Annotated in this window: 49 protein-coding genes (2 of these 49 running past the window's edge); 34 read left to right on the top strand and 15 right to left on the bottom strand. The window is 51.0% G+C overall.

Annotation, left to right across the window (positions count from 1 at the left end; all coding sequences use genetic code 11):
• Positions 1–409: the 5' portion of a C40 family peptidase gene (locus JOE45_RS17875; protein WP_210023026.1), read on the bottom strand. Its footprint begins 365 nt before the window's first position; only the first 409 of its 774 coding nucleotides appear in the window; it begins with the start codon at positions 407–409; the stop codon falls past the left edge of the window.
• A gap of 159 nt (positions 410–568) precedes the next feature.
• Here JOE45_RS17875 and JOE45_RS17880 point away from each other — a divergent pair, with 159 nt between their 5' ends.
• The 3 genes from JOE45_RS17880 to JOE45_RS23890 all read left to right on the top strand — a co-directional run bounded on the left by JOE45_RS17880 (position 569) and on the right by JOE45_RS23890 (position 3,329).
• Positions 569–1,618, top strand: coding sequence for a peroxiredoxin family protein (locus JOE45_RS17880; protein ID WP_210023025.1), 1,050 nt, complete (start codon positions 569–571; stop codon positions 1,616–1,618).
• 130 nt (positions 1,619–1,748) lie between these two features.
• Positions 1,749–3,152 (top strand): NAD-dependent malic enzyme, encoded by a 1,404-nt coding sequence (locus JOE45_RS17885; protein ID WP_210023024.1) that lies wholly within the window; start codon positions 1,749–1,751, stop codon positions 3,150–3,152.
• A 48-nt stretch (positions 3,153–3,200) separates the two neighbouring features.
• Positions 3,201–3,329 (top strand): hypothetical protein, encoded by a 129-nt coding sequence (locus JOE45_RS23890; protein ID WP_280874874.1) that lies wholly within the window; start codon positions 3,201–3,203, stop codon positions 3,327–3,329.
• A gap of 213 nt (positions 3,330–3,542) precedes the next feature.
• Here the strand turns inward: JOE45_RS23890 and JOE45_RS17890 are convergent, their stop codons facing one another.
• Positions 3,543–4,505, bottom strand: a complete 963-nt coding sequence (locus tag JOE45_RS17890; RefSeq protein ID WP_210023023.1) for an aldolase catalytic domain-containing protein — start codon at positions 4,503–4,505, stop codon at positions 3,543–3,545.
• A gap of 257 nt (positions 4,506–4,762) precedes the next feature.
• Between JOE45_RS17890 and JOE45_RS17895 the strand changes: the two genes are divergently transcribed.
• The 3 genes from JOE45_RS17895 to JOE45_RS17905 all read left to right on the top strand — a co-directional run bounded on the left by JOE45_RS17895 (position 4,763) and on the right by JOE45_RS17905 (position 6,961).
• Positions 4,763–5,254 (top strand): NUDIX hydrolase, encoded by a 492-nt coding sequence (locus JOE45_RS17895; protein ID WP_210023022.1) that lies wholly within the window; start codon positions 4,763–4,765, stop codon positions 5,252–5,254.
• 125 nt (positions 5,255–5,379) lie between these two features.
• Positions 5,380–5,805 carry a hypothetical protein gene (locus JOE45_RS17900; RefSeq protein WP_210023021.1) on the top strand — a complete coding sequence of 142 codons (426 nt, stop codon included), beginning with the start codon at positions 5,380–5,382 and terminating at the stop codon, positions 5,803–5,805.
• A gap of 277 nt (positions 5,806–6,082) precedes the next feature.
• The gene (locus JOE45_RS17905) at positions 6,083–6,961 is read left to right on the top strand and encodes a cation diffusion facilitator family transporter (protein WP_210023590.1); all 879 of its coding nucleotides are present in this window, start codon (positions 6,083–6,085) and stop codon (positions 6,959–6,961) included.
• Between the two features lie 78 nt (positions 6,962–7,039).
• On the opposite strand, the gene JOE45_RS17910 is transcribed toward JOE45_RS17905, so the two are convergent.
• Positions 7,040–8,014 (bottom strand): glycine-rich domain-containing protein, encoded by a 975-nt coding sequence (locus tag JOE45_RS17910; protein ID WP_210023020.1) that lies wholly within the window; start codon positions 8,012–8,014, stop codon positions 7,040–7,042.
• Between the two features lie 195 nt (positions 8,015–8,209).
• Here JOE45_RS17910 and JOE45_RS17915 point away from each other — a divergent pair, with 195 nt between their 5' ends.
• Positions 8,210–8,566: an aminoacyl-tRNA hydrolase gene (locus JOE45_RS17915; RefSeq protein ID WP_210023019.1), complete on the top strand. Its 357-nt coding sequence runs from the start codon at positions 8,210–8,212 to the stop codon at positions 8,564–8,566.
• Here the strand turns inward: JOE45_RS17915 and JOE45_RS17920 are convergent.
• Positions 8,561–9,832 carry a BaiN/RdsA family NAD(P)/FAD-dependent oxidoreductase gene (locus JOE45_RS17920; RefSeq protein WP_210023018.1) on the bottom strand — a complete coding sequence of 424 codons (1,272 nt, stop codon included), beginning with the start codon at positions 9,830–9,832 and terminating at the stop codon, positions 8,561–8,563. The genes JOE45_RS17915 and JOE45_RS17920 overlap by 6 nt on opposite strands.
• A 120-nt stretch (positions 9,833–9,952) precedes the next feature.
• The gene (locus tag JOE45_RS17925) at positions 9,953–11,278 is read right to left on the bottom strand and encodes a hemolysin family protein (RefSeq protein WP_210023017.1); all 1,326 of its coding nucleotides are present in this window, start codon (positions 11,276–11,278) and stop codon (positions 9,953–9,955) included.
• 790 nt (positions 11,279–12,068) lie between these two features.
• Between JOE45_RS17925 and JOE45_RS17930 the strand changes: the two genes are divergently transcribed.
• From JOE45_RS17930 to nadE, 4 genes are all read left to right on the top strand, one after another.
• Positions 12,069–12,209, top strand: coding sequence for a hypothetical protein (locus JOE45_RS17930; RefSeq protein ID WP_210023016.1), 141 nt, complete (start codon positions 12,069–12,071; stop codon positions 12,207–12,209).
• Positions 12,210–12,235: 26 nt separating this feature from the next.
• On the top strand, positions 12,236–12,658 hold the full coding sequence (locus JOE45_RS17935; RefSeq protein ID WP_210023015.1) for a DUF3905 domain-containing protein: 423 nt from the start codon (positions 12,236–12,238) through the stop codon (positions 12,656–12,658).
• Between the two features lie 117 nt (positions 12,659–12,775).
• Positions 12,776–13,210, top strand: a complete 435-nt coding sequence (locus tag JOE45_RS17940) for a BrxA/BrxB family bacilliredoxin (RefSeq protein WP_210023014.1) — start codon at positions 12,776–12,778, stop codon at positions 13,208–13,210.
• A gap of 115 nt (positions 13,211–13,325) precedes the next feature.
• The gene (nadE, locus tag JOE45_RS17945; protein WP_210023013.1) at positions 13,326–14,135 is read left to right on the top strand and encodes an ammonia-dependent NAD(+) synthetase; all 810 of its coding nucleotides are present in this window, start codon (positions 13,326–13,328) and stop codon (positions 14,133–14,135) included.
• Positions 14,136–14,290: 155 nt separating this feature from the next.
• Here nadE and bioA read toward each other — a convergent pair whose 3' ends face one another.
• Entirely contained in the window at positions 14,291–15,637 is a 1,347-nt protein-coding gene (bioA, locus tag JOE45_RS17950; RefSeq protein ID WP_210023012.1) for an adenosylmethionine--8-amino-7-oxononanoate transaminase, read from the bottom strand.
• Positions 15,638–15,750: 113 nt separating this feature from the next.
• On the opposite strand from bioA, the gene acpS reads away from it, so the two are divergent.
• Complete coding sequence (acpS, locus tag JOE45_RS17955) at positions 15,751–16,176, top strand: holo-ACP synthase (protein ID WP_210023011.1); 426 nt, start codon at positions 15,751–15,753, stop codon at positions 16,174–16,176.
• Positions 16,177–16,250: 74 nt separating this feature from the next.
• Here acpS and JOE45_RS17960 read toward each other — a convergent pair whose 3' ends face one another.
• From JOE45_RS17960 to JOE45_RS17970, 3 genes are all read right to left on the bottom strand, one after another.
• Positions 16,251–16,631, bottom strand: coding sequence for a c-type cytochrome (locus JOE45_RS17960; protein ID WP_210023010.1), 381 nt, complete (start codon positions 16,629–16,631; stop codon positions 16,251–16,253).
• The gene (locus JOE45_RS17965) at positions 16,628–17,182 is read right to left on the bottom strand and encodes a hypothetical protein (protein ID WP_210023009.1); all 555 of its coding nucleotides are present in this window, start codon (positions 17,180–17,182) and stop codon (positions 16,628–16,630) included. The genes JOE45_RS17960 and JOE45_RS17965 overlap by 4 nt, the downstream gene beginning before the upstream one ends.
• A gap of 219 nt (positions 17,183–17,401) precedes the next feature.
• On the bottom strand, positions 17,402–18,256 hold the full coding sequence (locus JOE45_RS17970; protein WP_210023589.1) for an AraC family transcriptional regulator: 855 nt from the start codon (positions 18,254–18,256) through the stop codon (positions 17,402–17,404).
• Positions 18,257–18,326: 70 nt separating this feature from the next.
• On the opposite strand from JOE45_RS17970, the gene mutY reads away from it, so the two are divergent.
• Complete coding sequence (gene mutY, locus JOE45_RS17975) at positions 18,327–19,442, top strand: A/G-specific adenine glycosylase (RefSeq protein WP_210023008.1); 1,116 nt, start codon at positions 18,327–18,329, stop codon at positions 19,440–19,442.
• A gap of 45 nt (positions 19,443–19,487) precedes the next feature.
• Here mutY and JOE45_RS17980 read toward each other — a convergent pair whose 3' ends face one another.
• The gene (locus JOE45_RS17980; protein ID WP_210023007.1) at positions 19,488–20,171 is read right to left on the bottom strand and encodes a Crp/Fnr family transcriptional regulator; all 684 of its coding nucleotides are present in this window, start codon (positions 20,169–20,171) and stop codon (positions 19,488–19,490) included.
• 272 nt (positions 20,172–20,443) lie between these two features.
• On the opposite strand from JOE45_RS17980, the gene JOE45_RS17985 reads away from it, so the two are divergent.
• On the top strand, positions 20,444–20,647 hold the full coding sequence (locus JOE45_RS17985) for a LysE family transporter (protein WP_348632606.1): 204 nt from the start codon (positions 20,444–20,446) through the stop codon (positions 20,645–20,647).
• A 72-nt stretch (positions 20,648–20,719) separates the two neighbouring features.
• Here the strand turns inward: JOE45_RS17985 and JOE45_RS17990 are convergent, their stop codons facing one another.
• Both JOE45_RS17990 and JOE45_RS17995 read right to left on the bottom strand, forming a co-directional pair.
• Positions 20,720–21,334, bottom strand: a complete 615-nt coding sequence (locus tag JOE45_RS17990; RefSeq protein ID WP_210023006.1) for a superoxide dismutase — start codon at positions 21,332–21,334, stop codon at positions 20,720–20,722.
• A gap of 83 nt (positions 21,335–21,417) precedes the next feature.
• Positions 21,418–21,648 carry a hypothetical protein gene (locus tag JOE45_RS17995; protein ID WP_245247061.1) on the bottom strand — a complete coding sequence of 77 codons (231 nt, stop codon included), beginning with the start codon at positions 21,646–21,648 and terminating at the stop codon, positions 21,418–21,420.
• Between the two features lie 220 nt (positions 21,649–21,868).
• On the opposite strand from JOE45_RS17995, the gene JOE45_RS23620 reads away from it, so the two are divergent.
• From JOE45_RS23620 to folE, 12 genes are all read left to right on the top strand, one after another.
• Entirely contained in the window at positions 21,869–22,081 is a 213-nt protein-coding gene (locus JOE45_RS23620) for a hypothetical protein (protein WP_245247062.1), read from the top strand.
• A gap of 32 nt (positions 22,082–22,113) precedes the next feature.
• Complete coding sequence (locus JOE45_RS23895) at positions 22,114–22,470, top strand: TIM barrel protein (protein WP_245247467.1); 357 nt, start codon at positions 22,114–22,116, stop codon at positions 22,468–22,470.
• Positions 22,458–22,784 carry an apurinic/apyrimidinic endonuclease family protein gene (locus JOE45_RS23900; protein ID WP_348632555.1) on the top strand — a complete coding sequence of 109 codons (327 nt, stop codon included), beginning with the start codon at positions 22,458–22,460 and terminating at the stop codon, positions 22,782–22,784. The genes JOE45_RS23895 and JOE45_RS23900 overlap by 13 nt, the downstream gene beginning before the upstream one ends.
• Entirely contained in the window at positions 22,781–23,026 is a 246-nt protein-coding gene (locus JOE45_RS23630; protein ID WP_245247063.1) for a hypothetical protein, read from the top strand. The genes JOE45_RS23900 and JOE45_RS23630 overlap by 4 nt, the downstream gene beginning before the upstream one ends.
• 372 nt (positions 23,027–23,398) lie before the next feature.
• Positions 23,399–23,836 (top strand): GNAT family N-acetyltransferase, encoded by a 438-nt coding sequence (locus JOE45_RS18005; protein WP_210023005.1) that lies wholly within the window; start codon positions 23,399–23,401, stop codon positions 23,834–23,836.
• Positions 23,837–24,041: 205 nt separating this feature from the next.
• Positions 24,042–24,593, top strand: coding sequence for a DUF402 domain-containing protein (locus JOE45_RS18010; RefSeq protein ID WP_210023004.1), 552 nt, complete (start codon positions 24,042–24,044; stop codon positions 24,591–24,593).
• A 1-nt stretch (position 24,594) separates the two neighbouring features.
• Complete coding sequence (lepB, locus tag JOE45_RS18015; RefSeq protein WP_210023003.1) at positions 24,595–25,191, top strand: signal peptidase I; 597 nt, start codon at positions 24,595–24,597, stop codon at positions 25,189–25,191.
• Entirely contained in the window at positions 25,161–26,378 is a 1,218-nt protein-coding gene (gene queG / locus JOE45_RS18020) for a tRNA epoxyqueuosine(34) reductase QueG (protein ID WP_210023002.1), read from the top strand. Before lepB ends, queG begins: the two co-directional genes overlap by 31 nt.
• 10 nt (positions 26,379–26,388) lie before the next feature.
• Positions 26,389–26,892: a methylated-DNA--[protein]-cysteine S-methyltransferase gene (locus JOE45_RS18025; RefSeq protein WP_245247374.1), complete on the top strand. Its 504-nt coding sequence runs from the start codon at positions 26,389–26,391 to the stop codon at positions 26,890–26,892.
• Complete coding sequence (locus JOE45_RS18030; protein ID WP_210023001.1) at positions 26,889–27,917, top strand: HD-GYP domain-containing protein; 1,029 nt, start codon at positions 26,889–26,891, stop codon at positions 27,915–27,917. The genes JOE45_RS18025 and JOE45_RS18030 overlap by 4 nt, the downstream gene beginning before the upstream one ends.
• A gap of 92 nt (positions 27,918–28,009) precedes the next feature.
• Positions 28,010–28,225 (top strand): YneF family protein, encoded by a 216-nt coding sequence (locus JOE45_RS18035; RefSeq protein ID WP_210023000.1) that lies wholly within the window; start codon positions 28,010–28,012, stop codon positions 28,223–28,225.
• 89 nt (positions 28,226–28,314) lie between these two features.
• On the top strand, positions 28,315–28,905 hold the full coding sequence (gene folE / locus JOE45_RS18040; RefSeq protein WP_210022999.1) for a GTP cyclohydrolase I FolE: 591 nt from the start codon (positions 28,315–28,317) through the stop codon (positions 28,903–28,905).
• Between the two features lie 144 nt (positions 28,906–29,049).
• Here folE and JOE45_RS18045 read toward each other — a convergent pair whose 3' ends face one another.
• Complete coding sequence (locus tag JOE45_RS18045) at positions 29,050–30,276, bottom strand: Fe-Mn family superoxide dismutase (protein ID WP_210022998.1); 1,227 nt, start codon at positions 30,274–30,276, stop codon at positions 29,050–29,052.
• Between the two features lie 82 nt (positions 30,277–30,358).
• On the bottom strand, positions 30,359–31,378 hold the full coding sequence (locus tag JOE45_RS18050) for an alpha/beta hydrolase (RefSeq protein WP_210022997.1): 1,020 nt from the start codon (positions 31,376–31,378) through the stop codon (positions 30,359–30,361).
• A gap of 390 nt (positions 31,379–31,768) precedes the next feature.
• Here JOE45_RS18050 and JOE45_RS18055 point away from each other — a divergent pair, with 390 nt between their 5' ends.
• Positions 31,769–32,512 (top strand): IclR family transcriptional regulator, encoded by a 744-nt coding sequence (locus JOE45_RS18055; protein ID WP_210022996.1) that lies wholly within the window; start codon positions 31,769–31,771, stop codon positions 32,510–32,512.
• Positions 32,513–32,581: 69 nt separating this feature from the next.
• Here the strand turns inward: JOE45_RS18055 and acnA are convergent, their stop codons facing one another.
• Entirely contained in the window at positions 32,582–35,290 is a 2,709-nt protein-coding gene (gene acnA, locus JOE45_RS18060; RefSeq protein WP_210022995.1) for an aconitate hydratase AcnA, read from the bottom strand.
• 226 nt (positions 35,291–35,516) lie between these two features.
• Between acnA and JOE45_RS18065 the strand changes: the two genes are divergently transcribed.
• The 7 genes from JOE45_RS18065 to JOE45_RS18095 all read left to right on the top strand — a co-directional run.
• Positions 35,517–36,539 (top strand): amidase domain-containing protein, encoded by a 1,023-nt coding sequence (locus JOE45_RS18065; RefSeq protein ID WP_210022994.1) that lies wholly within the window; start codon positions 35,517–35,519, stop codon positions 36,537–36,539.
• Positions 36,540–36,747: 208 nt separating this feature from the next.
• Positions 36,748–37,065 carry a hypothetical protein gene (locus tag JOE45_RS18070; RefSeq protein ID WP_210022993.1) on the top strand — a complete coding sequence of 106 codons (318 nt, stop codon included), beginning with the start codon at positions 36,748–36,750 and terminating at the stop codon, positions 37,063–37,065.
• A 113-nt stretch (positions 37,066–37,178) separates the two neighbouring features.
• Positions 37,179–38,180, top strand: coding sequence for a UV DNA damage repair endonuclease UvsE (uvsE, locus tag JOE45_RS18075; RefSeq protein WP_210022992.1), 1,002 nt, complete (start codon positions 37,179–37,181; stop codon positions 38,178–38,180).
• A gap of 115 nt (positions 38,181–38,295) precedes the next feature.
• Entirely contained in the window at positions 38,296–39,063 is a 768-nt protein-coding gene (fabI, locus tag JOE45_RS18080; RefSeq protein ID WP_210022991.1) for an enoyl-ACP reductase FabI, read from the top strand.
• A gap of 142 nt (positions 39,064–39,205) precedes the next feature.
• The gene (locus JOE45_RS18085) at positions 39,206–39,373 is read left to right on the top strand and encodes a hypothetical protein (protein WP_210022990.1); all 168 of its coding nucleotides are present in this window, start codon (positions 39,206–39,208) and stop codon (positions 39,371–39,373) included.
• 30 nt (positions 39,374–39,403) lie between these two features.
• Positions 39,404–40,129, top strand: coding sequence for an ABC transporter ATP-binding protein (locus JOE45_RS18090; protein WP_210022989.1), 726 nt, complete (start codon positions 39,404–39,406; stop codon positions 40,127–40,129).
• A protein-coding gene (locus JOE45_RS18095) for a putative ABC transporter permease subunit (protein ID WP_210022988.1) crosses the window boundary here: on the top strand, positions 40,122–41,473 show its 5' portion. Its footprint extends 322 nt past the window's final position; the window shows 1,352 of its 1,674 coding nt (coding positions 1–1,352); its start codon is at positions 40,122–40,124; its stop codon lies off the right edge, out of view. Before JOE45_RS18090 ends, JOE45_RS18095 begins: the two co-directional genes overlap by 8 nt.

Here is a 41,473-nt window from a genome sequence, read left to right on the forward strand (position 1 = left end):
GGCTGGAAGCGAACTCGTAAGGTGTGCCCATATATTTTTTACCGGCTGCAATGACTTTGCTTACGGAAGAACTGGTGCTGCTGGATCCGCTCGGCTTGGAAGAGGTTCCTCCGGAGCCTGACGATGAAGTGCGGATGTACTTGCTGTTGGTCGAAACGTAGCCGACCTTACCGCCGTCATCGCGAACTTTGTACCACCAGTTATTCACTTTACTGACTATGTCGACGTTCTCACCTTTTTTCAAATATCCATAACTTGCAGAGTTCACATTGGGTTGACTGCGGAAATTAACGCTGCTGACAATGACGGCATCGGTTGCGGCATGGGCTTGTTCGGCTGGCAATGCTCCAATACCCAAAGTGATCGTAGTGGCGAGAAGAATGGCTGTATATTGCTTTTTTAAAATCATATTTCCTCCTGCGATTCTGGTTGTATTTATGTCAAGACACACAGGCGGACACGGCTGGGTTTAAGCTGCGTTCGGGTGGTCGGGACACCATTTGACAACATGTTCTCGTCAATTCACAATAGAATTAGGAAATTCAGACGAGAGAACGGTGATCATCAGATGGATACTTGGATATGGGGACCTTTTGTCATACAACAAAGCATGCTGTTCGTCATGGCGGCTGTGGCGGTTGGATACGGAATCGGTAGACTCCGTTTAAAAGGAACGGCTATGGGGGAGGCTTTTGGCTCGATTAGCCTGAACGCCGTAGTGATTTGGGTGATGATCTGGAAGCTGAGTGTAATGCTTTTTGATCCGCGCAGTGTACTGACGAACCCGATGTCGCTGCTCTATTATAATGGCGGCGATCAAGGGGTATGGTTGGCTATGCTGCTATCCGGGTTGTATGTATGGTATGCTGTTCGGAAAGAGCAAATAAGCGGAGCCCTTTATATAGATTCGATGCTTGTTTCCATTTTTGGGGGGTATATGGTATACGGAGCTATGCTTTTCTTTGCGGGGGAGGAAAATCGTTTAACATGGGGGCTTTCTTCGCTCATGGGGGCAGGTTTCACGGCAGTATGGATGGTGAAGAAGCCATCGACCAGCTTGCGGCCTATATTACAGCAGGTGACGATATTTGTTATTGGGTATGCGCTGATCTGGACCGTTGCAGTGAATATAGGGGATAAATACGAGACGGGGGCTGCTCAAGCTGAAAATACGGCCGTGGGTCTGAAAATTGGACAGCAGGCTCCCGATTTTGAGCTGAAGATGCTGGACGGTCAATCGGTGAAGCTTTCTGACTATCGGGGAAAAATAGTCATCATTAATTTTTGGGCGACATGGTGTCCTCCTTGCCGAGCAGAGATGCCGCATATGCAGCAGTATTATATGGAAAACGAGAAGGAAGGCGTTGTCATCCTTGGAGTTAACGCTACCTCTACGGAGATCAGTGTGCCAGTCGTGGATTCTTGGCTGAAGGAGTGGGGAATCACGTTTCCTATCGTTCTTGATGAGCATGGTGAAGTGATTAAGACGTATCGCGTGAACTCTTATCCCTCTACTTTTGTGATTGATGCAGACGGAGTGATTCGTCACAAGCACCCTGGACCTATGAATATGCAAATGTTGAAGGCAGCGAAGGAGAAGGCAGACACTGGAAAGTGATAAAAGAAATGAATAAGGGCACTTAGTGTTTTTCATTTGCGCATGCGAGATTGATCGTGTAACATGAGAGTATTATAAGGTTATATTACTTTATTCATTATATTATTTTATATAAAGGAAGGATAATAGCATGGCACAGACGAGTATTATTTTGCGTGTGGAATTAAACCATGACCAGGTTACGTTTGGCGACGTAGCTGCGGTGATCAGTAAAGCGGGGGGAGATATCACTTCGATTGACGTGATTCGTCCAGGTAAGGAATCTTCGGTGCGCGACATTACGGTCGACGTAGCGGAATCAGCCGAAACGCAAGTGGTAGAGGCACTGAAGCAGCATGCCGGCATCAAGCTGATAAATGTGTCTGACCGGACATTCCTCGTGCATTTAGGCGGAAAAATAACGACGCAGCCTACCTTGCCGATCAAGAACCGTGACGATCTGTCCCGAGTATACACTCCAGGGGTCGCTCGCGTATGTACGGCTATCCATGAAGATCCTAAGAAAGCATACTCCTTGACGATTAAACGGAATACGGTGGCTGTGGTGACCGATGGAACCGCGGTACTGGGTCTTGGTGATATTGGACCGCATGCGGCGGCTCCGGTCATGGAAGGGAAAGCGATGCTGTTCAAGCAGCTGGCGGGCGTGGATGCATTCCCGATTTGTTTGGATACGAAGGACACGGAAGAGATCATTCGTACGATCAAGGCGATTAGTCCGATCTTCGGTGGTATTAACCTGGAAGATATTAGCTCTCCGCGCTGCTTTGAGATCGAGACACGGCTTGCGGAAGAACTGGATATTCCCATCTTCCACGACGATCAGCACGGTACGGCAATAGTCGTCATCGCAGGGCTTTTGAATGCATTGAAAGTCGTGGGTAAGCGGATCGATCAAGTACGGATAGTCGTTAACGGTATCGGTGCGGCGGGTGTCTCTATCTGCAAAATGCTGCTTGCGGCCGGCGTTACGCGGCTTGTGCCTGTAGATCGGGATGGTGCAATCGTACGCGGTGGAACCTACCCATATCCGATGTGGCAGTGGCTTGCAGAGCAGCCGCAGGTTGAGGCAGAGGCGGGCGGCCTGAAGGATGTGCTTCGCGACGCGGACGTGTTCATCGGTGTGTCCAGAGGCAATATCATGAATGCCGACGATGTGCAAACGATGGCACCGGACCGGATCGTCTTCGCTATGGCCAACCCGAATCCAGAGATCGATCCGGAAGATGCGCTGCCGCACGTGCGCGTATTCGCTACAGGCCGAAGCGATTATCCGAATCAAATCAACAACGTCCTGGTGTTCCCAGGAATTTTCCGCGGGGCATTGGATTGCCGAGCTCGCCGGATCAACGAGCCGATGAAGCTTGCAGCTTCACGTGCTATCGCATCCGTAGTTACCGAAGCCGAGCTCAATGAGCACTACATTATCCCAAGTATCTTTAATGAGCTTGTCGTCAAAAAAGTCCGTCATGCGATCATCGAAGCTGCCATCCTGACGGGTGAGGCTCGCCGGATTCCGCCGGACTTCAGATAATAAAATACGCCGCTCCTTCGAGAACTTTGTTCTTGAAGGAGCGTTTTTTTGCGTAAGTTCTCTGTGGAGGATCTGCCGGAAGGATCCACCTACATCATCAAGGTAAAAGTAGGCTTGGCTTACGTAAAGCTGGTCTTCTGCGAATGTGTTTTTAAGCTGCTCCATACCTCCAGATAGGCCGAGCGATCCGATCGTACCATGCTTCAAGCCCGCAGGCTTCGTAAAAATGACGGATGCCGAGCCGTTCGGTTGGTTTGCCGAGGCTGCCTCACCCATGAAGAAGTCGTCGAGGAAGAGCCGCTCGACACCGGTTCTCCTTCGAAGGGTAATGAAGAAGCCCGGCTCCTTGTCGCATCCAAGGAAACCGGGCTATCAGCCGTAAAGGCGGTATTATTCGGCCGAACCCGCAGGCATTACTTCCGGCGATGTCAGCTTATCGTAGAACTCCGTGAAATTGTCTTTGTCGTCGCTTGAGCGAAGCGCCATAGCAGCGCGCGGGTGCTCGTTCAATACACCTGCGATCATGTAAGGAATGACATATCCCCACTCCCACTTCTCACGCATGGAGATCATGTGCTTCTCAATGATGCTGAGTACCGGACGAATGTCGTACTTTGGATTTTTCAGATGGCTTACGATCAGCTCTGTAGGGCAGTTCCCTGCTGCGCGGCCCATGCCGTATACCGAAGCATCCAAAAATTCAACGCCCTTGGCTGCGCCCATCATCGTGTTGGAGAATGCGAGCTGCATATTGTTGTGCATGTGCAGGCCGAGCTTTTTATTAGGCAGAAGACGTTGGAATTTGGTTACGAGATAGTCGATATCCTTGTAATCCATGCTGCCGTAGGAGTCGACAATATACACGACATCTACTGGGCTTTTGGCGATTTCCTCGAACGCTTCGTTCAAGTCGTTCTCCATAACATGGGTAAGCGCCATGATGTTGATGCTTGTTTCGTAGCCATAACCATTAAATTTTTGCACCAGATCGAGCGCCTTGTCTACGTCTTTAATATATGTAGCTACACGGATCAAGTCGAGCTGGCTTTGCTCGCGAGGAAGGATATCGTTCTCGTCCACACGGCCGATATCGACAAGAGCGGATAGCTTCGTATCGGTTTTCTGTGAAATGACTTCCTTCAAGAAATCTTCGTTTAAGAAACGCCATGGTCCCGCCTCTGCGCCTTTCAAGAGCTTGGCGGAGTTTTTATACCCGATCTCCATATATTCGACGCCGGCTTCGCTCAGTCCAGAATACATGTCCTTTACGAATTGGACGCTAAAGTCCCAATTGTTAACTAATCCGCCATCGCGGACAGTACAGTCTACAATACTATGTTTTTCCCTGCTCATGATCATTTGCTCCTTTTCCCGAATGGGGATTGTTTTATACTTTGTGGCTTTTAAGCTTTTAAGTGGTAAAGTGTGTGATAATTAATTATATTACATACTAATGATGTATTTGTCAATGATAACAATTTCCGAAAAGCATGATAATTTGATAAATGAGTGGTCGCGAAAAGGGAAGAAGGATTTTTAATGGCCGTGTGGAAAAGTTGCTTAGTATAGAAAAAGGCGGAAAATGAAGCCGAAGGGTTGAGAGAGAGCACATGCTGAAATATAATATTGCGTTTATTCGCAAGGGAGATCGGATACTGATGTTAAATCGAGGCAAAGCGCCTCTGCTTGGGCTGTGGAACGGAGTGGGCGGAAAGCTTGAGCCGGGGGAAACGCCCTATGACAGCGTTGTACGCGAAATTGAGGAGGAAACGGGTCTTCGGTTTGTGGAGAATACGCTTCGCTTCTCCGGAATCGTTACGTGGGAAGTGGATGGACGGGAAGCCGGAGGCATGTATGTGTTTATCGGAGAAGCTCCTTCTGAAGCTTTGGTTGAAGCCCCCGTTGAAACGGAGGATGGTATTTTGGCTTGGAAGCCGGTGGAATGGGTCGTTCGTCAAGACAATTTCGGTGTGGCGGGACATGTCAAACACTTTTTACCCCCTATGCTCGAAAGCCGTGATATTGCGGAGTATCGCTGTATTTTTCGTGAGGGTAAGCTTTTGAGCTGCGAGGTTCGTCCGCTGGGAGAGGCTCTGCTGTAAGCTAAGGCTGTATTCTTTTTCGGGCTGAGGGGTAGGATGTGTGAATTCAGGAATAAGCTGCCTGCGTCGGGGCATGCTATCCGGTATATCCTCTCATTCACTTGAGGCCGGAAAGGAATATGTCTATGAGCAGCGCTCCGTTATGTTTTCAGTTCGATACTCAGAAAGAGGCGATTTTGGCCCGAGATACGCTGGAGGAGATCGGATACCGAATCAGCGGTCATACACACTCAGAGATGCCCATGCTTTACGTCATTGTGGATCGCCATGATTTGACGTCCGCACTTGAAATCGCACAGGCGCATGGTGGTAGATTAGTTCAGGTGGGGGACTCTCCCAATGAGACGGAAGGCTTCGCCATGGCTTACGATATGGAAGAACTGATCTCGATTCCCGCGCATTTGGTGAACGAGGATCTAGTGGAAAGTGAGTCTGAGGTATCCGCATCGGCATACGTTAACCGTTCCAGCGGTGCATATAATGACGATACGGAGTCTTTCGATCCGTCGAGGGACGATATGAACGGGTTTGATGCGGGTATCCATATGTAGAAGGCAGCGAGCCTTTCCACCATCATCCGAAGGAGCCGACAGCTCCTGCATCCACTTAGGCAGCGGATCCCTGCGAGGCAGGCGACCCGCTGTTTAACGTTGTTGGACAAAGACCATAACATTTGACCGGACAAACAAAGTTGCCTCAGACCTATTTTTATAAGCGAGGAAAAAACTGTTTCTCTAGACCCACACGGTTTTCGTTTGTTATGATGATTGAGGTTTATGGAGAAGAGAGAAAAACGGATTGATCGAGGATGATGGAGGGAAGCCGCTTGTGGAAACCTATGAAAATTTAAAAGAGGGTGAGAAGGGCGCATGGGTCAGCATCGTCGCTTATGTCTTCCTAGCTACTTTTAAAATCAGCATGGGCTTTGTGACCGGTTCCGAAGCGCTTAGGGCAGACGGAATAAATAATGCAACCGATATTATCGTTTCAATCGCCGTGCTGATCGGCTTACGAATTGCAAGAAAACCGCCGGACCAGGATCACCCGTACGGACATATGCGGGCAGAAACAATCGCTTCGCTGGTTGCCTCCTTCATCATGGCGGTCGCAGGGCTGCAGGTAGTGATCCAGGCGGGTAGAAGCTTCTTTGCCGACGAGCGGACAGCGCCTGATTTGCTTGCGGCATGGATTGCCTTGAGCTGCGCAGCGATCATGTGGGGCGTGTATGTGTATAACAGCAGGCTTGCCAAACGCATCAGTAATCAGGCTCTGATGGCCGCGGCGTACGATAACCGTTCGGATGCGTTAGTGAGCATCGGGGCGGCAATCGGTATCATCGGCTCCCGGCTGGGATTTCCGATTCTTGATGCGGCCGCGGCTCTCCTTGTAGGGCTCATTATTTGTAAAACGGCGTGGGATGTGTTTTCCGGTGCCACGCATGCGTTAACCGATGGCTTTGATGATCAGAAGCTGAGGGTGTTCCGTAAGACAGTAAAAGAGACCCCAGGCGTGAAACGGATCAAGGATATCCGCGCAAGAGTTCATGGCAGCAGCGTTCTGCTGGACGTTGTCGTTGAGGTCAGCGCTGAACTCTCCGTAGGACAAAGCCACGATATCAGCGACGAGATCGAGAAAAGAATGATGGACGAGCACCGCATCGGGAACGTCCACGTGCATATTGAGCCATTTTCCGAGCAAAAGCAATAAGGCCGCCCGCCTGGGCAGCCTTATTGCTTTTTGCTATGCGGGTAGGGTGCATTAAAGATTTACGCTGTCCGCATTTTTCTACGAGGAGCATCCGGAACCGCAGGAGGATCCGCCTCCGTCACTTCCTCCGCCTCCATCATTGTCGTTGCTATCTCCCGCACAGGAAGAGGCCGAGCTGCTGCTTCCGCTGGTCTTTCGCTCTTCTTCCGTGCTCAGGCCCTCCATCTGCTGTTCAAAATCATCCGGTGAAGACATCGATAAATAAATCATTGCGCCGCCGAGCCATCCGAAACCTGCCGAATGAGAGAGTGTATCGCGCGTTATTGGGCGATTCCCTTTATTAAGATGGCTTTTGGCTTCAGCAATCTGAGACTTCGCTTTATCAATCAATTGATCGAACACGGTATGCAGATCGGGAAACCGTGAAGCGGCGTTCATATGAAAGAGCTCCTGCCTGAGCTCCTCGGCGCTTGACTTCTCCAATCGTTCTAACAGGCTTTGCGGCAGAGGATTCCGGTAAAATGCGCCCCATGTCCGCCCGCACTCTGGAGTCTGCAGGAACAATTCCCCGTAAATCCAATCAAACCAGGCGCGTTCCCCGGGGTTAGGTGAACGGCCTTCCTCAGCATGAGGGGCATGGTGGATCATACTCCCGCAGAAGCGCTCGCAGAAGGTCTGGTACTCCCTCGTGAACATCAGCATCTCGTGCCATGCGAGATCTACCTTAGCGCTGTACATTGGTACTTGCTTCATGACTGCGCTCATGAGGAAAAATCGTTTTAAATGAAACCACGTCCAAATCCACTCGGAATCGTCCATCGTTGGGTGCTGCTTCAGAACCCTGTCCTTCACACGGGCCTCAAAATCGGAGTCGAGTGCCGATTCCAGGCGCAGCATAGCCTTCTCGGCAGGGTGCCCAGGGAGTACGCCAAGCTTATTCGGGGGAGGGGGAAGCACGCGCATGCGGCTTGATGGCTTTCGGGCATTTCGTATCCATACAACGGCAAGAATGAGAATTGCAATTCCGAAAACAGTCAGCCCCAAATATGGCATGGGAATTCCTCCAATCCATCTGTTATCCAATTATGTTATCACAGCTATCATATATATAACGCAAGTCATCCCGGATAAGTTTCTCCTATCCGGCTCTATTTTCATGCATATTTTAAGTTGGAAGTCTCATAGATATGTAGAGTAAGAAGCTAATCAATCTGATTACGGCTTCATATGGGGAAGGAGCTTTTGTCCATGAAACGAACGGATCAGGATATTGTACAATACTACGTTATCAATGAGCAGCTCTCCATGTCTCAAGGGAAGATTGCTGCACAGGTCGCCCATGCGGCCACTACGATGACACTGCACTATCTGTTAAATGACAATCGACATCAGGAGGTGTTTCAAGCGTGGCTGAGCAAGGGGCAAAAGAAAGTTGTGCTGCAGGGCTCCGAAGCTCGTCTTCAGAGCTTAGCCAATGACGGGTTTCTGTCTATTCGGGATGCAGGACATCATGAAATTCCGGAAGGCTCATTAACCGTTGTCGTATTACCGCCAATGGATAAAGAGGCTGCCGGAAAAATCATAACGGGACTAACACTGTTATAGTTCGTGCTGAGCGATTTGCGACGCGCTCATACCAGCGGTATATCCGGTGGTGAAAGCAGCAGTAATGTTATACCCCCCGGTATAGCCGTGGACATCCAGAATCTCACCGCAAAAAAACAAACCGTCCATTACTTTGGAGTGCATGGTCTTAGGATCGATTTCCTTCAAATGAACGCCTCCACCGGTAACAAAAGCCTCTTCAATGGAGAGGGTGCCGGAAATTTGCATAGGGAAAGCTTTGACGAGCGAAGCCATGGACGACCAAGGCTGCTTTGGAATATTGTCGAAGGTTGTTTCTTCCTTTAATCCTGATTTCTTCAGAATAATGGGGATCATTCTTTCAGGCAATAACCCTTTCAGGATGTTTTTGATGGCCTTCTTAGGCTCGTTTCTGGCCAACTGGAGAGAATCTGCATATACTTCTTCAACCGATTTCTCAGGAAACAAATCAATGGTTATTTTTACTGTGCTCACATCGAATTGCTTCAGCGTTTTCACAATAAACTGGCTGCATCTTAGCGCGGTAGGGCCGGAAATCCCAAAGTGTGTGAACAAAAGATCTCCTTCGTGTTCAACGATTTTTTTTCCTTTGGGATTCCAGACCGATACGGTGATGTCTCTCAAAGAAAGACCCTGAAGCTCTTTGCTCTGTATGAAGGCCTCTCTCGATAAGAGCGGTACCTCCGTGGGGTACAGCTCTGTGATCGTGTGCCCGGCCTCCTCGGCCCAGGCGTAGCCGTCTCCGGTGGAGCCCGTGTGAGGCACCGACTTGCCGCCGGTCGCCAGCACTACAGCGCGGCTCATTACACGTTCTCCCCCGGCTAACTCCACTCCCGCGACCCGGCCATCCTTATACAATACCTTCCGCACAGGAGTGTTTACTCGAATTGCAACCCCTTGATTGCGCACCCGGTTCACCAGCGCGTCGACAACCGTTTTCGCTTTGTCGCTTACCGGGAACATACGCCCGCGGTCCTCCTCCTTGAGCCGAATGCCCATCCCTTCGAAGTAAGCGATGATGTCACGGTTGCTGAAGGCAGCCAGTGCGCTGTGCAGAAAACGTCCGTTGCCGGGTATATGCTTTATCAATTCGTCCAGGTCTTTCGCATTCGTAACGTTGCAGCGTCCCCCACCGGAAATTCCGAGCTTACGGCCGAGCTTATCGCTTTTATCGATCAACAGCGTGCGGGCCCCGTGGCCGCTGGCAGCAATGGCTGCCATTAAGCCGGAGGGACCTCCGCCAATAATAATTACATCATAAGACATGTCCAACTGCTCCTTACCCTTATTTTCTGTAGCTTATCTTACCCCTTTTTGTCCCAAACGTCACCTTTTGTTGGCAAACGATAACAAAAAAGAGGCCTGCAGGCCTCTTGATGAAATGAATTATGCCGGTTGGGTCTGTGACTGCAGCTTCCGAACGGTGATACGGGCGATACGCAGATCGTCTGTCTCTTCTATCATAAATTCGTAATCGTCACCGTAAAGCACCGTCTGTCCCTTTTTTGGGGGGATTTCCACTTGGGAATAAATCCAGCCGCCAACGGTGTCGTAGTTTTCGGTCCCAATCTCCATACCGAAAAAGTCGTTCAACTCGTTGATCAGCAGACGCCCGTCGATGGAATGCGTGGTTTCGTCCTTTACCTCAATGCTCAGGCGTTCGTCTGGATCGAATTCATCCTGGATTTCACCGACGATTTCCTCAAGAATATCCTCGAGCGTCACCATACCTGAGGTGCCGCCGTATTCATCGAGGAGCAGTGCGATCTGTACCTTTTTCTTCTGCATAAGCTTCAGTAAATGGCTAATCGGCATCGATTCCGGCACTTTGGTCATGGGACGGGCAAGCAGCCGAATGTCGGTCAAGCCCTTGCTGGCTTTCATTAAATCCTTAATATGCACGAACCCGATGATGTTGTCCTTGTCCGGATCGCAGACCGGGTAGCGGGTACGCATTTCGTCCAGCGCAATGTCCATATTTTCCTCAAACGTAAGATTAGCGTACAGACAGCCCATCTCCGTTCGCGGAATCATGATTTCGCGCGCATTCGTTTCCGTAAACTCAAATATATTGTCAAAAAGCGTCAATTCCGTGTTGTCGATGAATCCGCTTCTGTGGCTTTCTTTCATCAATGTGCGTATTTCTTCATCTGTATGAGCGGATTCTTGTTCGCCCGATGGCTCGATTCCTACCCGTTTCAGCATCCAGTTGGATATTCCGCTCAGCAGCCATATTAAAGGAAGCATCAGCTTGTAAAAGAAGAGGATAGGCGCCGAAGACCACAATGTGAAGGTCTCCGAATGGCGGGAAGCAAACGTTTTGGGAAATTGATTACCAATCGTCATGTGTAAAGTGGTAATGACAGAAAAAGCGATCAGAAAAGAAATCGTATGAATGACCATGTCATTGAATTGAAACCAATCCTTCAACACCGGACTCAGCAAAACAGCGATAACCGATGCTCCAGCCCAGCCCAGCCCTAGAGACGTAAGCGAAGTCCCAAGCTGGCAAGCCGTCAAATATGCGTTCAGGTTCCCCGTAATCTTCTGCGCAAAACGCGCGAAGACATTGCCTTCTTGGGCGAGTGTATCGAGACGGCTGGCCCTTACCTTGACCATGGCGAATTCCGCAGCGACAAAGAAACCGTTCAACAACACCAACACAATAATCAACACCGCGTTAAATAATAAAGGTAACGGGTCACTACTCAATCAATCCCTATCCCCTACGTGAGGGCGATAGGTACACCTCCTCTATAAATTCAAAATCCAGACAAAATTAAATAGCCTTTCTATATAAGATATTATAAACGATGTAAATGAAGGCACTCAAACGATGGTTAGGGCATTCAGGGCTATGCACGGTTCGCAGGGGGTGTATTTGTAAGCGTTAATGGCTAATTTCACTCCATTTGCTTTAAATTTGAGGTTTTTTGTATGAAGGAGTTGTGGGAATTTCAGGAAATTGATGAATCTCTCAAGATACAATCGATTGGCCAGAAAGTAAAAATCGTCCACATAGGATTTAAAGGAAGGGTTTCGAGGTTGACTTTTTTATTTTACATGTTATAATATTATGATACTCATCGAGAGTAGCATTTTTCACCCCGCATAACCCCTAACAAAGGATTCTCCTCTAGAAGAACATTTAATTTCCGCATATTGTGATCGTCAGGAGCCCATGATTCGAGATTGTTGTAACACTGATTCACACTGGCGCGGTCATCGGAGCCGCAAGGATGGAAGAGAGGTAGGGCTTTCGTTGTTTTAGTTACACAGCATTACAAAGGTTCATGCAAGGATTCACTAAAAAGTTTGGGGTAAGGCGGCAGTAAAGCAGCAAAGGGACTCCGTTCGGGCTGATCACCGAAGGAGTCTTTTTTCATGGCTAAAATTCGCGATGCGCAACATTCTTCCTTTATTGTCTAGTTTTTCTCTCCTGAGGGCTGAGTGATTTATGTTCGGCCAAAGCATACTAAAGCTAAGGAAGGGAGATGATTCAATGGCTGGGCAAAAAAGAAATGCCAATGCATCCAAAGAACAGAATAGGCAAGCCGTTCAGAACAAGGGGATGGATAGCGCCGATTCCGCTGGCGGTATTTCGGATAAAAAGCTGAGCGGGCCGAACCGCCCGTCCGTCTAGAATGGGCTAAGGGAGGAGGGCTTACAATGAGCGACCAACAAAATGAAAATAAGGATGCAACGTATGATCAAGTACGGACCCATATTGCATACAATCGTAAGAATGACTCGGAGCTCGATCCGTTTGAAATCAATTTTCGGCCGGAGTTCGAACAAAACCGGGGCCCCAGAGAGCCGTTCGTGAATGAACACGACGTGCTCATCGGAGATCATGTGTACCAGTCAAATCACTCGCCATTGGAGCAATGGAACGAGAATACCGACCCTGCAATCATGTCTGGGGACGGCTGGGTACATCCATTTAAAGATGTAGGCTTTCACACAACGGAAAATAAAGAGCTGTTTGAGAGAGGCATTGCTCCGCAGGGTGTTCCTTTCATGCATCCCGACAAGGACGTGGCTTATCCGGCTTTCCAGAGCGGGGAAGCGGAAACGGATGAAAAAGCGTAAGTCGGAATTGCAGCAGGATATGTATGGATGGCTTTGCTTTCATTCCAAGCCGATGTATAATGGGTATATGAAATTCAAATATACCTTTAGGTTTGGGAAAAGGAGTGAAAGCGTAACATGTCCATGTCGTTTGAAAACTATATGAAAGATATGGTCCAGCCGATGAGAGACGATCTGACCCGCGTCGGTGTGGAGGAACTCCGCACACCTGAGGATGTGTCGGCTGCGCTTGATGATATGAAAGGGACAACATTAATTGTTGTCAATTCCGTTTGTGGCTGTGCGGCCGGCCAATGCCGTCCGGGCGTAGCCAAAGCACTGCAGCATGAAGTGAAACCGGACCGCCTGCTCACGGTGTTCGCAGGTCAAGATAAGGAAGCGACAGCTAAAGCGCGCGAATATTTCGCTCCGTATCCGCCGTCCTCTCCGTCCATTGCTTTGATGAAGGATGGACAGCTGGTGCATTTCATTCAGCGTCACCAAATCGAAGACCGTTCGGCCGAGATGATTGCGAATGATCTGATTGGCGCTTTTGATGAATACTGCAAATAATACCTTTTAGGCCTAAACTCCTGCCGATGTCTTTATGACATTTGGTGGGAGTTTTTACGTGAAGCGAGGCTTGGTGGTATACTGAGAAGAAAACAGAGTGGGAGAGTGTTGACGCATGAGCCTGCAGCAAGATATTATCGCTAAGCTCGGGGTGAAGCCGGAGATCGATGCCGATGCGGAAATTCGCAAAAGAGTGGATTTTTTGAAGGAGTATGTGCTGAAGGCGGGGGTGGACGGACTGCTCATCGCCATCAGCGGTGGTATTGATAGTGCGGTAGTGGCCGGCTTGTGCAAGCAAGCGACGGACGAGCTGACCGCGGAGAAAGGTCGGGAATACAAGACGGTGGGAGTATTTCAACCCTACGGACAACAGGAGGATATTGCCGACAGCTATGCAGTGGCAGAAGCGTTCAACCTTAAATACCGGGTGGAGACCAATATCGAAGAGGCTGTGGGCGAAATTGCGTTAGAGGCGGAATACGGCCTGAAGTCGATCGGGGTTCACCGGCATTTAAGCCGTGCGGGCAAAGGGAATGTGAAAGCCAGAACGCGGATGGTGATTCAGTATGCGCTCGCGTTCGAGCTGAATTTGCTCGTCGTCGGAACCGACCATGCCTCGGAAGCCATTACCGGCTTCTTTACGAAGTACGGGGATGGAGCGGTTGACATTACGCCGCTGAGCACCTTGAATAAGCGTCAGGTACGTGAGCTGGCGAGTAAACTGGGCGTGCCGCAGAGCGTGCTGGACAAAGCACCGACAGCCGGACTGTGGGAAGGGCAAACGGACGAGCTGGAGCTCGGCATTACCTATGACGACAACAGCAACTATCTGGAAGGCAAGTCGATTGCCCCGGAAGCGCAGGCTAAGCTTGAGAAGCAATATTTGAAGACGGAGCATAAGCGGGTCCCGATTCCTGGTATTTAAAGGGCTTGCTCAGGTATATTTGCAAAGCAACCACCTTGTGACCGAATGGCATGCATGAGAATGCCTCTTTCGGAAGCAGGTGGTTTTTTTGTACGGATTCATAAAGCAGTAAGAAGAAAAGAAGGCTTTATGCAGGGACGATCCTGGGAATCGGATCAGAAGCCCATCCGCTTCAGCACGATTTCCGTACGGGCGATGATATCGTCGATCTGCTCGTGGGTGGTGCAGAGCGGCAGCCAGTAATAGATGGTGTCCCCAAGCGGACGCAGGAACAGGCCCTCCTTCAGCCCTTCGAGATAGACGCGGAAGCCGATTCGCTCAGTGAAATCGAAGCGGATTCCATCAGCGCGGTCCTTATACAGCTCGAAGGCGCCCACCATGCCAAGGCTGCGTACATTCGCCACGCCGGGGAACGCTTCGAATCGCTGAAGCTGCTTTTCGAGGTGTGCCGCTGCGTTTTGGACGTGGTCCAAAACACGCTCCTCCTCGAAGATCCGAAGCGATTCGAGCGCCACCGCTGCCGCGAGGGGGTTGCCCGTGAAGCTGTGACCATGGGTGAAGGTCTTCAGCTTCACGTAGTCGTCATAGAATGCGTCGTAGATCGCATTCGTCGTAAGCGTGGCGGAGAGGGGAAGTACGCCCGCCGTGAGTCCTTTGGACAGGCACATGAAGTCGGGAGCGATCCCCGCGTGCTCGCAGGCGAACATCCGGCCTGTCCGGCCAAACCCGACCGCCACTTCGTCGGCGATCAGGTGCACTCCATATTGCGTACAGAGCTCGCGCAATCCTTGCAAGTACGCCGCGGGGTACATGATCATCCCCCCTGCAGCCTGAATCATCGGCTCGACGATCAGCGCAGCGAGCTCATCCGCCGATGATTCAAAGAGCTTGCGCGCGCCCTCCAGCGCTTGCGCCACGCACGTTTCCGCGCTCGGCCCCTGCCGTACATCTGGTGATGGTATACCGTAGGCTGAGAACAGCAGCGGCCTGAACACGGAGAAGTACTGATCCACTCCGCCGACGCTGACGGCGCCGATCGTGTCGCCGTGATAGCTGTTCTCCATGAAGGCGAATTTAGTTTTGCCGATCCGGCCCGTCTGCTGCCAATATTGAAACGACATCTTCAGCGCCACTTCTACGGAAGTGGAGCCGTTGTCGGAGTAGAACACTTTGTCCATCCCAGGCGGCGTAATCTCTGCAAGCTTATGCGCAAGCTCAATGCCGGGACGATGGGTCAGACCGGCGAACATTACGTGATCCATTTGCGCAAGCTGGCGGTTTACGGCTTCCCGGATGCGCGGATGCGCATGGCCGTGCACGTTGACCCACCAAGAGGAATTCGTATCATAGTAACGGTTTCCGTCGGCATCGTACAAATAGACGCCTTCCGCCTTCTCGATCAGGATGGGATCCGTATCGGCATAATCTTTCATTTGGGTAAAAGGGTGCCACACATGCTTGCGGTCAATTTGCAAAAGCAGTTCCTTCTCGTTCGCTTCCATAACGTTAGTCCTCCTTGAAATTCATTCCTGGATCGGATACGATTAGGCCATTAAGCCAAACCTCATTGTACCACCAGAGAATGGAACGCGAAACAGGAAAGGAAACAGGCGTCATGATTATCGGCATAGGTACCGATTTATTGGATATCGCGCGCGTGCGCAAAATTTTGGAGCAGTCTGCGGGCAGCCGGTTCCTGGAGCGAGTTCTGACCTCCCGCGAGCGCGAGCTGGCTGCGAGCAGACAGGGGCGTTTGGCCGAGTTTACGGCAGGGCGCTTCGCTGCCAAGGAAGCGGTCGTTAAGGCAATTGGCTGCGGCATCGGCAAAGAAATCTCGTTTCAGGATCTGGAGATATTGCCTGATCGGAAGGGCAAACCGCTCTGTTCTCTTTCTGAGGCAGCGATGAAGCGGTTATCTACAGAAGGGATTCTCCCGGCTGTCGAGAGTGGCTCGATAGCCATTCACCTGAGCATCACGCACACGGAGACGATGGCCATGGCTTACGCCATAGTGGAGCGAAGAGATGGTGCTGTGGGTTGAGGGCATGGCGTGAATAACAAACAAGCAGCCCCTTCTCTATAAGGGACTGCTTGTTTATACGAATCTGCCGAAGATTACTTTTTGTTTGCCAGCCAGTCGGAGAGCGCATCGATTTCCTCTGGCTTGAGCTTACCGTGATAACCAGGCATGCCGTTTCCGCCTCGGTTGATCTGCTCCACGATTTGATCTTTGGTCAGTCGTGCGCCTGCCTGCTGCAGGTTCGTCTTTGGCCCGACCTTGCCTTCCAGGTTGCCGGCGTGGCACGACAAGCAGTTCTGTTTATATAGCGATTGCACCATATCGTTCGCACCGACCATAGCTTGTGCCTCTGTCATACCGCCAGAGGATTTGTCGCCGCCGAATGGCGCCTGACTATTCTGAGGTGTGCATGCCCCGAGCAAGGCTGCGATGAATACCGCCATGGATAAAGCGGCCCAATTATTTCTACGCTTCATTCGTATTTCATCCCCTTATTCCACATTCCGATCATCCAAGCGAGCGCCATCATACTGAGTCCGCCAAAAACTCCGAGAATTACCTGAGCAAAGCCAAGATACCACCACGCCATCGTTACGGTTAAAGCAAGCATCCACCAGCTTAGATACATCAGCGGGCGCCCTAACTTTCGGCTAAGCCATGCATAAGCGAACGTCAGCACAATACCTTTAAGCAGCGGCCACAAAAAGGGGTCGATCGCTTCCCGCCTCGCTAGCGCATAGAACCCCAGCACGCCGAACAGCACAAGCACTGGCACCACATTAGCGAGGGGTGTCCGAGCGCCCGTTACGGCCGGGTGTGCCTCGTTTGAGCGGAGTGTCCGAAACATGAGGATCACAGACACAGCTAATGCCGCCCACATGATGGCTTGCTGCAGCGTCTCGAAATCCCGCCATTGCCCCAAGAATCGGAGTCCGGAGGATAAGATCCACTGCAATCCCCATATATATAGGAAAGCGGCATATGGCGCTGCCATTCGGTAAGCCGCCACCGCTTGTTTATTGCTCATCGTCACACCTCTTTGCCGTACCCGATTTATATCTACAATAGCTGTCTGGAAGCCTTTAATCACGTGCTCCTCGTACCTTAGCGGCTGTAAGTCACGATAATACTGCTATACGGCCATCTATCATTGTGCGTTCGAACGTTCTAAAGTTGAGAGTACACTTTTTCCGGTAGGGAAGTCAAACGATCCTGCAGAGCAGGGAGAACCGGCCGTTCCAATGGCTCAGTTCCCGTTGGTGATCCGATGTTTTTTCGCATATTCGCGCGGGGAGACGCCGGTCACCTTTTTGAAAATACGGCTGAAATAAAATTCGTCCGTATAGCCGACGCTGCCCGCGATCGATTTCAGACGATAGTCGGACAGCACGAGCAGCTCCTTGGCCCGGTCGACGCGCAAGTGCGTCAAGTAATCGATGGGGCTGTAGCCGATCGTTTTTTTGAACAGCCGGGAGTAGTGGCTGACGCTCAGCCCCGCCATTTGTGCGAGACCTTCCAATGTAAGCGGTTCCTGATAATGACCTATCATATAATCTTGGGTCAACTCAATGGCTGCTGTCGTGTCACCGGCAATTTTTTGGGCGCGGAAATCGGTGACGAGCGTCAGTAACAGCTCCTGCAGCAAAATTTTGCGGCGCATCGCCGTCATGTGCCCCCGTCGCTTCCACAGCACATCCATCTGCTCAAACAGGTAGATCAGCTGGGGGGTGTTGGTCACCGTATACATGCCCTCCAAGGGAAAACGCGTTTCCAAGGCGCTGCAGTAAACCCACTGTTCCTTATCCTCGTAACATTCCGTATAATGAAAACGTAGGAAGTAATATTCCAAAGGATGCTCCGGGTCGGTGGTGCGCTCGACGTTCATGCCAGGGGCGAACCAAAAGAGCTTGCCGGGCTCCGCCGGATAATGGGTTCCGTTAATGGTGAACGTACCCTTCCCCTTAATGATGAGCCAGACGGAATGATGTTTGATGAGCTGCGTTTTTTGATACCAGTCAGGTTCGCATTTTCTATGGCCGACAATGAGGATGGAAATGACCAACTTATTCAAGCGGGAGGCCAACTCTCCGGGGGTGAGCATCGGCACCGGTCCTTTCATTTTTAAACCTATTATATCTCGACAACGTGTGCAAAGAGAAGAAGGAGACATCATGTACAGTTCCGAACAAAAACAATATTTCAGCACAGAGCTGATGTCTTGGTATACATGCCATAAACGTGATCTTCCATGGCGGCGCAGCCGCAATCCGTATCATATCTGGGTGTCGGAAATTATGCTGCAGCAGACGCGCGTCGACACCGTCATTCCTTATTTTCATCGCTTTATGGACAAGTTCCCAACGGTGGAAGCATTAGCCGAAGCTCCGGAAGAGGAAGTGCTTAAGGCATGGGAAGGGCTGGGTTATTACTCGCGGGCCCGCAATCTCCAAAGTGCTGTGCGGGAGGTACAGGAGCGCTACGGGGGCACTGTGCCGGATACGAAGGAGGACGTTTTCTCGCTTAAGGGCGTTGGGCCTTATACGGCAGGGGCGATTCTCAGTATCGCCTACAATAAACCGGAGCCGGCGGTAGACGGCAATGTGATGCGAGTGCTGTCGCGCTATTTCCTAATTGAAGAGGACATCATGAAAGGAAGCACCCGCGTGCTTATGGAAAAGCTGGCGAAGGAGCTGATCCCGGAAGGTGCGGCTGGTGATTTCAATCAGGCGCTCATGGAGCTTGGCGCTCTGGTCTGCACGCCCAAATCACCGCATTGCCTTACCTGTCCGGTGATGGCGCACTGTACGGGAAGAGCCGCCGGAATGGAGAGCTCCCTCCCGGTGAAGAAGAAAGCCAAGCCCCCGCGCCCGGAAAACAGGTACACGGCGATTGTAGAGGGTACCGGTGAGCATGCCGGCAAGGTGCTGATCCGCCAACGGCCCGCAGAAGGACTCCTTGCACGGATGTGGGAGCTCCCGCATACGCTTGCGAACGCAGCGACGGAAGACCCGGCTGCTGCCCATGAGGCGCTGGCCTCCCACCTGGAGGACGACGGCCTGGGCATCGGCACGCTTCGCCTGCTTATGCAGGCGGAGCACATATTTAGCCATATCCGCTGGGATATGGAGGTGTACGTGTGCCACCTAGAGCCTTCGCCGCTGCTTCCTAAGCTGCCGGTGCTGCTGCCGTCGCATTATCGCTGGATCAGCCGCGAAGAGATGGAGCTGTATGCGTTCCCGAACGTATTTCTGCGTATTCTAAACGCCTATTTCAAAGGGGTTTCTTAGCTGAAGGAGAAGAACAGGGCGGCCTAGTAACAGGCGCCCTGCTCTTTAATAAATCTGTTTTTTTAATGCTTCCGGTTCTCTGACAAGAATATACTTCTTGTCGATGGTAATGATTCCATCCTCCTGCAAATCCTGAAGGACCTTCGTGACTGATTCGCGCACTGTGCCTACCATATTAGCGAGCTGCTGGTGCGTCAGCTTCATATTGATGAGTATGCCGCCCGGCTTCGCTGTACCGTAGTGTTCCGACAATCGGTATATCGTTTTGATGGTGCGCGAGCGAACGTCGAGAAAGGTCAGATCATAAATTTGTTCGTTGGCTTTGCGAAGTCGTTCCATCGTCACCTCTAACAGACGCAGGCACAGTTTGGGGCTCTGTTCCATGAACTGTTGAAAATCAGATCGTGTCAGTGTGTACATGGAACAGTCCTCGAGCGTTTCCGCGGTGGCGGAGCGCTTCATTTCTTGTTGGATAAGCGACATCTCTCCGAAGAAATCGCCTTCCCGGAACAGCGAGAGGATAATTTCCTTAGCATTATCAATCCGGTAAATCTTGACGGCACCGGTTTGAACGAGAAAAAACTCTTCACCCGGATCGCCTTCAGTAAACAGGACTGTATTTTTTTTAAATTCGCATTCCCCGAATAATGGGGCGATCGCTTCCAGCTCAGCCGCGGATAAATCCTGAAATAACGGCACGTTCTGCAGAAGAGAGATCAGCCTATTCATTAACTCACTCTTTTCTCCTACTATTTTTCCTGCATTCACTAGAAATGGCAGAAATTTTAACTAACTAAATTATAACGTGATTCGGTTTTATACACCAGCTCGTCGTGATTGGCTTGAAACCTTATCTTGTGATATATCGGAAGATATCGATTTCTAATTAAGAGGGAGTTTCTTATCGTGGACACCCATATCGTTCTGTATTTTATTGCAGCATCCGTCCTGCTTACACTGGCGTTGCCACACAAAGCGTATCGAATGGCTGCAAAGCGGGAATTGTGACTGCTCTAGGGTTATGTACAGATGTGCTTGCGCGTACGTTTGCCGCCGCAATGGGAAATTCAGCCTTGCTTTATAACTTTGTAGTTTTGTTCCAGGTTGTCAAATATGCGGGTACCGCTTATCTGCTGTATTTGGCTTGGCAAGCTCTGCGAGAAGGGGCGGACCCGCTTTATATGCGCCTATCGGCTTGCGAATGACGCTTGTAGAGAAGTAAAAAGAACGCTAAAAAGACCGCTCGGAGAATCCGGCGGTCTTTATTCATAGGCTTCTTACTTAACGGCAGCTTCGTAACGTTTGCCAACTTCTTCCCAGTTCACAACGTTCCAGAAAGCAGCGATGTAGTCAGGACGTTTGTTTTGGTACTTCAGGTAGTATGCGTGCTCCCATACGTCCAGTCCAAGGATTGGCGTTTCGCCTTCCATGATCGGGCTGTCTTGGTTAGGCAGGCTGTATACTTTCAGCTTACCATCTTTGGTTACGGCGAGGAATGCCCAGCCGGAGCCGAAACGGGTAGCGCCCGCTTTAGCAAAGTCTTCTTTGAATTTATCGAAACCGCCGAGCTCGCTGTTGATCGCGTCAGCCAGCTTGCCGCTTGGAGCGCCGCTGCCGTTCGGGCCAATCGTTTCCCAGAAGAGGGAGTGGTTAGCGTGGCCGCCGCCGTTGTTGCGAACTGCGGTGCGGATAGCTTCCGGCACGCTGTTGAGGTCAGCGATAAGGTCTTCAATGCTTTTCGATTGAAGATCGGCATGACCTTCCAGCGCCGCGTTCAAGTTTGTAACATATGCATTGTGGTGACGATCGTGGTGGATCATCATGGTCATTTCGTCAATGTGAGGCTCAAGTGCGTTGTTTGCGTAAGGAAGTGCAGGTAATTGGTGTGCCATCTTCAAATCTACCTCCTAAGATTTATGAAATTTCCAAGATTTATTATCCCCTATTTTCCATATAAAATCAACAAGTATGTATATTAAGTATTGATTACAGTCTCGTTAAGGCCCTTGACCTGTTCACCGCCCCGCTGCTCGATTTCCGTAATGATTTGTCCGAGCATGGCCGTGCCCTGTGCGTTAAGCCATGGGGACAAATCGCTCATGACCCTCTGATGGTAATGCAGCTCCTCCGAGGTCCACTCGGCTGCTTTCTTGTCGTTGAGCTCATGAATCCGGCGCACCTGGCCATCGTTCATCTGATCTGCCAATGGTTCTCCTCCTTTCGAAAGTCAAAGATCACCGGATTATCGTTTCACCTTGGTGCGGCTTTTATACATGGCCAATGGTCCTTCATACCCATTACCCGAACCCGATAAAATGAATCGGTATTAGAGATTGTTTTTCTCTTTCCTTTTCCTGTAAACAGTATTACAGTAGCTTTAGAAACATAGTTCATTAAATAAACAAAGTGCCTTCGGAGGTGCACCCATGACTACATTCGTACCTGTCGAAGAAGACCGATTTACCTTTAGTTTGTGTACCGTTGGCAATCCGGGTCGCGACCCGTTCGGACTGCCTGTGCGCGAGGGCTTTTCCCCTGTGGAAACCGTACATATGCTTGCGGAGCTCGGCGCTTACGACGTCAATTTCCACGATAACGATCTCGTTCCGATCGATGCGACACCGGCTAAGAAGCATTAAGCGAATTCAGGAACGCTTTGGAGGAAACCGGGATGAAAGTGCCCATGGTCACGGTCAGCCTGTTTGCCGATCCGATCTTTAAAGACGGAGCATTCACCTCGAACGATCCACGGGTTCGCGCTTATGCGATTCAGAAAACAATGGAGTCCATGGACCTGGGGGCAGAGCTTGGCGCGGAAGTGTTCGTGCTGTGGGGCGGACCTGAAGGCTCCGAAGTCGATGCGGGCAAGAATGCTGTCGAGGCCATGAAGCGTTACCGCGAAGCGCTGAACTACCTGTGCGAATACGTCTGTCGCAAAAGTATGGCTACAAGTTTGCTCTGGAAGCCAAGCCGAACGAACCGCGCGCAAACATTTACCTTCCGACGACAGGCGCCATGCTCGGCATAATTGCTACACTTGACCATCCGGATATGGTCGGTGTCAATCCGGAGGTGGCACACGAGCGTATGGCCGGGCTAAACTTCTACCATGCAGTAGCCCGGGCGCTGGAAGCCGGAAAGCTGTTCCACATCGACTTGAATGATCAGAAAATGAATCGCTTCGACCAAGACCTTCGCTTCGGCTCCGATGGTATTAAAGAAGCATTTTTCCTCGTAAAGCTGCTAGAGGATTACGGTTACGACGGCAGAAGCATTTTGACGCGCATGCGCTGCGTACCGAGGATCGTCACGGCGTCATCGAGTTCGCCAAAGGCTGCATGAGAACGTACCTGATCCTGAAGGAGAAGGTGGCGCATTTTAACGCCGATCAAGAAATTCAGGCGCTCATCACTGAAATCAACGGCAAGAAGTTGGAGCTTCCAGGCTTCGATATCAAGTTTTCACCGGAAAGCCTTAAGGCTCTTAAAGGCTATCAAGTTGACCGTGCCGGTATCGGCGCGGAAGGCCTCCAGTATGAGAAACTGGACCAGCTCACTTGCGAGATTTTGTTTGGGGTAAGGTAAGAGAGCGGCAAGTTTTGTGAGTACAGCGTCCTTTGCTTAGGCAGAGGGCGCTTCTGCTTTGTGCTAATGATGCTGTATGTGAATTTATAAATCGTTTGGGAGCACCGGACGCGAAGGAATCTTTTGAAAAGAGAAGGGGGTTGGTTTTCTTTTGAATACCAAACCTATGATCGGCATATTGTAATAAGGAGTAGATTACAAATGAAAGGAAATATATGTTTTTCTTCTTGTATATTCCTTGAAAACGCTTAATATGAAGCGCTTTAACGAGAATATTTAAATAAATGTGCGATTTTTCACAGTTTTAGAAGGAATTTTGAGATATTTGTGGTATTCTGTATAAATAGCATACAATGGTGGGGAGAGTTTAATATGCTTGTAAATTCCTATCAGGTTCGCACTTTTTATTTGTCTGATTACGTTTCGGTCACTGAGCTTTTCAAGAATGTATTATCGGAACCCTGTTATCTAGAGACGATGGAAGCTTTCGCTCGGCAGTTGTCGTGGGATAGCGAGCTCGTCTTGGTAGCCGTGGAAGAAGGCGTAATTGTCGGAGTTATTGTAGGAACGATCGACAATGACAATGGATATTACTACCGGATCGCGGTAGATCAGCAGCATCAGCGCCGTGGAATCGGTCAAGCACTGATTGAGTCGCTCCGGCAAAGATTCTTGGGACGCAAAGTGCGCCGTATTATGGTAACGGTTGATGTGCATAACGAAGTGGTGCTTCCGGTTTATGAGAAAGCCGGATACCAATCGACCGATTTTTCCCGGACGGCCCACCGGTTAAGCATTGTTAACGGGTAACAAAGAAATAAAATCAGGCTTTTTTAATACATGGGGCATAACGGGGGAGCTATCCGGCTTTCGCGGTATGCTTTTTTTGTATTCCTTATCGGGACGAGACTCTTGAAAGCTACTCCGCATAAGTTTATGCTAAGATCAAAGACCAGAGGACAAACAAGTAAAGCGCATGCCGGCCGGGTGCCGAATGCAGAAGGGTCAGGACCGCATGAACACTTTTTCATCGTATGTAATCAAAAGTTTCAAGCACGACGGGCACCTGCACCGGATGTGGCTGAAAAATTGGCTTGTGCCTGAAAACCTGCTTCATGAGGATCACCGCGGAGAATCGATGTTGGTGCTGATCAACAGCCAGACGAAAATTATTGAGGCGGATGGAAAAGAATGGGTAAGCCGGATTCCGGGCGTGTCTTTTTTTATTCCAAACCAGTGGTTTAATGTTGTGGCTTTGCTTGAGGAAGCCGGCATCCGCTATTACTGTAATGTCGCTTCACCGCCTTATGTTTGCGGCAAGGTCATCACGTATATCGACTATGATTTGGATGTGATCCGTATGCCAAGCGGTGAAATATATGTTGTTGATCAAGACGAATACGAGCAGCATAAACAGCTGTATCATTATTCATCAATCGTAGACGGCAAGGTGAAGCAGGGATTGAAGGGGCTGCTTGCGCGTGTGCGCGGGGCGGAACCCCCATTTGATGACGAGCATATCAAATTTTACTATGAGCGATGGAGAGAACACGGAGCGGAGGGATAGTATGCGGCTGTATTCTCCCAAAGATATCGAACCCGAACCGGAGGAGGGCTTAAGCTCTCATCGGACGGAAACGGTCTTCCTGCTCGAGCTGTGGGATTGGATGAAGCTGCTCGCCATCTCGCTGCTTGCGGTAGTCCTACTTCATCAGTATGGGTTTCATCTATCCACGGTCAAAGGAGCTTCTATGCAGCCGACGCTGCAGGAAGGTGAGTGGCTGTTTATCAATAAGACGATTCGTTTCACAGGCTCGCCTAAACAAGGGGACATCATTGTGCTCCGTGAGCCCGCAGGCAGCGACACTCGGCATCCGTATTTGGTGAAGAGGGTCGTCGCGGTTGGCGGGGATGAAGTGCATATTCGAGGGGGCAGGCTATATGTCAACGGGTCGCCTTTGGAGGAGTCTTATACGAATACTTTAATAGAAGACGGCCGGTTTGAGCCATATATGATCATGGAAGGCCATCTGTTCGTTATGGGGGACAACCGGCATCGGTATGCAAGTAACGACAGCCGAAGCTTCGGTGCGGTTCCAATTTCGAATGTGGAAGGCCGGGGGGAGATGATCGTATGGCCGCCGAACCAATGGAGGAGCCTGTAATGAATATAAGCGAAGCTGTAGTTTGGGCTCAGCTGAAGGAAGAACTGCGGGCGGAAGCTCCCCGGCTTGGGATTGACAAAATCGGTTTTGCCAGCGCCGATCCGTTCGCCGATCTGAAGGATATTCTCTTGAAGCACCGGGAAAAAGGATATGAGTCGGGGTTTGAGGAGCGGGATATCGAGAAGCGGGTAGACCCCTCTTTAACGCTGAATGCGCCGCGATCAATTATTTCCATCGCAGTGGCCTACCCGTCGAAGCTGAAGGATCCGCCCAGATCGGAGCCGGGCGCGTACCGCGGCATTTTGTCACGTTCCGCATGGGGGACGGATTACCATCACGTCCTGCGGAACCGGCTAGAACGGCTTGAACAGTGGATTATAGAGCGGGTGCCGGGGGCCGGGACGGCCAGCATGGTGGATACGGGAGCGCTGGTCGACCGGGCAGTGGCCGAGCGGGCCGGCATCGGCTGGGTGGGTAAGAACTGCTCCGTCATTACTCCGGAATGGGGCTCCTGGGTGTATCTGGGCGAGCTGATTACGAACGTGCCGTTCCCTCCGGATACACCTGTGACGGAGAGCTGCGGTGACTGCACGCTTTGTATCGATGCTTGTCCGACGGGAGCCCTTGTCGGGCCGGGCCAGCTCAACGCGCAGCTCTGCGTATCGTATCTCACGCAGACCAAAGGGCTGATCGAGGATGACGAGCTGAAGCGCAAGATCGGGAACCGGCTGTACGGCTGCGATACGTGCCAGATCGTTTGCCCGAAGAACAAGGGCATTCATGCCGATCATCATCCGGAGCTGGAGCCGGATCCGGAGCTGGTGAAGCCGCTGCTTCAGCCGCTGCTGTTCCTTTCGAATCGCGAATTCAAGGAGCGGTTCGGCACTAGTGCTGCTGCATGGCGGGGTCGCAAGCCCATTCAGCGCAATGCGATTCTTGCGTTGGGGAATTTCCGGGACGTGACGGCGGTGCCGGACCTTATCCGTCTGCTGCGTACCGACGATCGTCCCGAAATTCGCGGTACGGCTGCGTGGGCGTTGGGCCGCATCGGCGGAGCGGAAGCTCTCGAAGCGCTGGAAGCGGCAATGGACAAGGAACAGGATGAAGCAGCACGGCGCGAGCTTGTCAAAGCGCTGAGCCAATATGCAAAAGGGCAGCAGGTGGAATTACGTGACGAATCGAATTAAATATGATGAAATGGAATCGCCCATTGGGATGCTGACGCTGGGATGGAGCGATGAAGGCTTGTGTTCCATTGATTTTGGCTCGTTCACGGAGACGCAGGACAAACAAAGAGCGTGGTCCCTGCGCCGCTTTGGAACGAAGGAGTGGGAGCGGGACCCTAATGCGCTGGCAGAAGTTAGAAGGCAGCTCCGTGACTATTTTACCGGAGCATTGCGCTCGTTTGACGTGCCGCTCGATCTGCGGGGCACTTCTTTTCAAGTGAAAGTATGGAAGGCGCTTGCTGGCATTCCTTTCGGAAGCGCCTGCTCATATAAAGCTATCGCTGAGCGGATAGGTTCTCCTAAAGCGGTTCGTGCGGTAGGCGGCGCCAATAACGGCAATCCGGTACCCATTATCATCCCCTGCCATCGGGTGATAGGAGCGAATGGAGCGATGGTAGGCTATGGGGGCGGACTTGACATAAAAACCTTTTTGCTGCGGCACGAGGGTTTTTCGGTGAAAGGGGATCAGCCATGAGATATGTTCATGTGGATAACGTAGAGCCGGGACAATATTTGGGACGTACGATTTTCTCTGCGAATGGAGCGGTCTTGTTATCGGAAGGCGTACAGCTGACCGTGTACATGATTACGACGCTCAAGCGGATTGGCGTGACGATGGTTTATATTAAGGATATGCAGTTTGAGGATGTGGAAATTCCGGAGCTGGTATCGGAGGAAACGAAGCAGCTTGTCATGAAGCGAATGGGAGAAACGTTCAATTCGATCCGCTCCGGGAAAGATTTTAACACCAAGCAGGTTTTTGGAAGTATCGATAACCTCTTGGAGGAGATTATGCAGAACAAGGAAGTGCTGGTGCAATTATCTGATATCCGTACGGAAGATAATGAGATGTACGTGCATGCCATTAACGTTTGTATGGTGTCCTCCTTGATGGGAATCAATCTGGGACTTTCAACGACACAATTGAGAGAACTGGCTGTCGGAGCTCTGATGCATGATATCGGTAAATTGGATAAGATTACGGATGACGAAAGCCCCGACACCAAGAAGCATCATACGTGGCGTGGCTTCGAGGCGTTGAAGGCGAAGCGGGAGCTCAACCTGCTGATTGCCCATGTGGCTTTTCAGCATCATGAAACCATGGACGGACAAGGCCTGCCGCGGCGTTTGAAGGGTGAAGAAATCCATTTATATGCCAAAATCACCGCCGTAGCCAACACGTATGACAACTTGCTGTTCGATCTGTCGGAAGGGCGGAGGCTGCTCCCGCATGAGGCATGCGAACGGATGATGGTGCTTGCCGGCGAGAAGCTGGACCGGGAGATCGTCATCCAATTTTTGCGGATCGTATCGGTTTATCCGACCGGCTCTTCGGTCAGGCTCTCGACCCGGGAAACCGGTGTTGTCGTAGGGCAGCACCGAGGGCTGCCGGGGCGCCCTATCGTACGTATCGTGAAGGGCACCGCAGAAGACCTCGAGGTCAAGGAAATCGATTTGGCCAAACACATGACGGTGTTTATTGAAAGTGTGCTGATTTGAATGGAATTTGGTTTGCAAAACCATTTGTAACCGCAGGCTTGACATGCTATGATGTTTAAAAGATATCCATCGTTTGAGGTGAAGGTACGACTATGTGGAGTTATGTAATTACTGGCATCATTGCGCTTCTGGTTGGAGGGGTAGGCGGTTTCTTTATCGGTGTCAGCTATTTGCGCAAGCAGCTCGAGAAAATGCAAAGCAGTCCAGAGATGATGCAGCAGATGGCCAAGCAGATGGGCTATAACTTGAACAAGCAGCAAATGCAGAAGATGCAACAAATGATGAAAAATCAAAAGTTTCGTCCGTAAGCCTAGACCCTGAAGCCTGAAGCCTTAAAGGCGCAGGCTTTCTTCTTTTGCACCGGCGTAAAAGAGCGGATGAAGGAGGAGGAATGACAATGCCGGCGAAGGAATATAAGAACCTCATGGTTGAAGAGAACCGTGAGCAAATCGAGGAGCATATACGCCATATCCTGCGTTTGATCGGGGAGGATGTGGATCGGGAAGGGCTGCTTGATACCCCTGCTAGGGTAACCCGTATGTATGAAGAAATTTTTGCGGGTTATAACGCTGATGTCCGGGAAATTCTGGGCGTAGCGTTCGATGAAAAGCACGAGGAGCTTGTCATCGTTAAGGATATCGTCTACTACAGCCAGTGTGAGCATCATATGGCGCCATTTTTCGGCAAAATACATATCGGGTATATCCCGAGCGGGAAGATTGCAGGACTTAGTAAATTTGCCCGCCTCGTAGAAGCGGTAACTCGCCGCCTGCAGGTACAAGAGAGGATCACTTCGGAGATCGCGGATATGATCGACGAAGTGTTGGAGCCGCACGGTTGTATGGTTGTCGTGGAAGGGGAGCACCTGTGCATGTGCGCCCGCGGCGTGAAGAAGCCGGGCAGCAAGACCGTTACCTCGGCTGTTCGCGGGCTGTTCCGCAAGGACGCGGCTGCGCGGGCGGAGTTTCTATCGCTGCTGAAAGATTAGTAGAAAAGCTTGTACTCAGAGGAAAGCTTCGGTTTCCCTGAGTACAAGCTTTTTTGTGAAAAAACATCGCTTCTCCCTGCCAAACGGCATACAATTTTAAGCATGCAGTACAGGCGCTTCCGGCGAGGTCTCCGAGGCTTCCAATCAGTAAGGCAGCCACCTCAGCATCCTCGCGGCGGAGAACCGTTCATTGACGTGATCCCAGTTGACCGTATTCCACCAAGCTTCGATGTACTTCGATCTTTCATTTTTGTACTTGAGGTAGTAAGCGTGTTCCCAGACATCCAGCACAAGCAGCGGAATGACGTCCCACTGGGACAAATTCTGATGCTTCTCCGCCTGCAATATCTCCAGACGATGGCTGCGTGGACTCCATACAAGAATAGCCCAGCCTCCGCCCTCTACTTTGTCGGCCGCAGCACTGTAATGCTTCTTGAACGCTTCAAAGCTGCCGAACGACTTCTTGATTTCCGCCGCGATCGCCCCGGAAGCTGGTCCGCCGCCGCCTGGCTTCATGACATTCCAGAATATCGTGTGAAGATAATGTCCTGCGCCGTTGAATGCCGCTTCCCGTTCCCAATGCTTCACGAGCGCAAAATCCCCGGATTCTCTCGCTTTAGCCAGCATGGTCTCCGCTTTGTTCAATCCATCGACGTAGCTCTTATGATGCTTGTCATGATGCAGACGCATCGTTTCTGCATCGATATGCGGCTCCAATGCATTATAAGCGTAGGGAAGAGAGGGGAGTTGGTGTCCTCCGATCGGTACCGGCTTCAGAGCCGGCGTCGTTGGCCTGATATCTGAAGACCAGGTGCCTTCCTGCGTAGCCGTTAACTCCTCGTCGCTGCTCAACCTGTGGATATAGGCTTTCTCATCCGCCTCTGGCGTAAGTTCAGGAGCATTCTCTCCAGCTGCCGTTTCCCGAGGCCGTTCATATTCGTTCATACTTCCCGCAGCACTCGCGGCGTGAAGAACGCCGATGAAGTATTCGGATTCACGAATAATGTGCATCACCACAGTTTTGACGACAGGGTTTGATTTCACGGGCTGACTCTGTTCCATGATGGCAAACAGTTGGCTCACGAATTCGTTCGATTGGCGGATCGAAAAGTAGAGCAGTTCATGGATTTGAGCCGATAGCAGGGGGCTGATCGGCGCCCCCAAGCGGATAACGGCTTCGATCAGCTGTCCGCTTGCCGCCTCCGTTTGTGCAAACACGCTTTCCCACTGCTGCATAAGCAGGGCAAACTGCGGCTCCAGCGTCGGTACCAGCTCACGGATGACGAGCGTATGCTCCTTCTCCTGCGTTTTCCAAAAACGGATTTCCTCTAATATCCTTAAAGGCATCAGCCCTCCGTACACATACAGCATGAAAAAACCTCCCCATCGTTCTGTCTTCCGCTACTAGGCCGGATGTATGAGAACATTGTATTCGGAGAGGTTAACGCCTATGCTACCTTGAGTTGCTAAATTTGATAGGGGCCGGGGGAGCGCTGGATAGCGTCCGCAGAAAGCCAGTTGTCATTTGGAGATAGTCTTTCTTGTGTGCCCGGTAGATAAGTTCATGACCGTCGTTTTCGAGCAGCCACAACTGGGATCCGGATGCGGCTTTTTGCTGGTGGAAGATGCCCTCGGCCATTTCGAAAGGGGCTTTCAGGTCCTTCTTGCCGTGGATAAAGAAGATCGGCATGTCATACTGCGTTTCCTTGACTTTCGTGTAAGGCATTTGGTTCATGCTGACGCCATTAATCAGAGGGAAGAACATATGCACCAGAGACTGGGAGATCTTAGGCAGGTTCGCTTCCTGCTTCATATTGTGATAGAGCGTATCAGGCTCTAGCACGAACGTGCTGTCGAGGATCATGCCGTCGATATCTTTCGTTTGCAATGCCGCCTGCAGAGCGGTTCCGGCTCCCATGGAGAAGCCCCATACAAAGACGCGTTCGGCGCCCCGGTCCTTCGCGTACTTCACCGCGCCGAGCAGCTCCTGTGATTCTCGCAGCCCTCCGGTCACGTTCCAATTCGGCTGGACGTATCCGTAATCAAACATGACTACATTGTATCCCTGGTTATAAGCGGCTTTGGCAAGATCATAAATCGGTACCCAAATTTCTTCGCGGTTGCCGCCGTAGCCGTGTGAGAAAACGACCGTTTGTTTTGATTTCGAGGCGCCCGAAGCGGGTATGTACCAACCAGACAGCTCCGATGATTCGTTCAAGCTCGGAAATCGCACATCCTCGTAGGGAGCGCCGAAGGCCAGCGTCGGATTGGAACGTAGAGGATCGATGTGCGGCCGAGCGAGTGTCCAGGCGACATAGGCGTGAAAGGCCATGGATAAGCTGAACAGCAACAGCAGCACGGACATCAGTGCGATGAGCAGGGCTTTATGGCGTCGGGCGAACGAAGCTCTTTTGAGAGCGGTTTCAACGGAAGCTGTATTTAACGGGACGGGTGAGTAAGAGTTGGTTTCCATGATGGATCCCTCCCAACGTATACTTAGTTTTCCTATGATTTTATACCATTTCATAAGGAGAAATTCTGATCTCAGGAGAGATCTGCATTCTGATGCTTTGGAAAAAACGGCGGTTCCAAGGGGGAATGCTGTTCCAATCTGAAGGTGTCAATTTACTAGATTCTCATATAATAAGTTTTTTATTAATTTAATAGTATAGGCAACCTGTATCAGAGTCAATGAAAGTCGAAAAATGTAAACAATCTGTAATCTCTCTGTAACAGAAGGGTGTTTTAAGGAAGAAGAAATTGGGTATGCTCATGAGTTGACGAGTGTATATATGAAAAAGCAAGGAAATAGGTTATAATATATTTCAACTGGTGAAACGCATTTTCGGGGAGTGGGAAAGTAATGGAAGAAGGAAAATTAACCGTGCGCGCCGTTGAGCGTGCTTTGGATATACTGCTTTGTTTTACGGAAGCCGAGGATTTGAGCTTAACGGAAATAGCAGGACGGGTAGGACTCCATAAAAGCACGGTTCATCGGCTGCTTGCCTCGCTGGAGGGCAAGGGCTTCATTATCCGCAATCCCGGGTCAGATCGCTACAGGCTCGGTTTTCGCATTTGGGAGCTCTCGGCGAACCTGACGCACAGCGATGACCCCGCGCTGATTCTGCTGCCGGAGCTGGAGCTGCTTCGCGACCAAGTCGGAGAAACCGTCAGTCTGTATGTCCGTGACGGAATGGAGCGCGTCCGCGTTCAAGCGGTGCAGAGCAATCAGGCTATCCGCCGGGTGGCGCCGATTGGAGCAAGATTGCCGCTGTACGTTGGTGCGTCGAGCAAAATCCTTGTGGCCTTCGCGGACCCCGCTGAGCAGCAGGCATTGCTACACGATCCGACCTGGCCGCAGGTGGTGAGTCCAGCTGCCTATCTGGAGCAGCTGGAGGAAGTGAAGACGCTAGGCTACGCCACCAGCGTCGAGGAACGCGAGCCTGGCGCTGCGGCGGTAGCGGCCCCAATCTTTGGCCGCGGGCAGCGGCTGGCTGCCGCACTTGCGGTATCCGGTCCCTCCAACCGGCTCACGGTGGAGATGATGAAAGAGCATGCGCCGCTTCTTATGGAAGCCGCCCGGCGCATGGGCAAAATGCTAAAGTAGATAAAAAAACCTCCGGGCCTCTAGGAATAGAGGCTTCGGAGGTTTTTTATACGTTCAGTGATCTCGTAATTAAGCCATGATTTGACGCAGTACTGCCTGCAGAATACCGCCGTTACGGTAGTAGTCCACATCAACGTAGCTGTCCAGACGAGCGATCGCTTCAAAGCTGAAAGTGGAGCCGTCTTCGCGGGCTACATTTACGGTTATTTTTTGACCCGGTTGTACATCGTTGCTCAGGCCGACAATATCGAACGTTTCCGTACCGGTAAGGCCGAGTGTGCTCCAGCCTTGACCATCGACGAATTGCAGCGGCAGAACGCCCATCCCAACCAGGTTGGAACGGTGGATCCGCTCGAAGCTTTCAGCGATAACGGCTTTCACGCCGAGCAGGAATGTGCCTTTGGCCGCCCAGTCACGGGAGCTTCCCGTACCGTATTCTTTGCCGGCGATAACAACAAGGTTCGTGCCTTGCTCTTGATACTTCATGGAAGCATCATAGATGGACATGACTTCGCCAGTTGGCAGGTAAGTGGTTACGCCGCCCTCTGTGCCCGGTGCCACTTGGTTGCGGATGCGGATGTTGGCGAACGTACCGCGCATCATGACTTCATGGTTACCACGGCGGGAACCGTACGAGTTAAAGTCTTCTTTCTTCACGCCATGCTCGATCAGGTATTTACCTGCCGGGCTGTCGGCTTTGATGTTACCTGCAGGCGAGATATGGTCCGTTGTTACGGAATCGCCCATCAATGCCAGTGTTTTGGCGCCGCGAATATCCGCGATGTCGGAGAGCTTATCGCCAACGCTTGTGAAGAACGGCGGATTGGCAATGTACGTGGAGCTTGCATCCCACTCGTACAGATCGCCTTCCGGAACTTCGATCGCGTTGAAGCGAGCGTTGGAACGGAACACATCGGCATATTTTTCACGGTACAAATCAGGGCTCATTCCGGATTGGATCGCTTCCTGAATCTCTTGAGCCGTTGGCCAGATGTCTTTCAAATATACCGGCTCGTTCTTTTGATCGTAACCGATCGGATCGTTTGCCAGGTCAATATTCACCGTACCAGCCAAAGCGTAAGCTACGACAAGCGGCGGAGAAGCCAAGTAGTTTGCTTTGACTTGCGCATGAACGCGACCTTCGAAGTTCCGGTTACCGGAAAGCACGGCAGCAACGGTCATATCGTTGTCAGTGATCGCTGCGCTTACTTCGTCTGGAAGCGGACCGGAGTTACCGATACAAGTAGCGCAGCCGTAGCCTGCCACGTGGAAGCCGAGCGATTCGAGCGATTCGAGAAGACCTGCTTTTTTCAGGTATTCCGTTACGACCAAGGAACCTGGCGTCAAGGAGCTCTTCACATAGCCTGGTTTGCGCAGACCGCGTGCAACAGCTTTCTTCGCAACGAGTCCCGCGCCCAGCATAACGCTTGGGTTGGACGTATTGGTACAGGACGTAATCGCTGCAATAACGACGGCGCCGGTACCCATTTTGCTTGTTTCTCCGTTGGCATGCTTCACATCTACCACTTCGGTGATTTTCTCGTCGGAGAGGCCGTAGCCGCCTTTTTCGATTGGCGTGCGAATGATGCTGTTGAACGATTCCTTCATGTTCGTCAGCTCTACACGGTCCTGCGGACGCTTAGGACCAGCCAAGCTCGGAACGACGGAACCAAGGTCAAGCTCGATAGAGTCGCTGAATACTGGATCCGGCGTCTCATCAGTGCGGAACATGCCTTGTGCTTTATAGTAAGCTTCAACGAGCGCGATTTGCTCTTCGGAGCGGCCTGTGCCTCTCATGTAGTTCAAGGACTCCGCGTCAACCGGGAAGAAGCCGATCGTTGCGCCGTATTCCGGTGCCATGTTGGCTACCGTAGCACGGTCTGCTAAGCTGATGTTGCTCAAACCAGGACCGTAGAACTCGACGAATTTACCGACAACGCCTTTCTTACGAAGCATTTGCGTAACGGTCAATGCGAGGTCTGTCGCTGTAGCGCCTTCCGACAATGTGCCTGTCAGCTTGAATCCGATAACTTCAGGTGTAACAAAGTAGAGCGGTTGGCCAAGCATGCCTGCTTCCGCCTCGATACCGCCGACGCCCCAGCCCACGATACCCAAACCGTTGATCATCGTCGTGTGGGAGTCTGTACCTACGAGGGAGTCCGGGTATACGAACGTTTCGCCGTCAATGGTTTTCGTAGCGGCTACCGATGCGAGATACTCCAGGTTTACTTGGTGAACGATTCCTGTATCCGGTGGAATGGCACGGAAATTATCAAATGCGGTTTGCGCCCAACGAAGGAAACGGTAACGCTCCTCGTTACGTTCAAACTCTTTTTTCTCGTTATATTCAAGCGCGTCTTTAGAGCCGAAAGCGTCGACCATTACGGAGTGGTCGATAACAAGGTCAACCGGTACAAGCGGGTTGATACGCTTCGGATCTCCGCCGGCACGTTTCATGGTGTCTCTCATGGCTGCAAGGTCTACGACAACCGGTACGCCGGTGAAGTCCTGCAATACGATCCGTGCAGGGATGAATGGAATCTCTTTGTTGGCGTCGCGTTCGGAAGCCCAATTAGCAATTTGCTTCACGTGCTCGTTTGTAATGGCCTTGCCGTCAAATTGACGAACGGCTGCTTCAAGAAGAACCTTAATGGAAATAGGAAGATTGGAAATCGTTCCGTTCCCCTGCTCTTCGAACGTTGGTAGGCTGTAGTAGCTGTAGGAGTTACTTCCTACGCTCAGCTGCTTGCGGACTGAAAATTGGTCTTTGTTAGACATAGTCGCTAATTCCTCCTTTAAATCATGTCATTCAGCTTTCTGCATCTTGTTTCACCTAGTAAAACTAGATTTCAAAATTAGCTCTATTTACAGTATACATGCTGCGGCCCCTTTTCGTAAAGGTTGATTTAAATCATTTTTATACTCTATTTTGCATACGATTTGGAATGAATGTTCAGAAGCCGGATATCTCCCGACAGGCTTTTAATGAAAGGGGCAAGGTGCCATGTCTTGGAAAACCATCCTATACGACTATGTACATCATCGCAATCAAATGGACATTGATTATTCCGTAGATCCTATGCTGCCGATCGTAGAGGACGAAGCTTACCTCCATGCACAATCCGCCCGACTCTCCAGAAGAGCAGCGACGGACAAAGATAGACAATTCATGCCGGTCAAAAGCGAGACACGCCTTACGATCTTACGCGCAGTAGAGTGTGGAGATGGCGTCTCCGCCGATGTGCAGCTTCGAAGAACCTCCGTAGGCCAAATCCGCCAGTTTTCTCATGAGGAGCAGCGGGTGGAGCAAGAGCGCGTTACGCTTGTTCCCGGAGCAGACGGTTGGATTATTACGAAGATTGAGGCGCTCCAAACGGAAGAAGCGCTTCGGTTAAAGCCGGCTGTCGCCGGCGGTTTCATGGAGGCGGAGGACGATTTCGCGGCGGTCGGATTGATGCGTGCGCCATCCGTGCCTTTCCTGAACCGCCAGCTGGTACCGGAGCTTCAGCATTTGACTGAACGGGCGTTGTACAATCGCATGGAGGCCGCCCGCTACGCGGACCTTTGGTGGGATAAAGGTAACCCCGCCTACCTGACATTCGAGGTGAATTGCAGCAACTATGTGTCCCAATGTCTACATGCCGGCGGCGCTCCGATGAAGCAGACGGGCCAGAGAGATTCAGGCTGGTGGTATAAAGGTCGGGTAGGCGGTCAGGAGCTGTGGAGCTTCAGCTGGGCGGTTGCCGAAAGTCTGCAGTTTTATTTGCTGACCAGCCGTTCCGGTCTTCGCGCTCAGGAGGTTACCAGCGCGGCGGAGCTTGATTTGGGCGATGTGATCAGCTATGACTGGGACGGCGACGACCGATTTCAGCACACTTCAGTGGTCACCGCTAAGGATTCGAACGGAATGCCGTTGGTGAATGCCAATACCGTAAGTAGCAAGCACCGTTATTGGAGCTATACGGATTCCCCGGCGTGGTCCAGCCGCACACGATACCGGTTCTTACATATTTCTGATTCCATATAAATTCATTGATAAGCCCTAGTGTAGGATTCGCTATTTTTGCTATGTCCATGCGCAGGTGCGGATGTGTTCTTCAAGATGAGATTCGAAGCAGTGCTCGAATACGGTGAGAGCATGTCTGTTGCGTGGAATATGCTCTTGTCGAGGCTTGCTTTTTACTTGCTGCTTCCATTATGCTAAAGCTAATAAACAAGCTGAGAGGAGAGAATCCATGGGTTTTCAAACTGAGTTTAATTCTGTTTGCAAATTTAAGTCCGAGCAGGAGCTCTTCGAGCTGCTGGAATACGGCAAAGGTAAAATGGTTAAGAAGGGATTTCGTGTCTTTCCGGCCGGACAGAAAGTCATTGCTTATACTCCAGACAATCAAGCCATTGCCATCGTAAAGATCATCGCGTCCATTGCGGAAATCAATTTTCAAGGCGATGAAGTGACGCAGGTCGAAATGGAGCTGGTCCGCAAGCTCACGGAGGAGGAAGCGCGCATTCAATCCGCTTTGGCCGATGAGATGTTTTTTGGAGCGAGAGTGTAGGCTATATAAAATAAAGGAAACCGCCGAGCTGGATTGGGCGGTTTTTTCATGTGTGTCTAAGGGATTGGGAAAGATAAAGGAAGCCATTATTCAGGGAGGAGTGTGATTGTGCCATGATTGTCCGTCTCGGTTACGTCGCCATGTCTATGCGGGTGAAGAACGCCTCACCCTCCAAAACGATGACCTTTACCAGCTTCTCCAAGCTCGATAACCGGGAAGCGGCCGTACGCAAGCTTGAACGGATCGCTGCCGAGAATATTCATAATACACTGAGGTTGCTCAGGCACAACCGGGCGCACGATATCGAATTGTACCGCTGTTCCTCCAGACTCATTCCTCTGGTCGGCCATGAGCAGCTCGGCGGTTGGTACCCGATTCAGGAGCTGACGGAAGCTTTCGCCGAGCTCGGAGGGTATGCCAAAGAGCACCGGATGCGGCTTAGCTTTCATCCGGATCATTTTACCGTGTTGAGCACCCCCAGAGAGGAGGTTCTTCGCAGCTCGCAGGCCGACCTGGAGCGGCATGTGCGGATGCTGGAAGCGATGGGGCTTGATTCGTCAGCCAAATGCAATATTCATATCGGAGGCACTTACGGGAACAAGGAATCGGCAAGACAGCGTTTTGTGAACAACTTCACCGCCCTATCCCAACGTATAAAAGAACGGATGACGCTCGAAAATGACGATAAGACATTCAATGCCTTAGAGACGCTTGAGGTTTGCGAGGAGGTCGGCGTTCCCATGGTGCTTGATATTCACCATGACCAGGTCAACCCCAGCGGGGAACCTGCCGAAGCGCATTGGTCTCGGATTCAATCGACTTGGGCTGGGTATAAAGAACAGGCCGGTTTCACCAAACCGTCTGCCGCACCAAGGGAGCTCCCGCCCAAAATTCACGTCTCCAGCCCCAAAAGCGATAAGGATCCCCGCGGCCATGCGGATTACATTGAGCCGAGTCTCTTGATGTCTTTTCTGCGAGCCGTTGCCCCGATCACTCCCCGGTTGGATGTTATGTTGGAGGCTAAGAGGAAAGATGATGCGCTGTTCGAGCTTATGAAATCCGTGCGGCGGGAATCAGGCGTAACCGTACTGTCGCAAGCCTCTTTTGAACTGTAATGTGACCCGTTTAGGGGCGAAAAGCGCTCTTGAAATATTCGGTAAAATGATATACCTTGAGTAGGGAAGAAAGTGTGTCCAAGCCCTATTTGATAATGGAGAGGGGAACGTACGGATGAGTTTGCTGGTGGGTAAAAATATAGTGGTCATGGGTGTGGCTAATGACCGGAGTATCGCATGGGCGATTGCGCAGTCGTTGGCAAGCCAAGGTGCCAAATTGGTGTTTACGTACGAGAATGAACGGGTGGAGGAGCGCGTACGTAAGCTTGCGGATACGATCCCGAATTCGGTGATTTTACCCTGCAACGTGACCGTTGACGAAGATATCGAGAAGTTGGCCGTTTCCTTGAAGGAGCAGTTTGGCGTGCTGCACGGTATTGTGCACAGCATCGCGTTTGCACGCACGGAAGAGCTTGAGGGCTTGTTTGTTAACACGAGCAGAGATGGGTTCGTACTTGCGCATGACATCAGCGCGTATTCATTGGTTGCGGTGGCTCAAAGACTGTATCCGCTTATGACTGAGGGCGGAAGCATCATGACGATGACCTACCTTGGGGCAGAGCGCGCCATGAAGAATTACAATGTCATGGGGATCGCTAAGGCTGCTTTGGAAGCCAGCGTACGCTACCTGGCGAACGATTTGGGCCAATACAACATTCGGGTGAACGCCATCTCCGCCGGACCGATCCGGACGCTTGCCGCGAAAGGCATCAAGGATTTCAACTCCATCCTGAAAACAGTTGAGGAGAAAGCGCCGCTGCGCAGGACGACGGAAACCGCCGAGGTTGGCGATACGGCCATGTTCCTAATGAGCCACTTGTCGCGGGGCATCACTGGTGAAGTTATTTATGTAGATAGCGGCTATCACATCGTCGGTGTGTAAACGAATCTTTCGAAATGAACCATCTGTCGCTTTATTGACAGGTGGTTTTTTTGTGCTCTATGGCATATGGTGTTTTGGAGAAAAATGTGGCAGATTGATATTACAAATACCATATGTTTATTGATCGGCGGAGGGGTGAGGTTTGGAAAAATGGCAAGTCCAACTTAAAAAAACGCGTTCATGCTTGCTTGCGGTCGGAGCGGGATTGGCGTATGCGGCCGCCCAGCTTATGATGCTGGGGGTACGGATCGAGACCAGTAGACCGCCGGAAGAACCGTTTGCTCCTATATATAACGGTTATACCTGGTAAGATGATTGATCATTATAAAGGGGTGTTCTTGTGATCGAGCTGATGTATGTCACCAAAAGCTATAACGATAAGGTAAAAGCCGTGGATAATCTCGTGCTGACCGTCCAAGGCGGTGAAATTTTCGGATTCCTCGGGCCGAATGGGGCAGGCAAAACGACAACGATCAAAATGATGACCGGCATCATCCAGCCGACCAAAGGCTTCATTCGGATTAACGGGACGGACATTTCCAAAGCGCCGCTCGAAGCGAAAAAGCAGTTCGGTTATGTTCCGGACAGTCCCGATCTGTTTCTGCGGCTTAAGGGGCTGGAATATTTAAATTTTATGGCCGACATGTACGATGTTCCCAAAGACCTTAGAAAGGAACGCATAGAGGCGCTTGCCCGTCGGTTCGATCTATCGCATGCGCTGTCTGATCCGATCCAAAGCTACTCTCACGGCATGCGGCAAAAGATCGTCATTATGGGTGTGCTTGTACACGATCCGTCCGTTTGGATACTCGACGAGCCGCTGACAGGCCTTGACCCCAAATCATCTTATATATTGAAGGAAATGATGAGAGAGCATGCAGACAGCGGCAAAACGGTGTTCTTCTCGACTCATGTGCTTGAAGTGGCTGAAAAGCTGTGTGACCGGGTAGCGATTATTAACAAGGGCGTCGTTTTGTTCTGCGGTACGTTCAAGGAAATGCAGGAACGTTTCCAGTCCGACATGTCCTTGGAAAGCTTATTTTTGGAGCTGACCAATCATGAATAAGACGCTTATGCTGACACGCATCCTACTCAAGAACGGCGGAGGACAGTTTAAAAGGTTCGGCAAGAAAAAACGCAGGCTTCCCTTGCACATTATTTTGCCGGTGCTTCTGTTGATTGCTCTCATGCCGTTGATGTATGCCTTCGCTTCAATGGTATCCTCCGTATATGACAGTCTTAAGTCCATGGGTCAGGAGGGGGTCATTCCAGGCCTGGGTCTAGCCACCACCAGCGCAGTCATCTTTATGTTCGGCATTTTTTACATCATTAACGTGTTTTACTTCTCTCAGGATGTCGAGTATCTGCTGCCGCTACCGTTGAAGCCTGTGCAAATCTTGACCGCAAAATTTATCGTGACACTGCTTTACGAGTATTTGACGCAGTTGGTCCTGCTTTTGCCGGTACTTCTGATCTTTGGTATAAAGAACGATAGCGGAATAGCTTACTATATCTATTCGGGGATCATTTTCCTAGTGCTGCCGATTATACCGCTTGTCCTGGCTTCCATAGTAGCTATGGTCATGATGAGCTTCTCCAGCATCTCGCGCAGTAAGGATCGTTTCCGAATGTTTGCCGGAATCACCGCCGTTCTGCTTTCCGTGGGGGGCAACATCTTATTCCAGCGTACGATGAACAATTCCTTGGATCCCAGCAAGCTTCAAGATATGTTTCAGGGCGGCCATAATTCCTTCGTCGAATTAGCAACCCGGGCATTCCCAAGCGTCAAACTCGCGGCCGATGCGCTCTTACGGGAGACGACTTTTGCAGGTTTGATGAATCTGGTGCTCTTTTTGAGCCTGTCTGCGCTGTTTTTTATTGGATTTGCATTTCTTGGACAAGGGTTATATTTTAAAGGCGTGATCGGCATTTCGGAATCATCGGCGCGCCGCAAACAAATCAGCGGAGCCCGGTTCGATAAGCTGACGGCGCAGCAGCCGGTACTCAAAGCGTACTTGCTCAAAGAGCTTCGTATCCTGTTTCGAACTCCGCCCTACTTTCTGAACTGTGTGCTGATGTCTTTTATGTGGCCGGTGCTGCTTCTTATACCGGTTCTGACACAGCCGAATTTCATGGAATCACTGCGTGCTGCGGAAAGCTTGTTTAAGCAAGATGGCATGGCGGCTCTAGTACTGGGAGGCGGCGCTAGCGTGTTCCTCTTTATCTCAGGAGCGAACTACACTGCCTCTACCTCCATTTCGAGGGAAGGAGCCGGGTTCTTCGTGAATAAATATTTGCCAGTTGCCTACGATAAAATGATTAGAGCCAAATTGCTTGCCGGATGGTTGCTGACGCTTTCGAGCATGCTGCTGATTATTATGTTCGCTTACGTGCTGCTTCATCTTCCGCC

Origin of the sequence: Paenibacillus sp. PvR098 (assembly GCF_017833255.1) — a bacterium.
In the GTDB taxonomy this organism is placed as follows: Bacteria; Bacillota; Bacilli; order Paenibacillales; family NBRC-103111; genus Paenibacillus_G.

What these genes read in the sequence shown, in the direction of transcription:
- JOE45_RS17880 (WP_210023025.1), top strand. Translation starts at nt 569, where the DNA reads ATGGATACTTGGATATGGGGACCTTTTGTCATACAACAAAGCATGCTG.
- JOE45_RS17885 (WP_210023024.1), top strand. Translation starts at nt 1,749, where the DNA reads ATGGCACAGACGAGTATTATTTTGCGTGTGGAATTAAACCATGACCAG.
- JOE45_RS17890 (WP_210023023.1), bottom strand. Translation starts at nt 4,505, where the DNA reads ATGAGCAGGGAAAAACATAGTATTGTAGACTGTACTGTCCGCGATGGC.
- JOE45_RS17895 (WP_210023022.1), top strand. Translation starts at nt 4,763, where the DNA reads ATGCTGAAATATAATATTGCGTTTATTCGCAAGGGAGATCGGATACTG.
- JOE45_RS17900 (WP_210023021.1), top strand. Translation starts at nt 5,380, where the DNA reads ATGAGCAGCGCTCCGTTATGTTTTCAGTTCGATACTCAGAAAGAGGCG.
- JOE45_RS17910 (WP_210023020.1), bottom strand. Translation starts at nt 8,014, where the DNA reads ATGCCATATTTGGGGCTGACTGTTTTCGGAATTGCAATTCTCATTCTT.
- JOE45_RS17915 (WP_210023019.1), top strand. Translation starts at nt 8,210, where the DNA reads ATGAAACGAACGGATCAGGATATTGTACAATACTACGTTATCAATGAG.
- JOE45_RS17920 (WP_210023018.1), bottom strand. Translation starts at nt 9,832, where the DNA reads ATGTCTTATGATGTAATTATTATTGGCGGAGGTCCCTCCGGCTTAATG.
- JOE45_RS17930 (WP_210023016.1), top strand. Translation starts at nt 12,069, where the DNA reads ATGGCTGGGCAAAAAAGAAATGCCAATGCATCCAAAGAACAGAATAGG.
- JOE45_RS17935 (WP_210023015.1), top strand. Translation starts at nt 12,236, where the DNA reads ATGAGCGACCAACAAAATGAAAATAAGGATGCAACGTATGATCAAGTA.
- JOE45_RS17940 (WP_210023014.1), top strand. Translation starts at nt 12,776, where the DNA reads ATGTCCATGTCGTTTGAAAACTATATGAAAGATATGGTCCAGCCGATG.
- nadE (WP_210023013.1), top strand. Translation starts at nt 13,326, where the DNA reads ATGAGCCTGCAGCAAGATATTATCGCTAAGCTCGGGGTGAAGCCGGAG.
- bioA (WP_210023012.1), bottom strand. Translation starts at nt 15,637, where the DNA reads ATGGAAGCGAACGAGAAGGAACTGCTTTTGCAAATTGACCGCAAGCAT.
- acpS (WP_210023011.1), top strand. Translation starts at nt 15,751, where the DNA reads ATGATTATCGGCATAGGTACCGATTTATTGGATATCGCGCGCGTGCGC.
- JOE45_RS17960 (WP_210023010.1), bottom strand. Translation starts at nt 16,631, where the DNA reads ATGAAGCGTAGAAATAATTGGGCCGCTTTATCCATGGCGGTATTCATC.
- JOE45_RS17965 (WP_210023009.1), bottom strand. Translation starts at nt 17,182, where the DNA reads ATGAGCAATAAACAAGCGGTGGCGGCTTACCGAATGGCAGCGCCATAT.
- JOE45_RS17970 (WP_210023589.1), bottom strand. Translation starts at nt 18,256, where the DNA reads ATGCTCACCCCCGGAGAGTTGGCCTCCCGCTTGAATAAGTTGGTCATT.
- mutY (WP_210023008.1), top strand. Translation starts at nt 18,327, where the DNA reads ATGTACAGTTCCGAACAAAAACAATATTTCAGCACAGAGCTGATGTCT.
- JOE45_RS17980 (WP_210023007.1), bottom strand. Translation starts at nt 20,171, where the DNA reads ATGAATAGGCTGATCTCTCTTCTGCAGAACGTGCCGTTATTTCAGGAT.
- JOE45_RS17990 (WP_210023006.1), bottom strand. Translation starts at nt 21,334, where the DNA reads ATGGCACACCAATTACCTGCACTTCCTTACGCAAACAACGCACTTGAG.
- JOE45_RS23620 (WP_245247062.1), top strand. Translation starts at nt 21,869, where the DNA reads ATGACTACATTCGTACCTGTCGAAGAAGACCGATTTACCTTTAGTTTG.
- JOE45_RS23895 (WP_245247467.1), top strand. Translation starts at nt 22,114, where the DNA reads ATGAAAGTGCCCATGGTCACGGTCAGCCTGTTTGCCGATCCGATCTTT.
- JOE45_RS23900 (WP_348632555.1), top strand. Translation starts at nt 22,458, where the DNA reads ATGCTCGGCATAATTGCTACACTTGACCATCCGGATATGGTCGGTGTC.
- JOE45_RS23630 (WP_245247063.1), top strand. Translation starts at nt 22,781, where the DNA reads ATGAGAACGTACCTGATCCTGAAGGAGAAGGTGGCGCATTTTAACGCC.
- JOE45_RS18005 (WP_210023005.1), top strand. Translation starts at nt 23,399, where the DNA reads ATGCTTGTAAATTCCTATCAGGTTCGCACTTTTTATTTGTCTGATTAC.
- JOE45_RS18010 (WP_210023004.1), top strand. Translation starts at nt 24,042, where the DNA reads ATGAACACTTTTTCATCGTATGTAATCAAAAGTTTCAAGCACGACGGG.
- lepB (WP_210023003.1), top strand. Translation starts at nt 24,595, where the DNA reads ATGCGGCTGTATTCTCCCAAAGATATCGAACCCGAACCGGAGGAGGGC.
- queG (WP_210023002.1), top strand. Translation starts at nt 25,161, where the DNA reads ATGGCCGCCGAACCAATGGAGGAGCCTGTAATGAATATAAGCGAAGCT.
- JOE45_RS18025 (WP_245247374.1), top strand. Translation starts at nt 26,389, where the DNA reads ATGGAATCGCCCATTGGGATGCTGACGCTGGGATGGAGCGATGAAGGC.
- JOE45_RS18030 (WP_210023001.1), top strand. Translation starts at nt 26,889, where the DNA reads ATGAGATATGTTCATGTGGATAACGTAGAGCCGGGACAATATTTGGGA.
- JOE45_RS18035 (WP_210023000.1), top strand. Translation starts at nt 28,010, where the DNA reads ATGTGGAGTTATGTAATTACTGGCATCATTGCGCTTCTGGTTGGAGGG.
- folE (WP_210022999.1), top strand. Translation starts at nt 28,315, where the DNA reads ATGCCGGCGAAGGAATATAAGAACCTCATGGTTGAAGAGAACCGTGAG.
- JOE45_RS18045 (WP_210022998.1), bottom strand. Translation starts at nt 30,276, where the DNA reads ATGCTGTATGTGTACGGAGGGCTGATGCCTTTAAGGATATTAGAGGAA.
- JOE45_RS18050 (WP_210022997.1), bottom strand. Translation starts at nt 31,378, where the DNA reads ATGGAAACCAACTCTTACTCACCCGTCCCGTTAAATACAGCTTCCGTT.
- JOE45_RS18055 (WP_210022996.1), top strand. Translation starts at nt 31,769, where the DNA reads ATGGAAGAAGGAAAATTAACCGTGCGCGCCGTTGAGCGTGCTTTGGAT.
- acnA (WP_210022995.1), bottom strand. Translation starts at nt 35,290, where the DNA reads ATGTCTAACAAAGACCAATTTTCAGTCCGCAAGCAGCTGAGCGTAGGA.
- JOE45_RS18065 (WP_210022994.1), top strand. Translation starts at nt 35,517, where the DNA reads ATGTCTTGGAAAACCATCCTATACGACTATGTACATCATCGCAATCAA.
- JOE45_RS18070 (WP_210022993.1), top strand. Translation starts at nt 36,748, where the DNA reads ATGGGTTTTCAAACTGAGTTTAATTCTGTTTGCAAATTTAAGTCCGAG.
- uvsE (WP_210022992.1), top strand. Translation starts at nt 37,179, where the DNA reads ATGATTGTCCGTCTCGGTTACGTCGCCATGTCTATGCGGGTGAAGAAC.
- fabI (WP_210022991.1), top strand. Translation starts at nt 38,296, where the DNA reads ATGAGTTTGCTGGTGGGTAAAAATATAGTGGTCATGGGTGTGGCTAAT.